Here is a 57671-nt window from a genome sequence, read left to right as displayed (position 1 = left end):
TAAGAGAATTTGTTGTAAAAGCATTCGAAATGATTGATATACATATTGAATGGATTGGTAAAAATGAAAATGAAAAAGGTATTGATGTTAATACAGGAAAAGTGTTAGTAGAAGTTGATCCACGTTATTATCGTCCAACTGAGGTTGATATACTTTTGGGTGATCCTACAAAAGCAAAACAAAAACTTGGTTGGGAGCCAAAAGTTACATTTAATGAGTTAGTGAAAATAATGGTAGAAGAGGATATAAAAGAGGTAAAAAAAGATTATTATTGTAAGAAAAATGGATTTTATGTCTATTATAATGATATATAAGAATGGAGGTAAATTAGTTTGAATAAAGATGAAAAAATTTATATTGCAGGGCATAAAGGTTTAGCTGGTTCGGCAATTTTAAGAAAACTTCAAAATCAGGGGTATAAAAATATTATTTATAAATCTCATCAGGAATTAGATTTAACTCAACAACATCTTGTAGATAAATTTTTTGAAATAGAAAGACCAAATTATGTTATTCTAGCAGCGGCAAAAGTAGGAGGGATATATGCTAATAATATTTATCCGGCGGAGTTTATTTATAATAATCTAATGATTGAATGTAATGTTATACATAGTGCTTATAGATATGGTGTAATGAAATTATTATTTTTAGCAAGTTCATGTATATATCCTAAAAATGTACCTCAACCAATAAAAGAAGAATATCTTTTGTATAATTATCTTGATTCAAACCATGAAGCTTATGCAATTGCAAAAATTGCTGGAATAAAGCTTTGTCAGTATTATAAAAAACAGTATGGAGTAAATTTTATTAGTTGTGTACCAACAAATTTATATGGCCCTAATGATAATTTTGATTTGAAAAATTCACATGTTATTCCTGCACTTATTAGAAAATTTCATGATGCTAAAATTAATAATGCCCCATATGTTGAAGTATGGGGAACTGGCAAACCTATGAGAGAAATTATTCATGTAGATGATTTAGCAGATGCATGCTTATTTTTAATGAATAATTATGATGGTGATATGTGGATAAATGTAGGTAGTGGAGAAGAGGTTTCAATTGCAGAACTTGCTAATATTATTAAAGAAGTTATAGGTTATAAAGGTGAAATTGTATTTAATACAAATTATCCTGATGGTCCATATAGAAAATTATTAGATATTAATAAATTGACAAAATTAGGTTGGCAAAAAAAAATAAATTTAGTTGATGGACTTAAATCTACATATGAATGGTATTGTAATAATATAAAAAATGTTTGAAAATGAGAGATGATTGTTGAGATGAAAAATAAATTAAATATTTTGATTGTACATAATTATTATCAAATTAAAGGTGGAGAAGATGTTGTTGTTAATAATGAAGCTCTTATGTTAAAAAAAAGAGGACATAATGTATTTTTTTATGAGCGTTTTAATAAAGAAATTGTAGAGTATGGTATGATAAAAAAAATTAAGCTTTTCTTAAATACAATATTTTCTATTAAGACTTATAAAGAAATTAAAAATATAATTAAAAAAAATAATATAGATATTGTACATGTTCATAATACATTGCCATTAATTAGTTCTTCAGTATATTGGGCATCTAAAAAAATGAACGTACCAGTAATACAAACACTTCATAATTATAGATTTGTATGTCCTAATGCTATACTGTTTAGAAATGATAATATATGCGAAGATTGTTTAAATAAAAATATTTTACAAGCATTAAAATATAAATGTTATAGAAATTCATTTATAGCAACATTATCGATAATAATTACATTATTATTAAATTCATTTATTAAATCATATGATAAAGTTAATGCTTATATTCTATTAACACCTTTTATGAAAGATAAATTACATAATTTTTTAGATAAAAAAAGAGTATTTATAAAACCCAATTTTGTTCCAGATGAATTTATAAATAAAATTAATGAACATATAGATGGAGTAAGTATTAAAAAAGATCAAAGTTATTGTGTTTACGCTGGAAGATTAGATAAATCTAAGGGAATACTTATGCTTATTGATATGTGGGAAAATATAAAAGATTTGAATCTTTATATTTTTGGAGATGGACCTGAAACTAGTACTATTAAAGAAAAAATAAAAGATAAAACAAATATAAAGTATTTTGGAGCAGTATCTCAAGAAATTTTATTTAGGTACATTCATTATTCATTAGCAGTTATTTTTCCTTCAAAATGGTATGAGTGTTTTCCTATGATAATTGTTGAGTCACTTGCGTTAAAAAAAATAGTTATTATTTATGATAATAAGAACATAAATAATATCATAAAAAATGGTTTCAATGGATTTATATTTAAAAACTCTTTAGAATTAAGAAACATTTTAAATTTTATTAAAAATAATAATGAGAAATATTTAAAAATATGTGAAAATGCTTATAATGAATATATTAATAAATATAATGAAAATAAAAATTATGATTTTCTTATAAATATTTATTATAAATTAATGGAGGAAAATAATGGAAAAATATAAGATATTGCAGACTGAAATAAATTTTTTTTCTTGGCATGAATTATTAAAAGTAATTGAAAACAATCTACAAAATCTAAAAGGTAAATATATTTGTATTTGTAGTGTTCATCCGACAGTAATAGCTTATGAAAATCAATATTATAGAAATGTTCAAAATAATGCAATTTATAGATTACCAGATGGTATGCCACTTGTATATATAGCAAAAAAAAATAAAATCAATTCAGAAAGGATTACAGGTCCTGATTTAATGAGTAAGATATTTGAGATATCTGATAAAGCAGGATATACTCATTATTTTTATGGTAGTACAAATGAAATATTGAATAGCATGAAAAACAATTTATTAAAAATATACCCAAATTTAAAAATATTAGGTATGTATTCACCTCCTTTTCGAAAATTATCATATAAAGAAGATGTCGATATAATAAAAGAAATAAATAAGTTAAATCCAGATTTTGTATGGATTGGACTCGGTGTACCTAAACAGGAAATTTGGATGTATGAGCATAAAGATAAAATAAATTCATTAATGATTGGTGTAGGGGCAGGTTTTGATTATTTTGCAGGGAGAATTAAAAGAGCTCCCAAATGGATGCAAAAAGTTTGTTTAGAATGGTTATTTAGGTTAATACAAGAACCTAGAAGATTATGGAAAAGATATGTTATTACAAATGCTAAATTTCTGTTATATTTAGCTTTAACAGATAAAAAATATTAATTAAATATTATGTAAATAATAAAAATAAATTAAATGAGAATTTTAATTTTGAAATAATGTGAGGATTGAAATGAAAAATATACTAATTAAAGAAGGTTGGTATGATAAAAAAATAATTTATTACTTGATATTATTGTATTTAATATTTTGTAGTGCAGGTTTATTTATTGTAAATGATAGTACAAAAACAAATAACTATAGCACTTATTTACAGTTATTTAATGCAATATTATATTTTATTAGTATTATAATTATATATAATAAAAGGAAATATACATATTTAATAATAAAAAATAATTTAAATTTTTATTTAATTTTTTTATTTATGTTAATTATTTTATTAAGCTTTTTATGGTCAGGAAATCCAATTTTAACATTAAGAAAAAGTATTGCAATGTTAGGTACTACATTGGTATTTATTAGTATATTTTTATTATATATGGATGATATTTTTAAATTAATTTATAAGTCGATATATATAACAATGTTATTATCTTTAGTTTATGCTATTTTTCTTCCCAATATAGCATATTTGAAAGATCCAAGAGGCATCTTTTTAAAAGGTATATTTTGGCATAAAAATCAATTTGCATATATAGCTGGTTTATTTCTAGTTATGAATTTAATTCATTTTTGTTTTAATAAAAAGAATAAAATAATTAATATTTTATTAATTATTTTATCAATTATTTTTTTGAATAATGCTGGTTGTGTAGGTGCTGTTTTAGCTACATTTATATCAATAATAATTTTCTTAATTATTTATAACTATAATAAAATTTTAAATAAAAATGTGAAATTAATTTTTATAATGTTCAGCTTTATAGTATTTTTTACTATACCTATAATTGCTTTTATATCATATTCTTTATCAAATGATAATAATATTTTTAATTTAATTGGTCGTGATGATACTTTAACGGGACGTAGTTTAATTTGGAAAGCTTTTATAATTTATTCTTTTAAAGAAAAACCAATACTTGGATATGGATTTGAATCTAATGATTTATTATCTGTAATAGGAATTAATAATTTAATAAGTTTGGCTGGTTTTATACCTTCACATTTACATAATTCTTTTTTAGATGTATTATTTAATTTAGGGTTAATAGGTTTAATTATATTTATCTTTATCTTTATTAGTAGTATATATAATCAAGTAATAAATATAAAATTTATTATTTATAATTATAAAAAAAATGTTAAGGATTATATATATTTTAAAAATTTAATATTATGTTTAATTATTTTAATATTCATATTAATAAGAAGTATATTAGAAACGCCTATAATGAAATATAATAGTTTTTGGTGGATAATTTTTGGCCTTATTAATATGTATAATATTTATTATAAAAATATTATTAAAAAACTATGATCTAAATAAAATAAAAATAGATATATTATTAATTTATATTTGAAGAATTATGAAATATTAGTTTATAGATTAATAAACCTTTATTATTGTGAGTTGTTTTTTAAAAATATTAAAAAAATTAAAGCGAATAAATCATTATTTAAGTGTGGTGCGTATTATGAAAATAGCATATTTATTTAAATATAATTTTAATCTTGGAGAATTATCTGTATTAAAAAAAATAATATCTCAAATTAATGCATTAAGAGATAATAATATAGAAATAACTTTATTTATAATTAGCGAAGAAATTGGGATTAAAGAATTTGCTTTTAATAATAAAATAATAAGAGATGAAATTTATAAATATATAAAAAATAATATAAATTTTGAACCCCAAAATATCATTATAAGAATATTTAAAATTAGATATTTAATAAAAGAAATTATTAAAAAATTAAAATTATTTAAACCTAATGTTATATATTTAAGAGACTGTGGATTCCAACTAAATTTACATAAAAAATTAAGTGAAATAGCACCGTTATTTGTAGAAATACAAACAAAATTTTTAGATGAATTATCATTACATAAAAATATAAAATATTATTGTGAAAAGATTTTAAAAAGAAAATATCTTTATTACGCAAATGGGCTTATATGTATTACGAATGAAATTGGAGAGTATGAATCAAAATTTAATAATAAACCTTTTTTTGTACTAGGTAATGGTATTGATAATGATGAAATTTATTTTATTGAAAAAAGAAACAATAATAATCTAATAAATTTGTTATTTATTGGGTCACCTAATCTGCCATGGCATGGAATTGATAGATTAATACACTCTTTTATAAATGCACCTAATAAGCATAAATTTTTTCTTCATATTATAGGATATGATAATATAGGAATTAGTGATAATAATATAAAATGCTATGGATATATTAAAGATAGAAATTATATAGATGATATTTTCAAAAAATGTGATATTGGGATTGGAACATTAGCCTTATTTAGAAATAATATGAATCAAGCAGCAACTTTAAAAGTAAGAGAATATTTAGCAAAAGGGTTACCTGTGGCAATTGGATATTATGATGTAGATTTAAATAATGAAATATTTGTATTTAATATACCAAATGATAATAGTGATATAAATTTTTTAGAGTTGGAAAATTTTTATTCTAAAATTGGAAAAAATTATAGAGAAAATTATAATGGACTTAATACAACTATTTATGCAATGGAAAATTTAAATTGGACTAAAAAAATGAAGAATGTAATTGAATTTATAAATAAAAATATAAATAATAAAGAATCTTAATATAAATATTTGAATTTTAGATTAAAAAATGCACGTCGGAGGATAATTATGAGAATTTGTACAATATTAGGTGCAAGACCGCAATTTATTAAAGCTGCTATATTATCTAGAAAAATAAGAAAATATTATAATGAAGTAATTATACATACAGGACAACATTATGATTATTATATGTCTGATATATTTTTTGAAGAACTACAAATACCACAACCTGAAATTAATTTAGGTGTACAAGCTGATTTTCAAGGCAGACAAATCGGTGAAATGATAATAAAATTAGAAGAAGCACTGATAGAACAAAAGCCAAATATGGTTTTAATTTACGGTGATACTAATTCTACTTTAGCAGCGGCAATTGCTTCATCAAAGTTAAATATTCCAATATTGCATATTGAAGCAGGATTGAGGAGTTATAACAAAAATATGACAGAAGAACAAAACAGAGTTATTACTGATCATCTTTCATCATTATTGTTTGTACCAACAGAAAATGCATTAGAAAATTTAAAAAAAGAAAATATATTTGATGGTGTTTATTGGGTTGGTGATGTAATGTATGATAATATAATTCATTTTATTAAATATGTTGCAGATAATAATATTTTATTGCAGAAATTTAATATTAATAATGAATATGTATTAGCTACAATACATAGAGCTGAAAATACTAATAACTATGAAAATTTAAAAAATATTGTAGAAGCATTTAATGAGTATGAAGGGTTAATTGTATTACCTTTGCATCCAAGAACAGCTAGATATTTAAATAAATATAATTTAAAATTTAATAATAATGTTTTAATACTTGAGCCAGTAAGTTACTTTGAAATGTTATTTTTAGAATATAATGCTAAGATTATAGCTACTGATAGCGGTGGAATACAAAAGGAAGCTTTTTTTCTAAAAAAACCTTGTATTACATTAAGAAATGAAACAGAATGGATAGAAACATTAAATGATGGATGGAACATATTGGTTGGTGCTAATAAAGAAAAAATATTAAAATTTCTTTATTGTATAAAGAAACCATTAAAGCAAAAGGATTATTTTGGTAGTGGTAATGCTACTGATAAAATAATTGAAATTATTATTAATGAAGAGCCAAAAATGTATAATAATGGATAAAGCGAATATTAATAGAGCTTATTTTAAAATATTTGAAATATTTAAGTGCAAAACATAAAAGAAGAAATTATTCAAATGTAAAATATTATAACCAATAAAATGGTTATACAACAAAAATAAGAATTCTATTTATTTATGCCATTATATAAAAAAGCAAAATTGAAGATGAAATAGTATATCTTAATGAGGCAATGATATATAGAAATTGTAAAAATATAAAATCGATTGTTTAGTAAATATATATTAACAGATTGTAAAAGTAGACTTCTACTGAATATAACAATATATTAGCCAATATAAATGATAGCATAAATGTGTAATAACATTAATAAAAGAACTGTTATTAAAAACGAATTGTAATAATAATTCATACAATATTATGTGCTTTAGTAGATCAAATGATGAATATTAATTAAATACAAAAAAGACATAGTGTTTAATAATAATAGAAGAAATGGGGAATTATAGTAGATATATAATGAAAAAAACTAAATAGAAAGATAAATATTTGATTTAAAGAATATCTTAATACTGATAATATTAGAGCAATCGGTAGAATCAAAAATGAATTTTTTATTAAGTTTAATGAAATATTAAATTTTATAAATATATTTAGTCATAATGCACATTAATAAGCATAAAAGGGAATTGTTAATTTTGTATTTTTAATATAAGAATATTTCTACAAGAGAGGATATTTTAATGTCCAAGAAAGTTGTAATATTATGTGACTTATTTCCATACACAAATAAAGAGTCTTTTTTAGAAACAGAAATTAAATTTTATAATACTGATGTATACATATTTCCATTGAATGCAAATATTCATATGCCAAAAAGAAATATACCTAATAATGTTACTGTGTTTTGCCCAACATATTTATCAAAAAATATTAAATTAATAAAAAAAACAATGGGTTATATATTAGCTGTTTTTAAAAAGGATACTATAATTGAAATGATTAATCTTATTAAAAATAATAAACTTAAAATAGTTACGATAAAGAAATTATTAAATTTTGTATATAATGGTTATAAAAATTATAAATGGATCAAAAAAGTATTGTTGGATATTGGTATAAATAAAAATGATGAAATAGTTTTTTATTCATATTGGATGTATTATCATGCCTATTCTGCTATTTTACTTAATATATATTTTCAAAATTCAAAAGTATATTCAAGAAGTCATGGATATGATTTATATGAATATAGACATAAATATAATTACATTCCTTTTAGAGATTTTATATTAAATAATATTGATGGTGTATTTACTATTTCAAATGATGGTGAAAATTATTTAAAAAAGAGATATCCAAATTTAAAAGAAAAAATTACTGTTGCTCGTTTAGGAACATTAGATTATGGCTTTAAAGAATATATAGATAAAAAAGATTTTAAAATTGTTTCATGTTCATGGGTAGTAGCAGTAAAAAGAATAAATATAATTATTGATGCTCTTTCATTAATTGATGATATTAAAATTACATGGATACATTATGGCGATGGTGAATTATTTAATGAAATTAAGCAATATGCTGAAATAAAGTTAAAAAATAAAAATAATATTACCTATATTTTCAAAGGTGCTATTCCTAATAATGAAATATTAAAAGATTATTTTAACAATGATTATAATTTATTTATAAATGTTAGTGAATCAGAAGGAATACCAGTATCAATAATGGAAGCTTTATCATTTGGTATACCTGTAATAGCAACCGATGTAGGAGGTACTAGAGAAATAATTCAAAATAATAAATGTGGATTTTTATTAAGTCCAAATATTATATTATATGACCTAATTAAATATATTAAAAAAATTTATTATATGGATGATATTGAATATAATAACATGAGAAATATATGTAGACAATTATGGAAAGAAAATTATTTTGCAGAATACAATTACAAGAAATTTATTAATATTTTACTAAGTTAATTGAGTTTTAAATTAATGATTTAAAACATTTAAATAACTAAAATCATTAATTTTTAAATTTTATTTTCATTGGTTAATGATGGGCTCAATTATATTAAGAATACTAGATTATGAATGATCTAATGATTTATAAACCAGTATTTACAAAAATACACTCATATAAATACTGGTTTATTTATTTTCCCTTGACTAATTATGTTAATTTGTATAAAATAATAAAGTAAAATATTACTAATATCAGCATTGAATAGCTAAATAATTTAACATTATGTAATAAATGATAATTAATGAAAAATATGAAATGTAATATAGAAAAATGTTGTATTTTGTCGAAATGGTTTAGGGGGGGGAGGTTTTTCTATGATTTATCGGCGTAATGCTTTATTATTAGATGTTTTTAGTGTTATGTTAGCCTATCTTTTAGGTATAACACTTAAGTTTAAATCAAGTTTTAATCTCCCATTGGAATATTGCTCGACTTTGCTAGTAATTTTATTCTTAGATATTTTCTATTTATACATAAAAGGGCTTTATCATAATGATTTTAATACAATTCTAAAAGATTTAAGATATTATATAGAAGCATTTGCATTTTCAATATCAATTTATTTATTAATATCATTCTTTTTAAAGATAAGTGGATTTTCGCGTCTGCTTATGATATACATAATATTTTTTGGATTGTTGTTCCAAATTATTGGCAAATCAATGCTTTTATTATTTCAAAAATATGAATACAAAAAGGGCAACAATTTATCAAATTTGCTTATAATAGGTGACGTAAATTTAATTTCAAATAGTTTATTACAAAAATTAAATAATTATGAATTAGGTTATAAGGTAATAGGATATGTAAGCAATGATATAGATAATAATGCTTATTTTAGCTATTTGGGTAATATAAAAAATATTAATGAAATCTTAGAGAATGAAAAAATAAAAGCTGTAATAATAACTCAGAAAAAACATATAAAGCCAATTTTAAATTACTGTATAAATAATTATATAAAGATTTTATCGTTAGAAAGTTTTGTAGGTTATGGATATCCATTTGATGTTGATATTATTGGTGATGCTGTTTTGTTTAAAATAAAAGATATATTTACAAATACACCAGGGGGACGTTTTAAACGAATTGTTGATTTTTCAATAAGCTTTATAGCTTTATTAATAACATCACCTTTATTTTTATTAATTTCTATACTTATTAAACTCGATTCAAAAGGCCCAATATTTTTTGTACAAGATAGAGTAGGCATTAATGGTGAGACTTTCAAATGCATAAAGTTTAGAACAATGGTAATAAATGCTGAAGAGATTCTTATGAAGTGGTTTGAAGAGAATCCCGAGATTAAAGAGGAATATGAAAAATCACACAAACTAAAAGATGACCCCAGAATAACAAGGATGGGAAAATTATTAAGATTAACCAGTTTAGATGAGCTACCACAATTAATTAATGTCCTCAAAGGTGAAATGAGCATAGTAGGACCAAGGCCATATATGGTTAGAGAAATACCAGATTGTGAAGGATATGAAGGTTTACTTTGGCGGGTTCATCCTGGTATAACAGGTTTGTGGCAAATTAGTGGAAGAGCTAATACAGATTTTTCTCATAGGCTAAAAATGGACATGCAGTATGTACTTAATTGGAGCTTTTGGCTTGACATTGTAATTCTCTTTAAAACAATTCCAGCAGTATTAAAACGAGATGGAGCATATTAATAGACTATAGGAGACGTGCTATAATAATGAAACAAAACAAAAGAAATTTACTTATTATTTCCTGGATTTTGGTTTTCCTCTGGATGGTACTAATATTCTACCTATCATCCCAACCCTCTGTTGAATCAAATAACCTAAGCAAAAAAACTACAAAGGCTATTATAAAGATAGTTGAAAATAAAGATGTTAAAAATAAAAATATATATATAGATAAAAAGGTTATACATCTTAATGATATTGTTCGGGATTATGCTCATTTTTTTCTGTATTTAATTTTGAGCATACTTTTATGTAATGCCTTATTTTTGAGTAATAAAAAAATTTTGTATATTAGCATATTATCAATTTTAATAAGCCTTCTTTACTCAATCACCGATGAAATTCATCAAATATTTGTCCCAGGCAGAGGAAGTCAAATACAAGATGTACTAATAGATGTATCTGGGGCCTTTTTAGGTGCAATTATATATATTTTGTTTATAAACATATTTAAAAAAGTAAAAACATTTTATATTCATAAAATATTGTAACAATTATCACTTTAAAATTGCTTTTATAATCTAATAGTAATAAAAGCTATCTCTATAAATAGGGATAGCTTTTAGCTTATAATGGGAAAAATAAGACAATTACTTATAAAATCAATTTAACAGTAATATAAACAATAATATCACTAAAACAATATAGTAATCCTAATATACCAAAATATTGACAAATATACATTTAAAATTATATAATAATGCAAAATGTATTGATAAAATATGCAATAAAGGAGTAGGGGAGGTAATATTATTGAAAAGAAAAATGCAAAAGATTTTTAGTATGTTTCTATTGTTTATTTTTTGTATTAATATTTTTATCCCAAGTGTTTTTGCAAGCTTTTCTGACACAAAAGGACATTGGGCTGAAAGTGCTATTGAGAATTTGACAAAATCTAAAATTATCAATGGATATCCAGATAATACATTTAAACCACAAAAGTCAATTACAAGGATAGAATTTGCTAGTATAATTAATTCAATATTTAAGTTTAATCAAGTATCAAACATTTCTTTCAAAGACGTTTCAAGCAATGACTGGTTCTATAATCAAGTTAAAATAGCTGCAAATTATATGAATGGCTATTCTGATAATACTTTTAGGCCAAATAAAGCTATCACAAGACAAGAGGCTGTCACAATTCTCAAAAAAGTCTTTGACCTTGAATCAACTAATAATAAAAACATTGCATTTAAAGATGAAAATCAAATTGCAAACTATGCTAAAGATGCAGTAAATACTTTAGTAACCTTTAATTACATACAAGGTTATAAAGATAACACATTTAGGCCAAATGGAATTTTAACAAGGGCAGAAGCTGTTACCCTTATAAGTAGATTGGTTTCCAAAATATATAATAATAAAGGAAGCTTTAATAAAGAAACAATTAATGGCAATGCAATTGTTAATACACCTGATGTTGAACTAAAAGATATTATTGTAAAAGGCAATTTATACATTACAGAGGGTGTAGGTGAAGGAACAGTTACATTAGATGGTGTTACTGTAGATGGTAAATTATTTGTTGCAGGTGGCGGACAAAATAGTATACATTTAAAAAATTCAAAAATAAATGAAATTAAAGTTGCTAAACAACAATCTTCAGTTAGATTAGTTGCAGAAGGAAATACAGTTATTCAAAAGGCTATTGTTGTCTCTAATGCTAAAATAGAAGATAATTCAAATTCAAATGGCTTTAAATCAATTGTTATAGAAAATACATCAAAAGAGATAAAACTTGAGCTAAAAGGATATATAGATAATGTAAGTATTAACGGGAATGCTAATGTTGTAGTATCCCAAGATAGCAAAATTACCAAATTAGAATCAAATTCTGAAAAATCAAAACTTGAGATAAATGGTCAAGTCGATGAAATAAATATTTCAAAAGCTGACAATATTGTAATCAATGAAAATGCAGAAATAAAAACATTAAACGTTAAATCAGATAATTCAAAATTAGATATTCAAGGTAAGGTTGAAAAAGCATTAATCGAAAATGCAAAAGAGGTAAATATATCAAAACAAGCAAATTTAAAAGAATTGGTGGTAAAGAATTCAGATACAGATATAAAGGCTGCTGGTACAATAGAAAAGATTGTTGCTGAAGCCCCAACAATTAAAATAAATAATCAAGTTGTAAAAAATACAGATAATATTGAGATAAAGAATGGTAGCATAGCACAAGTTAATAATTCAACAAATGACACAAGCAATACAAATACTTCAACCCAACAGAATAATACAGCCCAAAGTACTAATACAGGAACAAATACCACTACAACAACCATAAGTAATACCAATACATCAACCAGCACTAATAATACTGCAAATAATAATACAAACACAGGTAGTTCTGTAAATAACAATAATACAAATAATAGTAACACAAACACAAATACTAACACTAACAATAACAACAATACAAATAATAATTCAAATGATAACAGTAATACAGGTAGCAATAATAACAATAATACAAATAACAACAATAATTCAAATGGCAATGACAATTCCAATAACAATAGCAATGAAAATAACACTAACATAACTGATATAGTTGTAGCTAATGTTTATGTAGATAACAAAATAATATCAACAGGTAAGGATAACATAATAAAAGTACTTGTAAAAAATAGTCAAAATCAACCACTAAAAGATAAACAAGTTACAATTTTAGATAAAACTTATAAAACAGATGACCAAGGATATGCTGCATTTAACATAAATGTTAATCAATCACAAGAAATTGTTATAAAAGTTGATGGGAAAGATTATTATGGATTATTGTATTCTATTAAAGATACTGAAAGTGTATTAGATGTTTATCTAAATGATTTAAATAATAAATTGGTTGATGAATATAAATTAGAAATTGTTAATTTAGAAAATGGGAATCATCAAGTTATTGATAGCAATAAAAATAATAATGGAAAAACAACTGTTATTATACCTGTTGGTAAAAAATATAATATTTTATTGACTGCTCAAAAAGATAATTATTCTTACTACATCACAAAGGCTATTGAGGCTAATGGCGGTTATCAAGAGCTAAAAATAGATGCAAATGATTATAGTCAAGTTGTATTCAATTTAACATATAATGATAATTCATTAAATAATGCTGATGTGTATATTGAAGATAATAATTATATTAACTTATTTGAGAATTCTTATATAGGCAAAACAAATGATAGTGGAAAACTTACTGTAATTGCATCAGAAGGTATATATAATCTTTTAGCTACAATGCAAATTAACTCAAAGCCAGCATATTTTATAAAAGAAAATATTTCTTTAAAAGATAATAATTCTGTTACTCAAAATTGGCAAAATATATTAGAAACAAGCTTTAAAGTTATTGGTAAAGATATAAATTTGAATAGTGAAGACCAAGTAGATATTAATATTAATGGTAAATATACAATAAATGTTGATAATGATAAATCAATATATATTACTGATGGTTCTTACAAGATAAATGAATTTTTCATAACCAAAAAATACAATGACTCATATATAACATACAAATATACACCAATAAAAAGTCAAATTGTATTTAATGCAGGACAAAATGTTGATATACCAATAACCCTTGGAAACAAAATAAATGCCAATATATTTGATCAAAATAATACAATTGCAGTAAAGTTAAAACCAAATAATGTTTATAATTTTACAGTTGAGTTTTATACAGATAATGAATATGAGGTTCTTATATACGCAAATGATGAAGAAACAATAAAAGACTTTATTCCACAGATTTCATTAAAAGATCAAAATAAACAAGAAAAAGAATTACAGGTATTAAATTTTGAATACAATTTAGGTATGTTTAAGGGACAATTATATATTCCAGAAAATATCCAAAATGGAGACTATGATTTTACATTAGGAATATATATGGGACCTTTATATAATGATACTATGTTTTTTGCATATGCACCTGTAAACATTGATGATGGTATATCAAATACTGTAGTTGCAACAGAAGTATATAATGTTGATATGCTATATAACTTTTTAGCTCATGATATATATTATAATCTAAATGAAGAATATAACTTTATTACTCTTTATGATTCTATTAATTTTGATAATGTAAATGAAGTTATGGCAGGTATTAATGATAGATTGCTAAAAGAATATCCTGCAATATCTGATTTTGGTTATGATGGATTTGAATATAAAATATCAAGGCTCCAGAACAATAAATATCTGTTAGCTATAAAAGTTAAGTATATTTTTAACAAAGAAGAAAGGTTAGCCAGAAGACAACAATTAGAAAATGCTATAAATGAGTTTATTAATAAATACCTTAATAATCCTTCTATTACAGATGATCATGATAAGGTATTAGCAATACACGATGGATTAATTAAAGAAGTAAGTTATGATTGGGAAGGATATAATAACAATAATATTTCATATGATTCATATACAGCATATGGGGCACTTGTTAACAAAAAGGCAGTATGCGAAGGTATTGCAAAAGCAGCAAGTTTGATTTTTAACCGTTTAGGAATACAAAACATCATAATTTATGGCCAAGCAACTAATGGTAATACTACAGATACTCATGCATGGAATGCAGTGAAAATAGATGACAGTTGGTATCATGTTGATATTACATTTGATAATTTAGACCAAAACGAAGATATAGAAATACCAAGAAATTATATATTCTTAACCGATGATGAAATAAGTGTTGACCACACTTGGAACAAAGATGAATATGGTATTGTATGTAATAATGATAAATATTCTTTTGTTCCAGAAGTGATAGCAGACCCATATTTAATAAATTATTATCAAACTTCTTATAATATTAAATTTAAACTTATTAATTCCAAAACAAAAGAGCCAATTGCTAATGAACAAATAGAAATATTAGGTACAACATACACTACTAATCAAAATGGAGAAGTTGAAGTAACATTAGATAGAGGCAAGTTAGAACTTGGTGAAAATAAAATAACTATAAAAGCATGTGGAACAACAATAAATGCTACTATTTATGCATTTAGTGTATACGATGATAATAAAAAGCTATATTTAAAAGTAAAATATCAATCAAACGAAATTGATATTCCTACTGATGTGATAATAAAGGGCAGTGCAATGAATTCTACCAATTCTACTTTTCAATATTTGGATTCATTGAAGAAATATGTAGCAACCATTTATAACTTTGATTTAGGATATAAATATACTATTGATATTATTTCTGATTATGAACGAAGTTCAATTTATGGTATTCAACCACCAGTAAACTATTATATTACAAATCAAGAACTAAATGTTGATGCAAACAATATTCTAACAATAAAAGAAATAAATTTAGATAATTATCCTGTGGTAGATTTTGTTGCAAAAAAGGGTAATAATATTTTAAAGAATGCGGAGATATATTTATCGGAGATATCAAATTTTGATATGCATTTATTAGGTAAAACAGATGATGAAGGTAAAATAAGAATAATTATGTCCCCTGGTACTTACAGAGTTGCAATTAAATATACAGAAGAGAATGTAGAAAGGATTGCAATATTAGACAATATAACCATATCAAATGAGATTGTGCAACAAAAAGAATTAATTCTAAATCCATTAGTTAACATTAGTTTAAATATTTATGGTAATGAACTTGTAATAGATAAATTAAAATCCTTATGGTTTTCAAATAACGGTCAATTCTACTCATTTGATATATTAAATGGTATTGTTATCGAAAGTAATAGTACAGTAAATATAAAAGATATAACAATAAATATGCCAATATATTACAACAATAATTTTTATGAGTATTATATTTATAAAACTTACAATGGTGGCAGTAGTGAATTAGATATTGATTTATCTCAATATAATATAACTGATATAGAATTCTATATTTCTAATATAGCATCATTTTTAAGGGACAATATTCCAACTGGAAGTAAAATTGGATCAATTTCTGTTGCATTATTTAATAGCATGAATGATAAAATAACAACATCTTGCAAGTATAATTCATTAAAGATAATTGATAAAGAAACTGGGAATATTATATATGAAAATTATAACAATTATAATTGGCAGACTCAGTTAGATATTGATTTTCAAAAATTTACAATTGGTAAAACTTATATTATTGAAATTGAGGGTGATTTTGGACCATTATTTAACTTTACAAAAGTATCAAAGGAATTTACAGTAGTGCAACCAACACAATCAAATAATAATTCAAATTTTGTAATACTTAATTTACCTATAAAATATCAAGGACAATATTTAAATGAAAGTAGATTACAATTAATCAAAAATGCTGGCAATAATACGATGATACCATTTAGTAATACAAGCAGTACTTCAAATATATTTATTTCAAATAATGACTTAATCGCAGGTAATGAATTTTATATTTCACTATTAACAGCTTCAATGCCAAAAGATGAACAAATTTATGTTGAACCTGAAGTGAAATATTTTATTAAAGATGTTAAGATGAATGTTGTTAATGGCTCATTTAATCAAGAATTTAATTTGGATGAACTGCCAACAGTTAATTTTAGCATATTAAAGAATAATACCAAACTATCTAATACAAAATTTTATGTCGCTTATGATTATTTATCCAATGAATCAAATAAAAGAGTTGAATATTATTATTACGGTAAAACTGATGAAAATGGAAATATTACAATAAAAATGACACCCGGAGAATATTATGTAGGTGCCAATGTTAATGTGAATGGAGTGGAGAAGTTTGTTGTATTCAAACCTATTATAGTGTCAAATGAAATGAATCAAACTATTAACTTAGAAGTTTTAGACAATACTAAAGAATTAAATATTAATTTATATAATTTTGACAAAATTAATATTTTATCAACAGGAATTAATGTAAATCAAAATACAAAGAATAACAATTACATTTTTTATTCAAGTAATATTAAATTTAATGTTAATGATTTATCAGATAATAGAGCAATTTTCAATATTAGCGGTATGGATAATAATAATCTTTATTATTATTACTTAAGTAGCAATATAGATTTAAGCAATCAAGAAAATACAATAAATATAGACTTAAATAACTTTATAACAAGCAATCTATCTTATGTAACTTTTTATAATAATGTATTCTATTATACAAGGACTAACGAATTTTATCTTGGAAGTACAATAAGATATATTACTCCACAATTAATTGATCAAACCAACAACTTGAATACTATTAATATTTATCCGCAAAACGCAAGTATAGTAAGAGTAATTGATAAAGAAACAAATAATGTAATATATGAAGACATTTATTACAATAATCAACAGATAGATTTAGATTCAAATTATCAAGTAGGTAAAACATATATACTTGAATTGGAATTATTTGATTTATCCTTAAATAATATAAAGAAGTTTACAACTGAATTTAAGGTAATTAATTATCAGCAATAAATCTAAAATATAGTCCATATAAGCTATCCCCTTTTTAAACAACAGGGGATAGCTTTATTTATATGTAAGTTAATACATTTTTGTAATTGTAAAATCTATTAATCTGTTATATAATAAAAAGAAGTATTAACATTGATTGACAAAAATTTAATTAGCGGGGGAAGGTAATATTGGAACTAAAAGAGTATATTTTAATATTAAGAAAAAGGCTAATTTTAATTTCATCAATTACACTAATCTCAACATTAGCTGCTATAATACTTAGCTTCTATGTCATGCCTCCTGTATATAAAGCAACAACAACTCTTTTTGCAGGTCGTTCAAATAGTGATTCAAACAATGACAATATCCAAGCACTTTATAGCGATGTTCTTTTAGGACAACAACTTGTTAAGGACTATCGAGAGATTGCTGTATCAAGAAGTGTTCTTCAAAAGGTAATTTCTGACCTTAAACTTGATATGAAGCCAGAAGCATTACAGTCAATGATTTCAGTTAATCTCAAAAATGATACAAGGATACTTTCAATTGATATCGAAAGTACAGATCCTAAATTTGCTGCAGTTGTTGCCAATAAGCTTTCAGAGGTATTCATAGATGCGGTGCAGAAGATTATGAAGATTGAAAATGTTCAGATTGTTGATAAGGCAGTTATTCCGGACAAGCCCGAAAAACCAAAGAAAATGCTAAATACAGCCATTGCATTTATATTAGGTTTGATGGTAGGCGTTGGGATAGCCTTCTTCTTAGAATATCTTGATAATACCCTAAAAACACCAGAGGATGTTGAAAAATATCTTGAAGTACCAGTTTTAGCTATAATACCTGATATGGAAGAAGGAGGCAAAAGAAGATGAACCCATCAGATTCTTTAATTGCATTACATAATTCACGTTCACCAATAACCGAGACATTTAGAATGCTTAGAACTAATATCCAGTTTTCAAGTTTAGATAAACCAATAAAAACTATATTGGTTACAAGTACAATACCATCAGAAGGAAAATCAACAATAGCTGCTAATTTAGCTGTTGTAATGGCTCAAGCTGGAAGTAAAGTTATAATAGTTGATGCTGATCTAAGAAAGCCTAATGTTCATAAAATGTTTGGTGTTATCAACAAAGTTGGGCTTACTAATATTTTGGTTGAAAATAAAGAGCTTGAGCAAGTAGTAAAAAAAGATGGAGTTGAAAATTTAGATATCTTAACATCAGGCCCAATTCCACCAAATCCAGCAGAACTTTTATCATCAAATAAATTTGCGACATTTTTAGACACAATAAGACAAATGTATGATTATATAATAATAGACACACCGCCAAGCAGTTCATTAACTGATGCTGCTATAGTAAGTAGAATTGTTGATGGTGTTATTTTAGTAGCTTCAGCAGGGGAGGTTGATATTGAAGCTGTGCAAAGATCTAAAGAGAATCTCAAAAATGTAAATGCAAATATATTAGGAGTTGTATTAAATAAAGTAAAAAGAAAAACTTCAGGCTATTATTACTATTACTATAACTATTACTATTATTATAACGATGAAGGGGAAAAGGAACTTCGCAAAACAAAAAAGCGAAAGATGAGGGAGGAAAATGATAGATCTGCACTGTCATCTAATGCCTAACGTTGATGATGGAGCAAAAACATTAGATGAGGCAAGGGAAATAATAAAACTTGCTCAAAAAGAAGGCATCAAAGAGATATGTGTAACTCCTCATTTTAGCGACAGTGTAAAAGCAAATTATAATAATTTATATGAGGAGTTTTTGAGGGGATTAAATAACTTAGATGTTATACTACATAAAGGCTGTGAATATACATTAGATTCTGCACTTTATAATACTGACAATCTTATTACTTTAGCTAATTCAGATTATGTTTTGGTTGAGCTAAAAGATGGATATATATATGAATATACTATAAATCAACTATATAACCTTAGAATGAAAGGTTACCTTATTATTTTAGCTCATCCTGAAAGAACATTTATTGATGTAGACATAAGAAAGCTGAAAAAACTAAAGGATTATGAGATTTACTTTCAAATAACAGCAGGTAGTATAACAGGAAAATTTGGTGACAAAGTGAAAAAATATGCCTTTGAATTATTAGAAAGAGGCATGTGTGAGATTGTATCAAGCGATGCCCATTCTGCTGAAAAAACTACTTCAAAACATGGGCTTAATATGCAAGAGGCATATAAGGTTGTTTCCAAAAAATTTGGAGGTGATGTTGCTGATATTTTATTTATAGATAACCCCGAAAGGGTTATTACAAATAAACCCTTACTATCTATAGATAATTTACACAAAAGGGGATTTTTAAGTAAGATTTTTGGAGGGATGTAGATATGAAGACAAAAAAGAGAATAGTTAGTATTTTGGTATTAGTGGTATTTTCTTTATCAATAGTATCATTTGCTTTTGCACAAGGAGATACAGTTGCTACCCCAAATGCAAAGAGCATTATTGAAAAGATTGTTAATAGCTTAGCACAAAATAATCAAGGAACTAATGCTGCAGATGCTATAGCTCTTTATCTAAACAGTGGTAAAAGTGATATATTAACAGCTTTTAATACAGTTGCTTCAGGTGGTCGTGAGGTTAGATTAGAACAAAGCTTTGGATTAACAACAGCTTCAGTTAGTGCAATGATTGATTTTATGAAAAATACTTATGTTAAATCAGATTTAATTGATTTAATAGATGCAAAGAAGAACAATGCATCGAATTATGATTCGCTTAAAACAAATTTGGCTAATCAGCTCATTGAACAATATAAAACATATTTAAATAATGATATTAATAGAGTTAATACAATACTTGATAAAATAAATACTTATTTAGCAGTATCATCATTCAGTCCATATAAGCCAATATCATATGATAGCACAACTAAGAATTTCACATTAGATAATGCAAAAGTAGATCAAATGATTAATTTTTTGAATGATATCTTAGGTGATGATATTTCTGCTGATAGCAGCAAAACAGCAATAAAGACTGCTTTACAAGGTTTAGTATCTTCAATCAATACAAAGATGAACGATAACCAAAAACTTGGCGCAAACTTAATCCTTGATTTCTGGGGATTACTTTATACAACAACAGGTGGTAGCACAGGTGGAAATACAGGTGGTTCCACAGGTGGTACAACAACTGGCTCTACTGGAACTACAACAGGTGGAACAACAACAACAACCCCAACTACACCTACAAATATTCAGGAAGCTAAAGCACAACTTCAAGAGGCTGCTAAATCAGGAGACGTAAAGACTGCTGCAAATGCAATTACACAAACACTTAATGTTATTGAAACAAAAGTTACTGGTACAACACAACAAGAGATATTAACAAAAGTAAACGCAGCAATCGATGTTGCAAAAGAGGCATCAAAAACCCTTGCAGCTGTTATTACGAAAACAACAACACCAGAGGAGGTAAAAAGCTTAGTTACCTCAACCCTTGATGTATGGAATAAGGTATCAACTTCTATTACAAATGCTGATAATCTTTCAACTGTTCAGAAAACAGAGATAACAGAAAAATCAAAGTTTGAGCTTATGAATACAATGCTTTCTGCAATTAAAAACATAGCAGTAATTCCTGCTGTTACAGAAAGTGAAAGTGAAAATTCATATACTGTTTCTACAGATAAGTTAACTGCAGCAGATGCAAAACTTAGTGCGGTTTACCAAGCTTTTTCTAATATAAAGACAGCAGAAAACCAAAAGGTAATATCTTTAATCGGCAACGCATTGATGGTCAATGCAGTAACTGACAAAGATAAAAAACTCACTATTAACTTTGATGAAGCTGCTGTAAACAAGGTGAAATCAGAGGGCAAATACAGCTCAGTTGCTGTTGCTACAAAATATGGTTATGCTTTAGTTCCGCTTTCAAATATCAGTGGCGGTAAGCTTTCTATTGAAATTACAAAAACAACTGTCAATGCTCAAAACAATATTTCTGATGTAATAGATATAAAGGTTAATGTAAATGGAAATAATATAGATACATTTACAACAAACCCAGTTAAACTTGTATTTAACCTCAATAATAAGCCGCAAGATCCAGCGGTAGTTACAGCATTTAAGGTAAATGGTGATACAACAGAGATAGTACCTGGTATTTATGTTGAATCAACAAATTCATTTATAGCACTCAGAAAATCATTAAGTACTTACTACGTTGGAACATACACAAAGAACTTTAAAGATGTTTCAGCATCAGCGTGGTATACATCATATGTAAAAGAAGCAGTGGCAAAAGGCATTGTTAGTGGCTATCCAGATACAACATTTAGACCAGATAATTCTGTTACAAGAGCAGAATTTGCAAAAATGATTGTTCAAGCTCTTGGTATCTCAACAAAAGACCAAAGTGTAACTCAGTTTAGCGATGTAACAGAAAAAGATTGGTTCTATCCATATGTTGCAGCACTTTATAACCTTGGTGTTGTAAATGGAAGAAGTGCCAATAAGTTTGCTCCAAATGAAAAGATAACAAGAGAAGAAATGGCTAAGGTAGTTTCATTAGCATTGGTTAAAACAGGAAAGATTTCCGATGCTAATATAACAACTACTACATTTGCAGATAATTCAAACATTTCATCATGGGCAAAGAAATATGTAGCACTTGCTCAAAAGAATGGAATACTTGAGGGTATGTCAGATAACAAATTTGATCCAAAATCAAATACTACAAGAGCACAGGTAGCTGCAATAGCATTAAGAGCGTTTATAAAATAATAGCTTAAGATTATAATGCATGGGGTTTTAATAAAACCCCATGCAAATTTTAATATAAAGGATTGATTTTATGAAAAAACGTAGAAAAATCCTTCTTATTATTTCATTAACACTAATATTTCTCGCAGCCTTAATATTCTATGCTTTTGATAAAGCATTTAATGCAGTATTACCACCAAAAATTGTTAACGAAATATTAAACGATCCTGAAATTAAAAAGATTATTGAAGAAAGCTCAGATGTTATAAAAGATAAAAATATTGAAAAAGAGATAAATAAATTAGCTCAGAATAGTTTGGTTAATAATGAATCATCCAATGTTTCTAAAAATAATAACATAAATTCAAATAATAACTCACAACATAATAGTAGTGTTACAAAAAATAACAATGGCAGCACTAAAAATAATAATGCTAATCAAAACAATAGTAGCAAAACAAGCAGCACAGACAATAATAGCAGCAATAATATTAGTCAAAATAATGAGACAAACTATGTTGATATTTCTAAAACTAATTCATCTCAAGATATTAACAATAGCTCGAATAATAGCAAAAACGCAGATAGTAATTCAAAAAATACAAATTCAAATAGTACTAATAATATAGCTAATAATTCGAATAATAATAAAGATGACCAGATACAAAAGGATGTTGATAAAAACACAACAAATATATCAACTGCTGACAAGATGGAAGTGGTAAAAATAGTCCTTTCTGTTGTCACAAGGGCTGAAATTGAAGAGCTTTATAAGTTATACAAAGCTGGCAAAAAAGATGAGGCAATAGAAAGAGGTAAATCAATCCTAAAAGCAAGACTCACTCCAACACAAATAGAACAATTAAAAGCAATATATGAAAAGTACTATTAAAAATGCTACCATAAAATCTTATGGTAGCATTATTTTATATTTTATTTTTATAGACAAAAATTTAAAAATGGGTATAAATATAAATAGAATTGATAAAGGATTATGTAAAGCATGTTTAAAAGCAATAAAAATGATAAAAAAATAACAATATATAAAGATGCACTTAGAATAACACTTATATACACTATTATAGCAAGTTTATGGATATTTTTTAGTGATTCATTGCTTGGCAAAATTACAAAAGATATAAATGATATTAAATATATAAGTATGTATAAAGGCTTATTTTTTGTTTTTATTACATCAGCTCTTTTGTTTTTTTTAATAAAATCAAAACTTTTTGAAATAAACAAATCACATATAAAATTAGCTAAAAGCTATCAGAATCTTAAAAATACTCATCAAAAACTAATAATTATAAAAAAGGAACTGAATGAGCAATATAAAGCACTGAAAAGTAGCCACGAGAAATTAATAAGAAATGCATACTATGATTTTATTACAGGGCTTCCTAATAGAATTCTTTTCTATGAAATGCTTGAAGAAATGATAAATATTCATAAGAAAAATAAAAAAAGATTAGCAGTAATATATCTTGATATTGATAATTTTAAAACAATAAATGATATTGTAGGTCATATAAAAGCTGATAACCTGCTTAGAGAGTTTTCTCAAAAACTTTTGACTGTTATAAAAGATGGAGTATTTTTATCAAGAATAGGTGGAGACGAGTTTGGTTTTATTGTTCCAGAAATAAATGATAACATAGATATTGAGCACTGTTTAAAAAAGCTAAATGGGGTATTTAGAGGTGAATGGAAACTTGACAATTATGATTTTTTTATTAGCATAAGCATGGGTATATCTATATATCCTGATGATGCTTATGATGCTGCAACACTTGTTCAAAATGCAGACATAGCACTTAATAAAGCAAAAACAAGCGGGAAAAACAAATGGTGCTATTTTCAAAAGGAATTTAATGTTGAAATAATAAAGATAAACGAAATTGAAAATGGTTTAAGGCATGCACTTTCTAATAATGAGTTTTATTTGGTATATCAACCAATATATAAAATTTCAGATGAAAAAGTTAAAGGAGCAGAAGCACTTTTAAGATGGCAGCATCCACAAAAAGGCATGATTTCTCCTAATGATTTTATCCCAATAGCTGAAAACTCTGGTCTTATAATACCAATAGGAAATTGGGTTTTAAAAGACGCAAACAGGCAGATTAATGAGTGGAAAAGCTTATGTAGAGATGATTTTAGCATTTCAATAAATACATCAATTAAACAGTTTCAAGATAGTAGTTTTTTAAATATTATTAAAGAGTTTTCATCAGTTGGGCTATTAAATCCAAATAATATAAATATAGAGATCACAGAAACATCAGCAATGGAAGATGTTGAAACAACTATAAATGCTCTTTATAATCTTAAAGAATTGGGGCTTAAAGTTATTTTAGATGACTTTGGTATAGGTTATTCTTCATTAAACTATTTACAAACATTACCAATAGACATGTTAAAAATTGACAAATCATTTATTATGAGCATGATGGAAGCCTCAAAAGAAACAAAGATAATTAAAAACCTAATTGAACTTGCTCATGTTTTAAGAATTGAAGTGGTAGCAGAAGGTGTTGAAACAGAGGAGCAGTTTAAAATTCTAAAAGACCAAGGGTGTGATTATATACAAGGATATTTGATAAGTAAACCAATAAGTGCAGGGGAATTCAGAGATAAATTTTTGCCTAAAAAATCTCATTATGATGGCCAATAGTTAATAAAAGTATGATATTATTATTTTTATATTGCCATAGTAGTCTTATATCCATATTAATTCTACATTCAAAGACATTTTCGAGACCTTGAACCTTCTTTGTTCTTAAAGAAGGATGAAAAGGGTTATTAATTAATAAATTTAATTTATTATAGACTATCTTTTGTTCATTTTTGTTTAATCTTTTTAATTGTTTTTCAAAGTGAGTTGTTATTTCAATCTTATAATTCATTGAAGTTTATCCCCATATTTTTAAATGCCTCATCGACATTATTATATATTTTTGTTAAATTGCTTTTACTTTCTCTATTTGCCTTTGAAACAATTTTTGTAATCTTCCTAATCTTTCTTTTTGGATAAACAACTATTGGGACAAGAAATATACCACCGTCTTTTTCAATAATTTCAAATTTATCACCAGGTTTAAGACCCATTCTATTTATTAATCTATGAGGTAAAATTACTTGGGAATTTTTTTTAAGGACAGTAATAGACATTTTTGTTCACCACCATTGTTTTTAAATCTTTATTTTTATTATACCACAAAAATATCTATATTGACATTCCAATCTAAATTGTGGTAGAATATCAAAATGCATTAATATGGGTTTTTGTCTGCTTTTTCGATAATACAACTCTAAGTTACATTACAAAAAGAGCTTAATAGAATAAGCTATACAATTTATGTAAATAATAATAAAGATAAGGATTTTTTAAGAGGTGATTTAATTGGCCATACCAAAGCCAGTCCAGTACGGAAAAGCAAAAAGAATGAGTTATGGTAAGGTAAAAGAGGTATTGGATTTACCATATCTTTTGGAAATCCAAAAAAATTCATTTCAATGGTTTCTCGATGAAGGCTTAAGAGAGCTTTTAAAAGACATTTCCCCAATAAAAGACTATACTGAGAATTTACTTCTTGAGTTTATTGATTATTACTTTGATGGGGAACCCAAATACTCTATTCAAGAGTGCAAAGAAAGAGATGCAACATATGCAAGGCCGCTTAAAGTTAGAGTAAGGCTTATAAATAAAGAAACAGGAGAGATAAAAGAGCAGGATATATATATGGGCGAGTTCCCAATAATGACTGACAGCGGAACCTTTATTATAAATGGAGCAGAAAGGGTAATTGTTAGCCAGCTTATACGTTCTCCTGGAGCATATTTTTCATCACAGATTGATAAACAAGGAAGACGCATATTTGGTGCTACATTAATACCAAATCGTGGAGCTTGGCTTGAATATGAAACAGACACAACAGAACTTATATCAGTTAGACTTGATAGAACTCGTAAGGTTTCTTTAACAATATTACTAAAGGCTTTTGGACTTTACAATCACGACCTTATATTTAAAAAATTTGGTGAAGATGAAAGGCTTAAAGCTGCACTTGATAAAGAAGCAGCAAAGGGTGATTCAGGGAATCCAATAGACAATGCACTTTTAGAAATTTACAAAAGGCTAAGACCTGGTGAACCACCAAACGTAGAAAATGCAAAGAATCTACTATATAACCTATTCTTTGACCCAAAAAGATATGACTTAGCAAAGGTTGGAAGATATAAGTTCAACAAAAAATTAGCTATCTGGAAGAGGATATTTAATAAGAGAATTGCTCAAGATGTTGTTGATGAAAGAACAGGTGAGATTTTAGCAAAAGAAGGAGAACTTCTAAATAGAGAAACAGCACAAGCAATTCAAGATGCGGGTATTAATGAAGTTGAGATTTACATTGAAGAAGGAAGAAAGTTTAAGGTTATTGGAAACTATTTTGTTAGAATAGATAAATATGTAGACTTTGATGTTTCAGATTTAAATATACGGGAATCTGTATATCTTCCTGTTTTAAAAGAAATATTATCCGAAACAAATGACATAAATGAAAGAAAAGAACTTATTAAAAAGAGAATAAAAGAATTAGTTCCATATTGCTTAACAATTGATGATATATATGCAGCAACAAGTTATTTCTTAGGTCTTAAATATGGCATTGGGAATGTAGATGATATAGACCACCTTGGAAATAGACGTGTAAGAGCAGTAGGCGAGCTACTTCAAAACCAATTTAGAATTGGTTTTACAAGGATGGAAAGGGTTATAAGAGAAAGAATGACAACACAGGATATAGATTCTGTAACACCGCAAACCCTAATAAATATCCGTCCAGTTACAGCAACAATCAAAGAATTTTTTGGATCAAGCCAATTATCACAGTTTATGGATCAAGTTAATCCACTTGCAGCATTAACTAACAAAAGAAGACTATCTGCATTAGGTCCTGGTGGACTTTCAAGAGATAGAGCAGGGTTTGAGGTAAGAGACGTTCACCATTCACATTATGGAAGAATGTGTCCTATTGAGACACCAGAAGGTCCAAACATAGGTCTTATAACATCATTAGCAACATATGCAAGGGTAAATGAATATGGATTTTTAGAAACACCTTATAGAAAGGTTGACAAAAAAGAAGGAAAAGTTACAAATGAGGTTATTTTCCTTACTGCTGACGAAGAAGATACCTACAAAATTGCTCAAGCAACAGAGCCAGTAGATGAGGAAGGAAAGTTTATACATTCAAAAATAACTGTTAGATTTGGTGAAGACATTATAGAAGTAAACAAAAATGAGGTAGACCTTGTAGATATTTCTCCAAAGCAGATAGTATCAGTTTCAACAGCACTTATTCCGTTTTTGGAAAATGACGACGCAAACAGAGCACTTATGGGTTCAAACATGCAGCGTCAGGCAGTTCCACTTTTAATTACCGACTCACCAGTTGTTGGAACTGGTATTGAATATAGAGCAGCAGTAGACTCAGGAGTATGTATTCTTTCAAAGAAGGATGGAATTGTTGAGAAGGTTTCAGCTAACGAAGTTGTCATAAAAAATGATGATGGTACTAAGGATAGCTACCAAATACTTAAATTTAAGAGAACAAACCAAGGTACTTGCTTTAACCAAAGACCTATTGTTAAAAAAGGCGATAGAGTAAAAGCAGGTGAGGTTATAGCTGATGGTCCTTCAACTCAATTAGGAGAACTTGCACTTGGTAAAAATGTATTGGTTGCATTCATGCCATGGGAAGGCTATAACTACGAAGATGCTATATTACTATCTGAAAGACTTGTTAAAGATGATGTTTACACATCTATCCATATAGAAGAATATGAATGTGAAGCAAGAGATACAAAATTAGGGCCAGAAGAGATAACAAGAGATATCCCCAATATTGGTGAAGATCAAGTAAAAGACCTTGATGAAAGAGGTATTATACGTATTGGTGCCGAGGTAAAAAGCGGTGATATCCTTGTAGGTAAGGTTACACCAAAGGGCGAAACAGAGCTTACAGCAGAAGAAAGGCTTCTTCGTGCAATCTTTGGTGAAAAGGCACGAGAAACAAGGGATACTTCTCTTAGGGTTCCACATGGTGAAGGTGGAATAATAGTAGATGTTAGAGTATTCACAAGGGAAAATGGTGATGAACTGCCACCTGGTGTAAACCAGCTTGTTCGTGTTTATATAGCTCAAAAGAGGAAAATATCTGTTGGTGATAAGATGGCTGGTAGACACGGAAATAAGGGTGTTATCTCAAGGATACTGCCAGTTGAGGACATGCCATTCTTACCAGATGGCACACCAGTTGACATTGTTCTAAATCCTTTGGGCGTTCCTTCACGTATGAATATAGGACAGATACTTGAGGTTCACTTAGGATATGCCGCAAGGGCTCTTGGTTGGAAGGTTGCAACACCTGTTTTTGATGGTGCAAAAGAAGAGGACATAGAAGAAGCACTTTCAATGGCAGGTTTACAGCCAAATGGTAAAACAATGCTTTATGATGGAAGGACTGGAGAGCCTTTTGACAATGAGGTTACAGTTGGATACATGTATATGCTGAAACTTGCTCACCTGGTTGATGACAAGATTCATGCTCGTTCAACAGGACCATACTCACTTGTTACACAACAGCCACTTGGCGGTAAAGCACAATTTGGTGGGCAAAGATTTGGTGAGATGGAAGTTTGGGCTATTGAAGCGTATGGTGCTGCATATACATTGCAAGAGCTACTCACTGTAAAATCAGACGATGTTACAGGAAGGGTAAAGACTTATGAGGCAATTGTTAAAGGTGAAAATATACCAGAGCCAGGAATACCGGAATCATTCAAGGTTTTAGTAAAAGAACTTCAGAGTTTGTGCCTTGATGTCAAACTTCTTTCTGAAGAGAATGAAGAGGTTGAGCTTAAGGAATCAATAGATGATGATGAGCAAAGTCTTTCACCTTTTGATTTGGCAAGAGATAGAGAGGTTTCTGATGAAGAAGATATCTTAGAGGACTTTGAATCAAACGACAAGTTCTATGAAGAACTTATGAACGGAAAGGTTATTGACGTTGATTTTGGTGATGACGACCAATTTGATGAATAAAGCTTAGGAGGGTTTTAAATTGCAGGAGGTATTTAACTTCGATGCAATAAAGATTAGCCTTGCCTCCCCAGAAAAGATTAGAGAATGGTCTCGTGGTGAAGTAAAAAAACCTGAAACAATAAATTATAGGACATTAAAACCTGAAAGGGACGGCTTATTCTGTGAAAAGATTTTTGGACCAACAAAGGATTGGGAATGTCACTGCGGAAAATACAAGAAGGTAAAATACAAAGGTGTTGTATGTGACAAATGTGGTGTTGAAGTAACAAAATCAAAGGTTAGACGTGAGAGAATGGGGCATATTGAACTTGCTGCTCCAGTTTCTCACATTTGGTATTTCAAAGGTGTTCCAAGCAGAATGAGCTTGATTTTGGATATCACTCCAAGAAATCTTGAAAAGGTTTTATACTTTGCCTCCTATATTGTTACTGATCCGGGAGATGTTTCTGAGCTTCAGAAAAAGCAGATACTTACAGATAAAGAATATAGGGAATATAGGGATAAATACGGCGATAGATTTAAAGCCGGAATGGGTGCAGAGGCTATAAAAGAATTATTAAAAGAAATTGATCTTGATAAACTTTCAGAAGAATTAAAAAAAGAGCTTGATACTTCAAAGGGACAAAAACAGTTAAGAATTATAAAAAGACTTGAAGTTGTCGAGGCCTTTAGAAAATCTAATAACAGACCTGAATGGATGATACTAGAGGTTTTACCTGTTATACCACCTGAACTTAGGCCAATGGTTCAGCTTGATGGTGGAAGATTTGCAACATCTGATTTAAATGACCTTTATAGAAGGGTTATAAATAGAAATAACAGACTCAAAAGGCTTATTGATTTAGGTGCACCAGAGCTTATAATTAGAAACGAAAAAAGAATGCTTCAAGAAGCTGTTGATGCACTAATTGATAACGGAAGGCGTGGAAGACCAGTTACAGGTCCTGGGAATAGACCTCTTAAATCACTTTCTGACATGCTCAAAGGTAAGCAAGGAAGATTTAGACAAAATCTTCTTGGTAAGAGGGTTGACTACTCAGGACGTTCGGTTATAGTTGTAGGTCCACAGCTAAAGATTTACCAATGTGGTCTTCCAAAAGAAATGGCATTGGAGCTATTTAAGCCATTTGTTATGAAAAAACTTGTTGAAAGAGGAATTTGTTCAAATATCAAAAATGCAAAGAAAACAGTCGAAAAAGCAAGATCTGAGGTATGGGACATTCTTGAGGAGGTTATAAAAGACCACCCAGTTTTACTAAACCGTGCTCCTACACTTCATAGGCTTGGTATTCAAGCATTTGAACCAGTATTAATGGATGGTAGGGCAATAAGGCTTCATCCTCTTGTATGTACTGCATACAATGCTGACTTTGACGGTGACCAGATGGCTGTGCATGTTCCACTTTCATCAGAGGCACAAGCTGAAGCAAGATTTTTGATGCTTTCTGCCAACAATCTTTTAAAGCCTCAAGATGGTAAGCCTGTTGTTGTACCAACTCAGGATATGGTACTTGGGTGTTACTATCTTACAATGGAAAAGAAGAATGACAAAGGTGAAGGTATGGTATTTGCTTCACCAGAAGAAGCAATACTTGCCTATGACCATAAGGTTATAGCTCTTCATGCAAAGATAAAGGTTCGTGTGCAGAAAGAGATTAACGGCAAGTTAGTTAAAGATATAATAAATACTACTGTTGGGAAGATAATATTCAACCAGGCTATTCCGCAAGATTTAGGATTTGTTGATAGAACAAAAGAAGAAAACTTACTAAAACTTGAGATTGATACACTTGTTGATAAGAAGATGTTAGGCAAGATTATTGACAAGTGTATAAAAAAATATGGAATGACAAGAACTGCAGAGATTCTTGATAAAGTAAAAGAGCTTGGTTTTAGATTTTCAACATGTGGTGCGATGACAATTTCAGTTTCTGATATGGAAATTCCTGAGATAAAAGAAAAGATGATAGCAGAAGCTGATAGCGAAGTAGATAAAGTAGAAATGCTTTTCAAACGTGGTCTTATATCTGATGGTGAACGATATGATAAGGTTATAGCAATTTGGAATGAAACAAAAGAAAAGATTACAACAGCATTGATTGATAACCTTGATGAGTTTAATCCAATTTATATGATGGCAAACTCAGGTGCGAGAGGGTCAAAGAATCAGATAAGCCAGCTTGCAGGTATGAGAGGTCTTATGGCTAATCCATCAGGTAAGACAATTGAGATGCCAATTAAATCAAACTTCAGAGAAGGTCTTGACGTTTTGGAATTCTTCATATCAACACATGGTGCAAGAAAAGGTCTTGCTGATACTGCACTAAGAACTGCAGACTCAGGATACTTAACAAGAAGGCTTGTTGACGTTGCACAAGATATAATTGTTAGAGAAGAGGACTGCGGAACAGATAAAGGTATTTGGGTATCAGAAATAAGAGATGGGAATGAAGTTATTGAAACACTTGAGGATAGAATTACCGGAAGATATGCCATGATGGATATTACAGACCCTCAAACTGGTGAAAAGATTGTTTCTAAAAATGAACTTATTACAGATAGTCTTGCCAAAAGAATTGCTAATGCCGGAATTAAAAGTGTATATGTAAGGTCTGTTCTTGAGTGCAAGACTAAGGTTGGTATATGTGCTAAATGTTATGGCCTTGATATGGCAACAGGCCTTCATATAAACGTAGGTGAAGCTGTTGGTATAATTGCTGCACAAGCTATTGGCGAACCTGGAACACAGCTTACAATGAGAACATTCCATACAGGTGGTGTTGCAGGAGAAGATATCACTCATGGTTTGCCTCGTGTTGAGGAGCTATTTGAAGCAAGAAAGCCAAAAGGTGTTGCAATAATAAGTGATATAGATGGAAGGGTAACAGTTGTAGAGGACAAAAAGAGAAAGGTTATTGTAGAAAGCGAAAATCCAAATGGTGAACATGAGGTTTCAAGAAAAGAATTTGAGATTCCATTTGGTGCAAGACTAAAGGTTCAAACAGGTGATTATGTAAAAGCAGGTGACGAGCTTACTGAAGGTTCATTAAATCCTCATGACCTACTTAAGATTAAAGGACTCAAAGATGTTCAAGGCTACCTTATAGCTGAGGTTCAAAAGGTTTATAAGATGCAGGGTGTTGACATAAATGACAAGCATATTGAGATAATAATTAAGCAAATGATGAAGAAAGTAAAAGTAGAGGATCCAGGTGATACAGATCTACTTCCAGGTGAGATTGTTGATATTAATAGATTTATGGAAGAAAATGATAAAGCAGAGATAGAAGGAAAGAGATTTGCACTTGGAAGAAGGGTATTACTTGGAATAACAAAGGCTGCACTTTCTACCGAATCATTCTTATCTGCTGCATCATTCCAAGAAACAACAAGGGTTCTTACAGAGGCAGCTATAAAAGGTAAAGTAGACCCACTTATTGGTCTTAAGGAAAATGTTATAATAGGTAAATTGATACCTGCAGGAACCGGAATGTCAAAATACAGAAACATTTCACTTGATAGTGAAAAAATTATATGAGCCAATGGGTGAGCCAATGGGGACTGTTCTCGTTGGCACATCCATTTGCAAAGATTTTAAGTTTTTTAACCTTTCTTGACATAAAATTAAATGAATGTTATTATATTTGAGTGTAATTTTCAACCTTCCAGTATAAAAGGGGAGGAATATCTATTGACACCGGAATTAGAACAGATAAAAAATATGCCTAAGATGGTTGGAGCAAGGCAAACAGCCCAAGCTATTCATGAAGGCAAAGCAAAAATAGTTGTTGTCGCAAAAGATAGTGATGATTGGGTTGTAAGGGATATAATAAATATGTGTAACCAAAAAAACATAAAACTTATCTTTGTTGATTCTAAGAAAGAATTGGGCAGATTTTGTGGAATCAACGTTTCTGCATCTTCTGCTGCAATTTTATAAATATTTTTAAAAAGGAGGTGTAAATAAGAGAATGCCAACAATTAATCAATTAGTTAGAAAAGGTAGAGAAAAGAAATCATTTAAATCAAAGGCACCAGCACTTCAAAAGGGCTACAATACACTTAATAAAAAGTACTATGATTTAAGCAGCCCACAAAAGAGAGGTGTTTGTACTGTTGTTAAAACAGTTACACCTAAAAAGCCAAACTCAGCTCTAAGAAAGGTTGCCAGAGTAAGGCTTACAAATGGTATTGAAGTAACTGCATACATTCCAGGTATTGGCCACAATCTACAAGAACACTCAGTTGTTTTAGTAAGAGGTGGTAGGGTAAAGGACTTACCTGGTGTTAGATACCATATCGTAAGAGGTACTTTAGATACAGCTGGTGTTGCTAATAGAAAACAAGGGAGATCCAAATACGGTGCTAAAAAGCCAAAGGCTACAGCAGCAAAAAAATAAAAAAGTAGCCTAAGATAATAAAAGTGTTAAAAGGAGGGAGAAGGTTTGCCAAGAAAGGGTCAAGCTAAAAAGAGAGATGTTTTACCAGATCCATTATATAATGATAAAGTAGTTTCAAGACTTATCAACAAGATTATGTATGATGGTAAAAAAGCGGTTGCTGAAAAAATAGTTTACGGAGCTTTTGAAATAATCAGAGAAAAAACAGGTAAAGACCCACTAGAAGTTTTAGAGCAAGCTCTAAACAACGTTATGCCTATATTAGAGGTAAGACCTCGTAGAGTGGGTGGTGCAACATATCAAGTACCAATCGAAGTTGAACCAGATAGAAAATTATCACTTGGTATTAGATGGCTTGTACAATATTCAAGAGATAGAAAAGATAAAAGAACAATGAGAGAAAAATTAGCAGCAGAAATTATGGACGCTGCAAACAATACAGGTGGATCAGTTAAGAAAAGAGAAGATACACACAGGATGGCTGAAGCTAACAAGGCTTTTGCACATTACAGGTGGTAATACAAAAATAAGGAGGTAAATAATAAGTTGCCCAGACAGTTCCCACTAGAAAAAACAAGAAACATTGGTATTATGGCACACATAGATGCTGGAAAAACAACTACTACCGAAAGAATTCTGTTCTATACTGGTAGAGTTCACAAACTTGGTGAAGTTCATGAAGGAACAGCAACTATGGACTGGATGGAACAAGAGCAAGAAAGAGGTATCACAATAACCTCTGCTGCTACAACTGCTCAATGGAGAGGGCATAGAGTAAACATTATTGACACACCAGGCCATGTTGACTTCACTGTTGAAGTAGAAAGGTCTCTTCGCGTGCTTGATGGTGCAGTTGCCGTATTTTGTGCAAAAGGTGGAGTTGAGCCGCAGTCAGAGACTGTCTGGAGACAGGCAGATAAATATAAGGTTCCAAGAATAGCTTATGTTAACAAGATGGATATCATGGGTGCAAACTTCTATAATGTTATCCAAATGATGAAAGATAGGCTTTCTGCAAACCCTGTTGCACTCCAGATTCCAATTGGGAAAGAAGACACATTCCAAGGTCTTGTTGACCTTGTTACAATGAAGGCAATAATATATGTTGACGACTTAGGTAAAGTATCTCAAGCAACAGAGATACCAGAAGACCTAAAAGATTTGGCAGAAGAATATAGACTTAAGCTTGTTGAAGCTGTTGCTGAATCAGATGAAGAGCTTATGATGAAATATCTTGAAGGCGAAGAATTAACAGAAGAAGAAATCAAAAAAGGTATCAGAAAAGCTACAATCAATTTACAGATGACCCCAGTATTATGTGGTTCATCATATAAAAATAAAGGTGTTCAGCCTCTTTTAGATGCAGTTGTTGACTATTTACCATCACCACTTGACATTGAGGCTGTAAAAGGATTTTCACCTGATACAAATGACGAGATTGAAAGAAAGACAAGTGATGACGAACCATTCTGTGCATTAGCATTTAAGATTATGTCAGACCCATATGTTGGTAAACTCACATTCTTAAGGGTTTACTCAGGGGTACTAAATGCTGGTTCTTATGTTTATAACTCTACAAAGAATAAAAAAGAAAGAATCGGAAGACTTCTTCAGATGCATGCTAATCACAGAGAGGACATTGAAACAGTTTATGCTGGAGATATCTGTGCTGCAATAGGTTTACAAAACACAACAACTGGTGATACTCTTTGTGATGAAAACAACCCAATTATCTTGGAATCAATGGAATTTCCAGAGCCAGTTATCCAGGTTGCTGTTGAGCCAAAAACAAAAGCTGACCAAGAAAAGATGGGTATTGCTTTACAAAGACTTTCTGAAGAAGACCCAACATTTAAGGTTTCAACAAACCATGAAACAGGTCAAACTCTAATTGCTGGTATGGGTGAACTTCACCTTGAAATTATCGTTGACAGAATGAAGAGAGAATTCAAGGTTGAAGTAAACGTTGGTAAGCCACAAGTTGCTTATAAAGAAACAATTAGAAAGCCTGTTAAGATCGAAGGTAAATATATCAGACAGTCTGGTGGTAGAGGTCAATATGGTCATGTTTGGCTCGAAATCGAACCTATGGAAAGAGGTGCTGGTTACGAGTTTGTAAACAAGATTGTTGGTGGTGTTATTCCAAAAGAATATATTCCATCAGTTGATGCCGGTGTTCAAGATGCTATGCAGGCAGGTATTTTAGGTGGATATCAAGTTGTTGACGTAAAGGTTACTCTTTACGATGGTTCATACCACGAAGTTGACTCAAGTGATATGGCATTCAGAATTGCTGGTTCTATGGCATTCAAAGATGGTATGAAGAAGGCAGACCCAGTTCTTCTTGAACCTATAATGAAGGTTGAAGTTGTTGTTCCAGAAGAATATATGGGTGACGTAATGGGAGATATCAACTCAAGAAGAGGTAGAATTGAAGGCATGGAACCAAGAGGAAATGCTCAAGTTATAAGGGCATTTGTTCCACTTGCTGAAATGTTTGGATATGCTACTGATTTAAGATCAAGAACACAAGGTAGAGGAACTTACACAATGCAATTTGACCACTATGATGAAGTTCCAAAGAATATTGCAGATAAGGTTCTTGAAAACAAAAACAAATAAGTATAAAATATTAATAAAATTGTCTAAAAATTAAAATTTTAAATAAAATAATATTGAGTAAGGAGGATAATATAAGCATGGCAAAGGCTAAATTCGAAAGAACAAAACCACATGTTAACATTGGTACAATAGGACACGTTGACCATGGTAAAACAACATTAACAGCTGCTATTACAAAAGTATTAGCATTAAGAGGTAAAGCTGAATTCTTAGCTTATGACCAAATTGATAAGGCTCCAGAAGAAAGAGAAAGAGGTATTACAATTAACACAGCTCACGTTGAGTATGAAACAGACAATAGACACTATGCTCACGTTGACTGCCCAGGACACGCTGACTACGTTAAGAACATGATCACTGGTGCAGCTCAAATGGACGGTGCTATCCTTGTTGTTTCAGCTGCAGATGGTCCAATGCCACAAACAAGAGAACACATTCTTCTTGCAAGACAGGTTAACGTTCCATATATCGTTGTATTCTTAAACAAAACAGATATGGTTGATGACCCAGAACTTATTGAACTTGTTGAAATGGAAGTAAGAGAATTACTTTCAAAATACCAATTCCCTGGTGATGAAGTTCCAATAATCAAGGGTTCAGCATTAAAAGCATTAGAATCAGCTTCACAAGATATTAATGCACCAGAATATAAATGCATATTAGAACTTATGGACGCTGTTGACCAATATGTCCCAACACCACAAAGAGAAACAGACAAGCCATTCTTAATGCCTGTTGAAGACGTATTCTCAATCACAGGTAGAGGTACAGTTGTTACTGGTAGAGTTGAAAGAGGTGTGTTAAAGACAGGTGAAGAAGTTGAAATAGTTGGTTTCGAACCAGCTCCAAGAAAGACAGTTGTTACTGGTATAGAAATGTTCAGAAAACTTCTTGACGAGGCTGTTGCTGGTGACAACGTTGGATGTCTTTTAAGAGGTATCCAAAAGACAGATGTTGAAAGAGGACAAGTTGTTGCAAAACCAGGTTCAATTAAACCACATACAAAATTCAAAGCACAAGTTTACGTTCTAACAAAAGAAGAAGGTGGAAGACATACACCATTCTTCAATGGTTACAGACCACAGTTCTACTTCAGAACAACAGACGTAACAGGTACAATTGACCTTCCAGAAGGCGTAGAAATGGTTATGCCTGGTGATAACATAGAAATGACAGTTGAACTCATTGCACCTATCGCTATTGAAACAGGACTTAGATTTGCTATCCGTGAAGGTGGAAGAACAGTTGGTGCAGGTTCAGTTACAACAATTATTGAATAATTTCAAGCCTAACTTCCATTATGGGAGTTAGGCTTTTATTCAATTTGAGAGGATGTGTTTTATGTCCAAAGAAAGATTAAGCCACTATTACTATACCTTTTTAAAAGAATTAGAAGGGCATTATATTCAAGATGGACTATTAGACCATGAAACATATGAAAAGCTAAAGACTTTATCAAATAAGCAGAATTCTGAAATTGGGCTTATTGTTTCACTTAATAACAAAAAGGTAAAAGAGGTTTTATTAGGGCAAAAGCACAAAATTATGTTTAGTTCTAATGAAAAAAGGCTAAAAAAAGAATATCTTATTCATACACACCTTAATGGAACACCAACTCCATCAACACAGGATTTAGCAACATTAATCAATGGAAATTATATTATGGTAATAACCCTATCTATAAAGGATGATAAAGCATCCATTGCCTTTAACACGTCAAATGAACTAAATGAGATAAAGGTATTAGGGCCATTTGATATTGATGTTTTGTTTGATAACCAGTTTATAGATGAAATAAGGGAAGTTGAAACTCAAAGAATAAAAAGCGTTAAGGTTCATAAAAAGAGGGAAAAAGAAAGGGTATTATTAGTAGACAAATGGGGACTATATGACAATGAAATTGAGAGATACAATCTAAATGAGCTTGAAAACCTTTGCATAACTGCTGGTGCTGAGGTTGTAGATAAAGTCATACAAATAAAGAAGGATATAGACCCAGCATACTATATTGGTAAAGGAAAGGCAGAGGAGATAAAACATATATGTACAACAAAAGACATTGATACAGTTGTATTTAATTGCGAGCTTAGTCCAGCACAAATTAAAAACCTTGAGGAGCTAATTTTGAAAAAGGTTATTGATAGGACAGATGTTATTTTAGATATTTTTGCAAAAAGAGCAAAAACAAACGAAGGTAAACTTCAAGTTGAATTGGCACAGCTTAAAACAGTTCTTCCAAGACTAACAGGTTATGGTAAGATTCTTTCAAGGCTTGGAGGCGGTATAGGAACAAGAGGACCAGGTGAAAAGAAGCTTGAGACTGACCGAAGGCACATTTTACGAAGAATACATGAAATTGAAGAAGAGCTTAAGAAGGTTAAGAAAACAAGAGAGCTTCATAGAGAATTTCGTAAGAAAAACAATACTCCTGTTGTTGCAATCATTGGGTATACCAATGCTGGTAAATCAACCTTGATGAATAGAATTTCGAAGGCCTCTGTTTATGTTGAAGATAAGCTCTTTGCAACACTTGATACAACAGTTAGAAAGGTATATTTTAAGGGGGTTAATTTCTTACTTTCTGACACTGTTGGATTTATACGAAACCTTCCTCACCATCTTATAGAAGCTTTTTCATCAACTTTAGAAGAGGTAAAATATGCTGACCTTATATTAAATGTTGTAGATATCTCAGATCCATTCTTTTTTGAACATATTAGGGTTTCTGAAGGTATTTTAAAAGATTTGGAGGCTGGAACAATACCTATAATCAGAGTATACAACAAGATTGATAAGGTAGAAGACTTAGATGATATTCCAATTGATACAAGGGTTGAATATACTTTTGTATCAGCAACAAATGGCGATGGGATAGAGAACTTACTTGATAAGATAGTTAGCCATTTTAGTATTGTTTAGATTAATTAGACAATATACAAAATAAAATTTATACAGTATAGACAAAAAAATATATTAAAACGCTCATATTGTTTACTATATTGCTAAAAGAGGGTATTATTATTATAAGGGGAGTTTATTAAAATGAAAGGAGATGTCCGCATTGCTGATTAGAAATTGTGCTGGTGGTGTAATATTTTACCAAGGAAAAATCTTTATAATGAAGAACGAGAAGAATGAATGGGTATTTCCAAAAGGTGTAATTAAGAATGGTGATATTGCTCCAGAAGTAGCAACAAAAAGGGTAAAAGAAGAAGTAGGTATTGATGCTAAAATCCTTTCATCTGCAGGGCAAACAAGTTACGAATTCTTTTCAGTTACACGTCAAAGACCAGTATGCAATAAGATTACATGGTATATAATGGAGGCCACATCTGAAGATTTTCTCAAGGAAAATCATGAAGAGAATGTATTTGATGCAGGTTATTTTACATTAGAAGATGCACTTTCAAAAATTACTTATAGTCAGGACAGGGCTTTAGCATCTCTTGCTTTTGAACAATATAAACAGCTTGTAAATATTTAAATCAACGCATATAATAGATATTAGCCGCATTTTTATTGTGAATAAGAGTGCGGCTAATATTTTTATTTGGTGATAAGAATGTATTTAACAATAAAAGAGAATGTTCAAGTTGAATGGATTGAGAAAAAGTCAGTTTTTATTTCCTCCATTTTTCACGTTGAAAATCAAGAAGAGGTTGATTTTTATTTAAATAATATAAGATCAAAGTATTATGATGCAACACACAATGTTTATGCATATACATATGGCATTGATTATCCTATTCAAAAGTATTCAGATGACGGCGAACCTCAAGGGACAGCAGGGCTTCCTGTAATGGAGGTTATTAAGAGAAATAATCTTAAGAATGTTTTAATTGTTGTAACAAGATATTTTGGAGGAATACTTCTTGGTGCTGGTGGACTTACAAGGGCTTATAGCAAATCTGCCTCTCTTGCTATTGAAAAAGCAGGTATATTGAGGTATATTGATTGTAAGAGGTTTAAAATAATAGTTGAATATAGCTTTTTGGAGCAGACTAAAAAACTATTAGAAAGGTTTTCTTCAAAAATAATAGAAATCAATTATTCTGATGTGGTTGATTTAGATATTGTAATTTCAAAAGAAGAGTTTGATTCTTTCATAAAAGAAATCACAGAACTAACATCAGGTGGCGTATTAATTGACAATGTATGTGATACTATAGAAGCTATTTAAATAAATCTTGGGGTTGATTAAATTGAGTATTTTCAAGGAAGGTTTTATAAAAAAAGGACTTTTAAAACCAATGAAATTAATACGGGATTTAGCAATATCCAATGACTATATATCAGGTATAGAGATATTCTTTGTGTACTTTCTTCTGCTTGTTGTTTACGCTTTTGCTCAATTCAAGTTTTTCAAAGGGATATTTGTTTTACAAGATACCTATATGTTTTATTTTAGCAGTGTAAAATCTGAAACCGAGAATTTTAGACTAATAAACTTTGTTATTTCAAACTTTTCATCTCTTGCCCTAAAGCTTATTGTAGAGATAATCTTGATATACTTCTTAGTTTGGCTTTTGAATAGAAAAAAATACTCTATATCATTTGCAATAACATCTGTTACTGTTCCATTTTTGATACCCATATATATAATTCTTCTTGGGGTAATATTTAGCTTCTTACCTATACACATGTTTGTACTCAAGCTATCAGAGATAGCTTACCTTATCTCACTATACGAAACAACCCAAAAAACATATGGTATTACAAAAGAGAAATCGCTAGTTGTGACATTGGGGACGGTTTTTCTTGTCACACTCTTCTTCCACCCGTAATCGTCCCCGTTGGCTCACTGTTTTGGTTGGCTAACGTGCTATGATTATGGCACAGAAGAGGAAGTAGACTGATACTATTGTAATGATGTTTAATAGAATACTTTTTGTAGGGATTATGAAAGATATTATTACTGCAATAACACATGCTAATGTGAGGTAAATAATCTTTTTATAGATATTTTTATCAAAGTCGAATTTGACCTTTGATATCCTTCCTATCATAACAATACATGTGATTACGGCAAATACATTAGTAAGAATAATATACCACTTGATATCTCTAAATAAGCCCAAGAAGGTTATATAACTTGCAAGCCTTAGTATTGATATTACTGTATTTTGATAAAAGTTAAAGCTTGCCTCTGATAAAGCATTGAGGATGCTCGACAAGGTTATAGAAAGATAATAAAAACTAAGTGCAGGTACAATTGCTTTTAGATATATACCTGCCTCTTTGTTTTTAAAAAGAAGAAAGCATATCTCATTTGGATAAATATAGTAAATAACCATAATTGGCAGTGATATTGCAATTGTGACTAATATAAATTTATTTATCCTTCTTGACAAAGCTTTTTTATTTCCATGTAATTCAGAAACAGTTGGAACTATAACTGTTGAAAGCGAAGTAATCAATACAGCAGGTAAGAAGGCGACAGGATAACTCATACCATTTATTACACCAAAGATTGATATGGCTTTTTCAAAGTTTATATTATTATTTTGAAAAAGCTTAGGTACAACAGAGTTTTCGATGGTTTGAAAGACATTTGATAATATACCTATTATAGCAAGCGGAATAGAAATTTTAAGCACATCTACTATAATCTTTGATAAATCAGAAAAAGTAACACTTAATCTAATACTTTTATTCTTTATCAAATAACCTATTAATAAGAAAGAAAAGCTTGAAATCTCACCTATTGGAATTCCCAAAATACTAACAAAAATCTTTTTATTCCAATCTAAAGTAAAAGTCATAAATATTAATGATACTATCGAAATTCTCATGATATTTTCAAATATTTCAGCGAGTGCTGGTGTAAGAGGCTTTTGAAGTCCATAAAAGTAACCTTTATAGATTGCTGACTGGCTTACTATTATAACGCAAAAAATAAGTGGATAAAGGTTATTTTGAAGTATAGGAGTTTTGTAAATATTATTGCAGATCCACCCATTGAGTAGAAGAAATATCATAGTAACAATAAAACTTAATAAAAGAACAAAACGACCGATAATAAATTTAACCTTTTCAGGATAGCCTTTGATATTAGAGTTTTCAGCTATGTTTTTTGAAATAGAAACTGCAATGCCACCACTTGAAAAGCTATAAAAAAGAAAATAGGCTGTCATTGCAAATGTAAAAAGGCCCATTCCTTCTGAACTAATCTGACGAGAAATCAACACTCTGTAAAAGAAAAATAATGATGTTGTGACAATATTACATGCCGATAATATTAAAACTTGATTTAAAATCTTATTCTTCATTACATTATACAAAAATATTAGTCTTAATAAGTATATGCAAAAAAAACATTTGACTTTAAAACTTTTAAAATTTATAATCTGTTTGTGAAGTAAATGTTTTTATAGGGGGATTATAATGTCAGGTCATTCAAAATGGGCAAATATTAAGCATAAAAAAGAAAAAACAGATGCTCAAAAAGGTAAGTTGTTCACAAAATTAGGTAGAGAATTAATGGTTGTTGCAAAATCTAACCCAGATCCGGAGGCTAACTCAAGGCTAAGAGATGTAATCGCAAAAGCAAGAGCTGCTAATATGCCAATGGATAAGATTATGGGATTTATAAAGAAAGCTGCTGGAGATGTTGACACAAGTGGTTATGAAGACATTACATACGAAGGATACGGGCCAGAAGGTGTGGCTGTTATTGTCGAAGCAATGACAAACAACAGAAATAGAACAGCAGGCGAAATAAGGCATTTGTTTGACAAGTTTGGTGGGAATCTTGGTCAAACAGGCTGCGTTTCTTGGATGTTTAATAGAAAAGGTGTTATTATTATTGAAAAAGAAAGCTTTCCAAATGAAGATGAGCTAATGCTTAAAGCTCTTGATTTAGGTGCTGAAGATTTTAATTCTTCTGATGATGTATATGAAATTATTACATCACCAGATGATTTTACTCAAGTTCGTGAAGCACTTGAAAAAGAGGGCTACACATTTTTAGAAGCTCAAGTAGAATTAATTCCACAAACAACAGTTAAATTAGATGAAGAAAATTCTATAAAAATGAGAAAACTGATTGATTTGCTTGAAGATAATGATGATGTAAAAGAAGTATATCACAACTGGGAAGAATAAGTTTATGTATAGCGGTGAAAAATAAGGGAATAATAGTAATAAAAAAACATGGAGGCTTTCCATGAGAACTTACTTTAAATCCTTTATTTTTACCGCTTTTTTAATTGTGATTTTTATTGTGTCATTCGCAATTGGATATACATTTACTATTAATAGTAAACAAATAAAAACTCGTGATGAGCTAAAAGGCAAAAATATAACAGAAATAGCCAATATTGCAAACAAATCAACACTTCAAAAAATAAATAATGATACAGTGTTGGTTTTGCGTAAGTATTTTAAAAAGTGTGGGCATATTGTTGAGGAACAGTCATATTTTGATCCAGAATATATAGGGCTTTATAAAACAGATATACAAAAAATATATAGAGGTTGGACATTAGAGCATTATAGCCCTAACTATGTAATACTTAGCAGGGTTTTTGATGGCCTTTGTCCTAACCATTTTATTATTTCAATAAAAGATGATAGAGTAGCTATTTTTTATTCTCAACCGCGTGATGGAGAAACATTAAAACTTATTACACCAATTGACATAAAAAACCTCAGCAATAAACAAATTGAAGATTTAAAAAATGGAATAGTAGTAGACACTTATGAACAAGCAATAAAGATTATAGAGGATTTTGGTAGCTAACTTATGGTAACAAAACCTCCTATAAGACATATTATGTTAATAGGAAAACCAATATAGGAGGTTTAGTATATGTCTGAAGAATTTGAAGGCTTTGTTGGCGGCGAACATGGCGGGCATCGTGATATCTGTGAACATATGAGAAGATTTTTAGGAGAAACAGTTACAATATTTACTGAAAGTGGCGGGGAAAGCGGTAGTGGATTTACTGGAGTGTTAGCATTAGTTACACCAAAGTTTGCAAGGTTAATTGTTAGCATGGGAACACCACCAGATGATCCAATAATGTACCATACAAGAATGTGGGATGAAGATTTAGACTTTGATGATTTTGATGGAGACCGAGATAGAGACCGTCATTGCGGACACAGAAGAAGAGATAGATGTTGCCCAAGAAAGAGAAGATTTTGCGGTCTTGGCTCAGTTGTTGATATTCCTTGTAAAAAGATTGTTGCATTTGTTCACAACGCTGTATAACAAACAGAAGATGAAAAGGGATTGTGGGAGATATCTTTCACAATCCCTTTAATTTTTTCATATAATTATTATAATAATCTTATACTATTATTTTTTGGTGAATACGCATGATAGAAGAATTAATTAAAATTGTATTGGCAATTATTATAGGTGGATTGATTGGTGTTGAAAGGGAAAATGTGCATAGACCAGCAGGCTTTAGAACTCATATTTTGGTATGCGTTGGTTCTACATTAGTTATGATGACATCGTTGTATATCTTTAAAACTTATTATCCACCAAAAACACAAATTGATGTTGCAAGATTAGGTGCCCAGGTTATATCTGGTATCGGTTTTTTGGGTGCTGGCACAATCATAAAGGATGGGGTAACAGTAAAAGGACTTACAACAGCAGCAACACTTTGGGCAGTATCTTGTATAGGACTTGCAATAGGAATTGGATATTATCAAGGTGCCATAATCACATTTATTGCTGTTTATCTTACATTAATATTTTTAAAAAAGATAGAGATTAAATTTATTTCAAAAGGGGTTCTTAAAAAGCTTTCTATTGAAGGGGAAGGGATGAAAGAGAATATACAAAAAATATCCTCAATTTTTGAAATGCTGTCAATAACAATCAAAGATGTTAATGTTGAAGAATATCAAAATAATACAGAAAAAATATCATATACAATAGCAATACCAGAAAACACAAACATTAATGAGCTAATAACAGAAATTTATATAATTAAGGGTATAAAGAGGATTTTTTTTGAATAAATATCTTTTAAAAATTCTCTACTGTGATATAATAATCAATCAGTGGAAGAAATTTTTTAGGTGGAGGATTAATAAAAGGTGACTAAAGAAGATCAGAGCAAAACCCCCTTATTTGATGCTGTGAAAAGACATATTGAGAGAAAGGTTGTCCCATTCCATGTTCCAGGGCATAAACATGGTAATGGTCTTAAGGAGTTTACAGAATTTGTTGGCGAAAATGTAATGCTAATGGACTTAAATGGCATGGAAGACTTGGACAACGCAAATAATCCAATTGGTGTTATCTATGAAGCCGAAAAACTTTTTGCAAGTGCCTTTGATGCACAGTATGCTTATTTTCTTGTAAATGGGACAACATCAGGCGTCCAAGCAATGATAATGGCTGCATGTGAGCCAGGTGATGAAGTAATATTGCCTCGTAATGCTCATAAAAGTGCTTTTGGTGGTATTATTTTAAGCGGGGCCATTCCTGTTTATGTTCAGCCGGAGATAAACAATGATATTGGTGTTGCTATGGGGGTTACAATAGATAATGTAAAAAAGGCTATTGTTAAGCACCCTTATGCAAAAGCAGTATTTGTAATAAACCCTACTTATTATGGTGTAGCAAGTGACTTAAAATCAATAACAAGAACTGCTCACAAATTTGGTATGGCAGTGCTTGTTGATGAAGCACATGGAGCTCATATGGGATTTCATAACGATTTTCCGCTTACTGCTATGGAAGTTGGAGCAGACATGAGTGCTGTATCTACACATAAGACAGGTGGATCACTTACACAAAGCTCAGCACTACTTTTAAGAGGACATAAAATTCATCCAGAGGCAGTAAAACAAACATTAAATCTTACTATGACAACAAGTTCATCATATATCCTCATGTGCTCTCTTGATGTTGCAAGAAAGCAGCTTGCTATTTATGGTGAAGAGATGCTTGAAGAGACACTTAGACTTTCAAGAATGGCAAGAGATGAGATAAATAAAATTGAAGGTCTTTATGCTTTTGGTAAAGAGCTTATTGGAACACCAGGTGTTTATGACTTTGATGAAACAAAGCTTGGTATTAATGTAAGAAAACTCGGTATTACAGGTTATGAAGCTGAAAGGATATTAAGAGAGCAATATAATATTCAAGTTGAAATGTCAGACCTATATAATATCCTTGCAATAATTTCACTTGGAGACACACAAGAAAGCCTAGAAAAACTAATTGAAGCATTAAAGGATATGTCAAAAAAACTTGGTGTTAAAGAAATAAAAACATCAACAATAGTGCCACATTCTCCACAGGTTATTGTGTCTCCACGTGATGCATTTTACAGTCAGAAGAAGACAGTTCGTCTGGAAAATGCTGTTGGTGAAATTTCAGGTGAAATGGTTATGGCTTATCCTCCAGGGATACCACTTATATTACCTGGTGAAAGAATTACAAAGGATTTGGTTGATTATATAAAAATGCTAAAAGAAGAGGACTGCCAACTCCAAGGAACTGCAGACCCATACGTTGACTATATTAGAGTCCTTGGTGGAGAAGACTAAAAGATTAAACTCATCAAATTAGAAGTTTGCAAAAACTACTAAATTACTTATGGAAAAAATCATCAATAGATAAAAAATGAGAGGGTGCTCAATAATCTTTTGGGACACCCTCTCATTTTATATAACAACAAGAATAACTAAAAACTATTTTTTTTTAAACTAGTCAAGTGGCTTAAACTTGCCGACAATTAAGTTTTCGAGGTCTTGATACATTCTTACCATTTGTTCTTTTGATGAAACAAAATCAGTATGTCCATTCTTATCAACAATATAGAAATCATCATTATAAGGTATAAATTTAACTATGTCAGTATTACCATTTGAAAAATAATACTTCAAAGTATAGTCAGCCTCACCGGATGGCTTTTTATCATTTTCACCATCAACTAAGATACCAACCAAAATTTGATAAAATTTTCTAAAGAGATCTTCATCAATCTTTTTACCATCTACTTTAAAGGTTGATTGATATTCATCTTGTTCATCTGCACTCTTTGCTTTCTTCACAAGTTTTCTATCTTGTGTTATCACATGTGTTTTATTACCATGCGATATCTCAATCTTCTTAACATAATCTATATTTGCAATAAAAGCAAACTTATCAGCTACTTTAAAAGGTGTTGTGGTTCTTAAAAAGTCAATATTAGAATTGCTTATAGTATAAATAATATTTGAATTTCTTTGTTTTAAATATGTGTAATCACTATCTTTAGCATTACCTATCATAATATCAAGGGTTTTCTCTTTGTCTTTTACAATAAGTTCTGCAACAGGATTGTCAAGGCCATATTTTTTAAAATCATATGTTGCTTCAACAACTTCCTCAGGAGTAATATTTGCAATACTCTCAATTACACTCGATAAATCTTGGGAGGAAGCTGCTCTTTTCTCACTATAAGGTTGAGCTAAAAACCATATACTACCAATATCATAAGGCTTATCTTTTGCCTTTGTGTCATCCTCTCTTACTAATTCGAGAGTTTTTTCACCTTTTTTTACAATTTTGATATATTGAATTTCATCTGATGTAAGCTCAGGTAAACTTACAGTAAACAAGCTGTTTAGTTTTGTCATAAGATTATCACCAATATTTTGCCAAACAGTAAATACTCTTTTATCCCCATCCTTCATTAGATAAAAGGTATTACCAACAGCTGTTTTGTCTCCTAATAATAATGTCACTTTTGAACCATCTTTATATGTTGCTTGTCCAATAACAAAAGGTGTTTGCAAACCATACTTTGATAAATCTTTTGGATTACTTTCAACTACATTTTCAGCAAAAAGGCTTGAAAATGTGAAAACAATATCATCAATCTTATCTTGGTTTAAAAAGTCAGGGTTTTTAATATTATTTGCTAACCATTTGCCGTTTTGCTTATAAAGTGTCAAAACTGTTCCATCAGCATCTAAAGTAACCTTTACAATGTCATCTTTATTTTTCTTAAGTATTTGAACAGAATTTGAAGGTTGTGTTTTATTTGTAGCTTCTTTCTTAGGATGCTTTAAAACATAAATGTATGCACCAACTAAAACAAGTAATACAGCAAATGCAGCAATAAGCCTGTAAGTTTTCTTCATAGATGTCTCCTCCTCAGCCATACACTAAGACCAGCTAAGAATATAATTACTGGTATTACAATAACAGCAATCCCAGATACTATTAAAGACTGTGTTGTGCTAATGTTTAATCTTTCAATTGTTAAATCCTTTGAAGCAATTTGAATATCGGTTTTCTTTTCTTGTAACCAATTTAGACTGTTGACAACAAGGTTTAAGTTGCCAGGAACCTGTTTTGAGTATTGTTCATTCAAAAATACTGCACTTGCCATAACAACAATCTTTGCATCCTTTGGCTTTAACATATTATTTAATCCTTGAGCTTTGTCAGTAACAGCAACTGCTAATGCAAATGGACCTGATTTGTCATCTTTACCTTTTGTTAATGAATTATCTTTAAGGTTAGTTCTCAACCAAGAATTATTAGTTGTAGTTAATAGATTTTCTATTGTAAGAGTTCTTTTCTTTAACTTTGCTTCTGTAATTGCTTGTGAACCAGGGAATAAAACATACATATTGCTTGAACTTATTGGGTCTACAATTTCATGCGATTCAAGCTTTGGAAGTATCCATATTGGATTTCCGGCATTGTTATTATTATCCCCTTCCATCACAACGCCTTGAGCAAGGTTAATGCCAAAACTTTCAAATATTTTATTGAAATTATTGAGCTTATTGCTAACAACATCCATTAAGAATAGTGCTCTTCCACCTTTAGAGAAGTAGTTTTTTAGTATTGTTGTTTCTTTATCAGTAAGGTCGTTTTTTGGGGAAATAACAACTACTGCAGTAGCATCATCTGGAACCTTACCAGATGTAAGTAAATTAAGGTCCTTAATCTCAAAATTAGCTGATTCAAAATCACTTGATACACCAAGCTTAATTATTGTATCTTCACCATGTCCCTGAAGTTCATATAAAACAGGGTTTGTATCTGAAGTTACATATAATATAGCAGGTGTTAAAAGCTGTTCAAGTTTAAGGCCTGTGACGTTAGTTTGACCTGTTGTATTATCAACATTGTATTCAATCATATCGTATTTACCAATAACTCTGAACTTGCTACCGCTTACAACAATAAGTGAACCTTCATCAATTCCAGCACCAGACTTATCATATTGTTTTACAAGTCCTGGATTTTTATATGGATCAATATATTTTATTGAAATCCTTTTTGATGAATCCTCATACTTTTTCAAAAATTGATTAACTATCTCATTTTCGTTGCCAGTTGCATATAAAGCATAAATTGTAATATCTTTCTTAAGATCTTTTAAAGCTTTAATTGTTTGGTCAGATAGTGAGTAAAGCTTGTTTTGTGTCATATCAAGCTTTAGGGGTATCTGACTTACAAGAAGGTTTGCAACAATTAAAATAACCAAAACAAAAGCTGTAATCAAAGCAGCATATCCGCCATATTTAAACTTTCTATTTCTAAATGAAGCCTTAAAATTTAAATCTACTTTCACTCTTTTTTCCCCCTTTAGCTCCATCTTCTTTTCTCTAACACTCTAATTGTTAAGAATATAAATGCAAAGCAGAATGTTAGATAATAAACAACTGAAGATAAATTAAATATACCAATAGAAAATTCTTGATACCTCTTTATTAATGAAAACCAATCTATAAAACGAACAATTATTCTTTCATAAAAGCTACTGTATTTAAAATAAGCAAATACAGAAACCGCAATACCAATTAGTCCAAGCCCAACACTTACAAATATATTTCTAATTGTGAAGAATAGCCAAACAGCAATACCAACAACAATTGCTAATACAAATATAAAACCAGCAAGTTTATCAGTAGGTAAAACTGATTTCACCCAATCCATAACCCAAACCAAAAGTAAAGCACTAAATGTTGAAACAGCTGCAACAAATTGATTTTCTGTAAGTGATGAAATAAATAAACCAACAGCAATAAATGAACAACCTAAAAAGAAGAATCCAACATAAGCACCAACAGTTTCCCATAATGCTATAGTTCCATAAAAGCTAAGTAAAATAGGGAACAAGCATGTAATAAGTAATGTTATAAAAAAGACAATCACAGCTGCTAAAAACTTACCTACAACAATACCACTAAGTGTAAGCGGTGATGTAAGTAATAATTGGTCTGTTTTTTGTTTTGCTTCTTCTGTTATTAACCTCATTGTTAATATAGGAACAGCAATTAAGAAAATAAATGTAATACTTCCTAAAGTGCTGCTATATTGCGGACTAGCAGATAAAACATTGCTTACAGCAAAGAAAAATCCAGATAACAGCAAAAAGAAACCCATAAAAATATAACCAGTTGTTGTTGAAAAGTATAGTTTAAGTTCTTTTTTAAGTACAGCTAACATGATATTACGAGACCTCCTTTTCTTCGGTTGTAAGTTGAAGGAATATCTCCTCTAAGCTAAGGTCAACCGATCTCATCATTAAAATTGGAAGATTAGCATCACTCATAGCATAGAATATTGAAGCTCTAATATCTGTATCATTTTCAGCCTCTATTAAGAAATCAAGTGTATTTTCCTCTTTAATACCTGCAAATTCAACAAATTTTACGCCTGGTATCTTTTCTAAAAGGCTTGTTACCTTTTGCCTCTGTCCTAAAATCCTTACTTGTAGCTTGCTACCATGAATAAGTCTTTTAGCAAGATTGTCTGGAGTGTCACTTGCTACAATCTTACCTTTGTTGATAATTAAAACCCTTTCACATACAGCACTAACCTCTGGCAGTATGTGAGAGCTTAAGATTATTGTATGTTCTTTTCCAAGAGATTTAATAACAGATCTTATTTCAATAATCTGTTTTGGGTCTAAGCCAACAGTAGGTTCGTCAAGTATTAAAACTGGAGGATTACCTATTAATGCTTGAGCAAGACCTACTCTTTGCTTATAACCTTTTGAAAGGTTCTTTATAAGTCTTCCTCTCACATCTCCAATTTTAACAATGTCCATAATTTTTTCCATGCTCATTTTCTTTTCTTTAGGACTTACTTTTTTAATATCACTAACAAAATCCAAATATTCTTGTACTGTCATATCCATATATAGAGGTGGCAGCTCTGGTAAAAAGCCGATTCTTTTTTTAACCTCTTCTGGATTTTCTAAGATATCAAATCCATCAACAGTAACAGAACCGTCAGTTGGTGATATGTAACCAGTAATAATATTCATGGTGGTAGATTTACCAGCACCATTAGGGCCTAAAAAACCTAAAATTTCTCCTTCCTTTACTTCAAAAGAAACATTATTAATAGCATATCTTTGACCGTATTTTTTAGTCAGGTTTTCAACCTTTATCAACAAATATCCCTCCTTAAAGGTAAATGCAATAAAAATTATACATAATCTCATTACTATTATAAAGGATTTTTTAATTAAATGTATGAATAATTTGTGAACTAATTTGTTGAAAAAAAAGCCAATTTATTATTGCAAAATATATCTTAAGAATGTATATTAGAGTTTGTATAAAAAACTAAAAGAGGAAGAATTAAATGGTTAAATATAATCCATTATCATATGCTTATATTGGAGATGCAGTTTATGAGCTTTTTATTAGGGATATGCTAATTGAAAAATATCCCAATTTTAATCCACATAAATATCACATTATGTCAATAAAATATGTTAAAGCTTCCAATCAAGCTTATGCTATAAGAGCTCTATGGGATGAACTGGATGATGAAGAAAAGCTGATTGCTAAAAAAGGAAGAAATGCAAAACCTCATACAATCCCAAAAAATGCTGATATTGTTGATTATAAATTTGCTACTGCCTTTGAGTGTCTTATAGGTTACCTTTATCTTGAAAAAAGAGAGGAAAGACTACAAATTATTCTTCAAAAAACTTTTAATATTTTGACAAAAGGGAGGTGTGATTAGATATGGTATTTGCCATTACAGTGTTTGTTTTAGCGTATGCACTAATTGTTTCTGAAAAGATCCATAGAACAATTGTAGCTATGGTTGGCGCATCCATATTATTAATTTTTAAGATAGTAGAACAGGAATATGCATTTACAAAGGCTATAGATTTTAACACAATTGGTCTTTTGGTTGGTATGATGATTATTGTATTTATTACCAAAAGAACAGGTGTTTTTGAGTTTATTGCAATAAAATCAGTTAAACTCTCAAAAGGAAATCCTGTTACAATGCTTATCTTTCTTTCAATTATTACAGCAGTAGCATCAGCATTTTTGGACAACGTAACAACAGTTTTATTAATAATCCCAATTGTTCTTAGCATTACAGCTGATATGAATATCTCACCAATACCATTCGCAATATCTATTATTTTTGCATCAAATGTAGGTGGGACAGCTACCCTTATTGGTGATCCGCCAAATATTATGATTGGTAGTAAAGCAAATTTATCTTTTATGGATTTTGTAAATAATCTTTCTTTAATAAATTTTGCTATATTACTTGTAACAGTATTTCTTTTCTCACTAATATTCAAAAAGAAACTTGTGGTAGATGAAAAATTAAAGACAAAGATTTTAAAGATTGATGAAAATCAGTTTATAAAAGATAAAAAGCTTTTAACAAAAAGCCTTTTTGTTTTGGGCCTTGTAATTGTTGGTTTTATTCTTCATTCAAAGTTAGGACTCGAATCATCAATTATTGCATTGACTGGGGCAAGCATTCTTTTATTAATTGGTGGTGTAGAGGTAAAAGAGATACTTGAAGAGGTTGAATGGACAACAATATTCTTCTTTATTGGGCTATTTATTTTGGTTGCAGGGCTTGAGGTTACAGGTGTTATTGAAAAGTTGGCCAAAGGTATGCTAAATATTACTCATGGTAATGCAATGTTAACAAGCTTAGTGATTTTATGGGGGTCTGCTATCTTTTCAGCATTTGTTGATAATATACCATTTACAGCAACAATGATACCTTTGATATTAGATATGGGCAAATTATCACATATGGATATAATGCCTTTATGGTGGGCATTATCTTTAGGAGCATGCCTTGGAGGAAATGGAACAATAATTGGTGCATCAGCAAATGTTGTTACATCGGGTTTACTTGAAGAAAAAGGGCAGAGACTATCATTTGCAGAATATTTCAAATATGGCTTTCCAATGATGCTAATTACAATTGTGATTTCAACAGTTTATTTGGTGTTGAGGTATTATATGTAAGGTTGAAAATTTTTTAGATATCTCGAAAAATATATTTTTTTGTGGTATACTATATTGTAGATTATTTTATCTACAAAGGGTGTTAAGAATGAATAAAACGACAACTGTAAGAATTGATAATATTACTTATGAGAACTTGAAAAAATTATCTATTCAACTAAATGAACCAATGCATAAAATAATTAATGAAGCTCTAAAAAATTACCAGAAGAAATTAATTATAGAAAATACTGCTAAGGCCTATCAAGAACTAAAGAATAATAATAAACTTTGGCAAGATGAACTAGAAGAACGTAAGCTTTGGGACAATACTTTATATGATTTGGAGAATGAATAATGGCCCCTAATAGGGGAGAGATATGGCTTGTTGATTTAAACCCTACAAGAGGACATGAACAAAGTGGTATTAGGCCAGCAGTAGTTATTTCTATAGATGAATTTAATTCATGCCCAGCTGAGCTTGTTGTAGTAGTACCTATAACTAGTAAAAACAAAAATATACCATTACACGTTGAATTAGAACCAAATGAAACAGGTCTTACTGTTAAGTCTTATGCCAAAACTGAGGATATAAGGTCTATATCTAAAGAAAGGCTAATTAAAAAAGTAGGTAAGTTAAATATAGAAAAAATAGAGGAATTAAGTGAAAAAATTAGAATATTATTAGGATTATAAAAAATGAGGCTGTCCTACAAGATTAATTCTTATAATTTTACAACAATATTTTGTAGTTGTATTATTCAAGGTATTATATATCTTGAATTAATAACAGTCAAATTATAAGTTTTAGGATAGCCTCGTTTAACTATACTCTTTCTTTGTCTTTAACACCCTTATATCATTTCCAAAAATATAAAGAAATAAAAAATACTCTTGAAGCCTACCTACATTTTTATCTTGGTAATATTCATTCAATGAAGTAATGTTTAGATTTGTTGTTATTACCATCTTTTTATTATTTATATACCTATTATCAAGCAACGACTGAAAAACACCATGTAAAAATCTCATATTCTTACCTTCAGTTCCAAGATCATCTATAATTAAAAGATCAATGTCATCTAATATCCTAAAACTATCTTCTTTATTTTCATTATAAAAACTTGTTATACTATCATATCGAGCTTTTAGTATTTCAAATAATGTAAGACTATCCAAAAATAATACAGTTTTTCTTCTATCAAGCATTTCCTTTGCAATAGAATGTGCCAAAAAGGTTTTTCCAAGCCCTGTATTTCCATAAATTAATAGATTTCTTTGTTCACGTTTATCAAAGTTATCAATAAACTGTTTTATATTTTTTAAAATATGTCTAACATTCTCATACGGTGATATATCTTCATCTTCATTTATCTCTTTACTATAATACGAAAGTTTAAACTTTTGGAAATTATGTTCCTTTATTATTTCTTTTATATTACTTTGTTCATACAAAAACTCAATAAACAACTGATTTCTGCATTGACACATCTTTAATTGGTTCTCAATTTGAATATAACCAGTATCTCTGCATTCATAACAATCATATATATCATTTAAGTAATTTTTATTATTAGTCAAACTTTCTACTATTTGGTCTCTTTTTAATATTAAGTTATCTAAAATATTTGTATACTTCTTTATATCCTCTTTATTATCGAAAAGTGAAGCTTTTGATAATAAAAGACCAGCTTTTATAATTTTCTGATGCAAATCTGAAAACTCAGGCGATTTTGAAGATAATTCTTCAATTCTTTGCTTTTTTCTATCTTCAGCTCTCAAAGACTTTTCAAAGTATATTTTATCAATTTTATTGTTAATTTCTTTTAGATTCATTTACCATTCCCTCTAACTACCTTTTTGAAAAGGTCTTCAAGTTCAGCGTATTCACTCGGATCTCTTTGCTGAGAAGACTTAGAATTATTTGATTTTACATTTTTGCTTTTTTCTTTTTTTGTTTCCTTTTCATAGTTTTGTATTGTATCAATATCCTTAAGCCCTTCTTCATACCATTTTTTAAGAATACCATTTATGTAATTAACTGTCGGATTATTTATATTTTTTGTGTAATTACATGCATATAGTATAACCTCAGGTGAAAATTTCCATTCATTTATCCATTTATCCATCATTTCATTTTCAACCTTTGTTGGCATTCTATTATAAATACCGAGATTTTGAAGAACTAATTTCTTGACTTTTGATTTATCTTCTTGTGATTTGATGTATTCTTCAGCTTTTTCAGCAGTATTTATATTCATTTCTTTCCATGATATAGCAACTTGTTCAAGATATTTTAAGCTTTTATTATTTCTATTTATTGTCAAATAATTAATTAAAACAACAATAACTGGGATAGGTAGCTTTAACCAATCATATATTTCTAACAAAATGTCGATATCGTTTTTATTAAATCTTTTACAGTATTGATTTTCGGCATAGCTTACAAGAAATTTAAAGTTATTATCAGTTTCATAAAATCTTTCAATATCCTCTGTTGAATATACTGGAGGAGTAACTTCTTGTTTTTCAGTTATGTTTTCTTTTACTGATTCAGAAAATAAAACTGATATATTTCCATCTTGATCCTTTTCAATAGAAATTTGATTTTTTTCTGCCCAAAAATCTATTGCCTTAAGTATGTCACTTTCAAGAAGGTTTAAATCCTTAGCTATCTTACTTATATCTATATCATTTGCAGAAGTACTAAGTAAGTATTTCAAATAAATAAATACTTTGACAAACTCACCATTAGCAAAAGGCATTTGGTTTGCTATAAAGTTGTGAGAAATAACCACATAATCAACATGTTCTTTAGATAAAAATATTTTTGCCATTATTTTTATTTAAACCTCCTTTTATGATAAAATTATTTTAACACATTTTTTGATAGTAATCATGAACAATTAAAATGCAATAGAAGAAAATGGAGGATAACATGGAAAGTAAAGTATATATTTTATCACATACACCTGAACCAGAGAAGCTTGTTGCAGCTGCTGCAAGATTATGTTACTCAAAATCTGATATAGAAAATTTATTTGAAAATATGGATTATGAAAAGGCTAACAAGCTTTTAAATTTTCTTGTTGAAGTTGGTCATCAGTCACCACTGGAACATATATCATTTTCTATAGGTATTGAAGGAGTTAGCAGAAGTTTCACACACCAACTTGTAAGGCATAGAATTGCATCATATTCGCAACAATCACAAAGATATGTAAACTTGCAGGAGTTTCAATACATTACTCCTCCAAGTATAAATGAAGATGAGGAGTTAAATGATATATATATTAATACAATGAATAAGATAGCAGAGGTTTATCAAGATTTATCAACTAAGCTACAAGAAAAGATTACTAAAAAGTTAATAAATGAAGGACTTACTGAGAAAGAAGCAAAACAAAAAGCTGAGAAAATGGCAA

General features: G+C 29.4%; 47 protein-coding genes (2 of these 47 running past the window's edge). 38 read left to right on the top strand and 9 right to left on the bottom strand.

Features of this window, described 5'->3' with window-relative positions; genetic code table 11:
- From gmd to ACAG39_07185, 17 genes are all read left to right on the top strand, one after another.
- Nucleotides 1–314 carry the end of a GDP-mannose 4,6-dehydratase gene (gene gmd / locus ACAG39_07265; GenBank protein ID MEZ0537040.1) on the top strand. It extends 772 nt beyond the left edge of the window, so 314 of the gene's 1086 nt are visible here — the last part of the coding sequence; its start codon lies beyond the left edge, outside the window; the stop codon is at nt 312–314.
- 18 nt (nt 315–332) lie between these two features.
- Nucleotides 333–1268 (top strand): GDP-L-fucose synthase family protein, encoded by a 936-nt coding sequence (locus tag ACAG39_07260; GenBank protein MEZ0537039.1) that lies wholly within the window; start codon nt 333–335, stop codon nt 1266–1268.
- Between the two features lie 21 nt (nt 1269–1289).
- On the top strand, nt 1290–2501 hold the full coding sequence (locus ACAG39_07255; GenBank protein MEZ0537038.1) for a glycosyltransferase family 4 protein: 1212 nt from the start codon (nt 1290–1292) through the stop codon (nt 2499–2501).
- The gene (locus ACAG39_07250) at nt 2488–3225 is read left to right on the top strand and encodes a WecB/TagA/CpsF family glycosyltransferase (GenBank protein MEZ0537037.1); all 738 of its coding nucleotides are present in this window, start codon (nt 2488–2490) and stop codon (nt 3223–3225) included. Before ACAG39_07255 ends, ACAG39_07250 begins: the two co-directional genes overlap by 14 nt.
- A 70-nt stretch (nt 3226–3295) precedes the next feature.
- Nucleotides 3296–4603: an O-antigen ligase family protein gene (locus ACAG39_07245; protein ID MEZ0537036.1), complete on the top strand. Its 1308-nt coding sequence runs from the start codon at nt 3296–3298 to the stop codon at nt 4601–4603.
- A 157-nt stretch (nt 4604–4760) separates the two neighbouring features.
- Complete coding sequence (locus ACAG39_07240; GenBank protein MEZ0537035.1) at nt 4761–5909, top strand: hypothetical protein; 1149 nt, start codon at nt 4761–4763, stop codon at nt 5907–5909.
- A 48-nt stretch (nt 5910–5957) separates the two neighbouring features.
- On the top strand, nt 5958–7034 hold the full coding sequence (wecB, locus tag ACAG39_07235; GenBank protein MEZ0537034.1) for a non-hydrolyzing UDP-N-acetylglucosamine 2-epimerase: 1077 nt from the start codon (nt 5958–5960) through the stop codon (nt 7032–7034).
- Nucleotides 7035–7736: 702 nt separating this feature from the next.
- Nucleotides 7737–8978, top strand: coding sequence for a glycosyltransferase (locus ACAG39_07230; protein ID MEZ0537033.1), 1242 nt, complete (start codon nt 7737–7739; stop codon nt 8976–8978).
- Between the two features lie 360 nt (nt 8979–9338).
- The gene (locus ACAG39_07225) at nt 9339–10703 is read left to right on the top strand and encodes a sugar transferase (GenBank protein ID MEZ0537032.1); all 1365 of its coding nucleotides are present in this window, start codon (nt 9339–9341) and stop codon (nt 10701–10703) included.
- A gap of 26 nt (nt 10704–10729) precedes the next feature.
- Nucleotides 10730–11233, top strand: a complete 504-nt coding sequence (locus ACAG39_07220; protein MEZ0537031.1) for a VanZ family protein — start codon at nt 10730–10732, stop codon at nt 11231–11233.
- A 262-nt stretch (nt 11234–11495) separates the two neighbouring features.
- Nucleotides 11496–18182, top strand: coding sequence for an S-layer homology domain-containing protein (locus ACAG39_07215; protein ID MEZ0537030.1), 6687 nt, complete (start codon nt 11496–11498; stop codon nt 18180–18182).
- 170 nt (nt 18183–18352) lie between these two features.
- Nucleotides 18353–19039 carry a YveK family protein gene (locus ACAG39_07210; protein ID MEZ0537029.1) on the top strand — a complete coding sequence of 229 codons (687 nt, stop codon included), beginning with the start codon at nt 18353–18355 and terminating at the stop codon, nt 19037–19039.
- Nucleotides 19036–19806 carry a CpsD/CapB family tyrosine-protein kinase gene (locus ACAG39_07205; GenBank protein MEZ0537028.1) on the top strand — a complete coding sequence of 257 codons (771 nt, stop codon included), beginning with the start codon at nt 19036–19038 and terminating at the stop codon, nt 19804–19806. The genes ACAG39_07210 and ACAG39_07205 overlap by 4 nt, the downstream gene beginning before the upstream one ends.
- Nucleotides 19775–20530: a tyrosine-protein phosphatase gene (locus ACAG39_07200; GenBank protein MEZ0537027.1), complete on the top strand. Its 756-nt coding sequence runs from the start codon at nt 19775–19777 to the stop codon at nt 20528–20530. The genes ACAG39_07205 and ACAG39_07200 overlap by 32 nt, the downstream gene beginning before the upstream one ends.
- Before the next feature lie 2 nt (nt 20531–20532).
- Nucleotides 20533–22932 (top strand): S-layer homology domain-containing protein, encoded by a 2400-nt coding sequence (locus tag ACAG39_07195; GenBank protein ID MEZ0537026.1) that lies wholly within the window; start codon nt 20533–20535, stop codon nt 22930–22932.
- Between the two features lie 70 nt (nt 22933–23002).
- Complete coding sequence (locus tag ACAG39_07190) at nt 23003–23803, top strand: hypothetical protein (GenBank protein MEZ0537025.1); 801 nt, start codon at nt 23003–23005, stop codon at nt 23801–23803.
- Between the two features lie 111 nt (nt 23804–23914).
- Nucleotides 23915–25588, top strand: coding sequence for a putative bifunctional diguanylate cyclase/phosphodiesterase (locus ACAG39_07185; protein ID MEZ0537024.1), 1674 nt, complete (start codon nt 23915–23917; stop codon nt 25586–25588).
- Here ACAG39_07185 and ACAG39_07180 read toward each other — a convergent pair.
- Nucleotides 25560–25820: a type II toxin-antitoxin system YafQ family toxin gene (locus ACAG39_07180; GenBank protein MEZ0537023.1), complete on the bottom strand. Its 261-nt coding sequence runs from the start codon at nt 25818–25820 to the stop codon at nt 25560–25562. The genes ACAG39_07185 and ACAG39_07180 overlap by 29 nt on opposite strands.
- Nucleotides 25810–26085: an AbrB/MazE/SpoVT family DNA-binding domain-containing protein gene (locus ACAG39_07175; GenBank protein ID MEZ0537022.1), complete on the bottom strand. Its 276-nt coding sequence runs from the start codon at nt 26083–26085 to the stop codon at nt 25810–25812. The genes ACAG39_07180 and ACAG39_07175 overlap by 11 nt, the downstream gene beginning before the upstream one ends.
- Before the next feature lie 232 nt (nt 26086–26317).
- Between ACAG39_07175 and rpoB the strand changes: the two genes are divergently transcribed.
- From rpoB to ACAG39_07120, 11 genes are all read left to right on the top strand, one after another.
- Nucleotides 26318–30019: a DNA-directed RNA polymerase subunit beta gene (gene rpoB, locus ACAG39_07170; GenBank protein ID MEZ0537021.1), complete on the top strand. Its 3702-nt coding sequence runs from the start codon at nt 26318–26320 to the stop codon at nt 30017–30019.
- A 19-nt stretch (nt 30020–30038) separates the two neighbouring features.
- Entirely contained in the window at nt 30039–33557 is a 3519-nt protein-coding gene (gene rpoC, locus ACAG39_07165; GenBank protein MEZ0537020.1) for a DNA-directed RNA polymerase subunit beta', read from the top strand.
- Between the two features lie 153 nt (nt 33558–33710).
- Entirely contained in the window at nt 33711–33959 is a 249-nt protein-coding gene (locus ACAG39_07160) for a L7Ae/L30e/S12e/Gadd45 family ribosomal protein (protein ID MEZ0537019.1), read from the top strand.
- 31 nt (nt 33960–33990) lie between these two features.
- Nucleotides 33991–34419, top strand: coding sequence for a 30S ribosomal protein S12 (gene rpsL, locus ACAG39_07155; protein ID MEZ0537018.1), 429 nt, complete (start codon nt 33991–33993; stop codon nt 34417–34419).
- 45 nt (nt 34420–34464) lie between these two features.
- Complete coding sequence (gene rpsG / locus ACAG39_07150) at nt 34465–34938, top strand: 30S ribosomal protein S7 (protein MEZ0537017.1); 474 nt, start codon at nt 34465–34467, stop codon at nt 34936–34938.
- A gap of 27 nt (nt 34939–34965) precedes the next feature.
- Complete coding sequence (gene fusA / locus ACAG39_07145) at nt 34966–37041, top strand: elongation factor G (protein MEZ0537016.1); 2076 nt, start codon at nt 34966–34968, stop codon at nt 37039–37041.
- A gap of 77 nt (nt 37042–37118) precedes the next feature.
- A complete protein-coding gene (gene tuf / locus ACAG39_07140) occupies nt 37119–38321 on the top strand; it encodes an elongation factor Tu (GenBank protein ID MEZ0537015.1) in 1203 nt (400 codons plus the stop codon).
- Nucleotides 38322–38382: 61 nt separating this feature from the next.
- Nucleotides 38383–39960 carry a GTPase HflX gene (hflX, locus tag ACAG39_07135; GenBank protein ID MEZ0537014.1) on the top strand — a complete coding sequence of 526 codons (1578 nt, stop codon included), beginning with the start codon at nt 38383–38385 and terminating at the stop codon, nt 39958–39960.
- 142 nt (nt 39961–40102) lie between these two features.
- Entirely contained in the window at nt 40103–40525 is a 423-nt protein-coding gene (locus tag ACAG39_07130; protein ID MEZ0537013.1) for an NUDIX hydrolase, read from the top strand.
- 78 nt (nt 40526–40603) lie between these two features.
- Nucleotides 40604–41221: a YigZ family protein gene (locus ACAG39_07125; GenBank protein ID MEZ0537012.1), complete on the top strand. Its 618-nt coding sequence runs from the start codon at nt 40604–40606 to the stop codon at nt 41219–41221.
- A gap of 22 nt (nt 41222–41243) precedes the next feature.
- Entirely contained in the window at nt 41244–41825 is a 582-nt protein-coding gene (locus tag ACAG39_07120; GenBank protein ID MEZ0537011.1) for a hypothetical protein, read from the top strand.
- 30 nt (nt 41826–41855) lie between these two features.
- On the opposite strand, the gene ACAG39_07115 is transcribed toward ACAG39_07120, so the two are convergent.
- Nucleotides 41856–43310 (bottom strand): oligosaccharide flippase family protein, encoded by a 1455-nt coding sequence (locus ACAG39_07115; protein ID MEZ0537010.1) that lies wholly within the window; start codon nt 43308–43310, stop codon nt 41856–41858.
- Between the two features lie 115 nt (nt 43311–43425).
- On the opposite strand from ACAG39_07115, the gene ACAG39_07110 reads away from it, so the two are divergent.
- From ACAG39_07110 to ACAG39_07090, 5 genes are all read left to right on the top strand, one after another.
- On the top strand, nt 43426–44145 hold the full coding sequence (locus tag ACAG39_07110; GenBank protein ID MEZ0537009.1) for a YebC/PmpR family DNA-binding transcriptional regulator: 720 nt from the start codon (nt 43426–43428) through the stop codon (nt 44143–44145).
- 61 nt (nt 44146–44206) lie between these two features.
- The gene (locus ACAG39_07105; GenBank protein MEZ0537008.1) at nt 44207–44782 is read left to right on the top strand and encodes a BofC C-terminal domain-containing protein; all 576 of its coding nucleotides are present in this window, start codon (nt 44207–44209) and stop codon (nt 44780–44782) included.
- Between the two features lie 135 nt (nt 44783–44917).
- Entirely contained in the window at nt 44918–45256 is a 339-nt protein-coding gene (locus ACAG39_07100; GenBank protein ID MEZ0537007.1) for a hypothetical protein, read from the top strand.
- A 107-nt stretch (nt 45257–45363) separates the two neighbouring features.
- Nucleotides 45364–46020 carry an MgtC/SapB family protein gene (locus ACAG39_07095; protein MEZ0537006.1) on the top strand — a complete coding sequence of 219 codons (657 nt, stop codon included), beginning with the start codon at nt 45364–45366 and terminating at the stop codon, nt 46018–46020.
- A 78-nt stretch (nt 46021–46098) separates the two neighbouring features.
- On the top strand, nt 46099–47559 hold the full coding sequence (locus ACAG39_07090) for an aminotransferase class I/II-fold pyridoxal phosphate-dependent enzyme (protein MEZ0537005.1): 1461 nt from the start codon (nt 46099–46101) through the stop codon (nt 47557–47559).
- Between the two features lie 159 nt (nt 47560–47718).
- On the opposite strand, the gene ACAG39_07085 is transcribed toward ACAG39_07090, so the two are convergent.
- From ACAG39_07085 to ACAG39_07070, 4 genes are read right to left on the bottom strand one after another with little or no spacing between them, the layout of a single operon-like run.
- Complete coding sequence (locus tag ACAG39_07085) at nt 47719–49140, bottom strand: DUF4340 domain-containing protein (protein ID MEZ0537004.1); 1422 nt, start codon at nt 49138–49140, stop codon at nt 47719–47721.
- Nucleotides 49137–50588: a GldG family protein gene (locus tag ACAG39_07080; GenBank protein MEZ0537003.1), complete on the bottom strand. Its 1452-nt coding sequence runs from the start codon at nt 50586–50588 to the stop codon at nt 49137–49139. Before ACAG39_07080 ends, ACAG39_07085 begins: the two co-directional genes overlap by 4 nt.
- A gap of 14 nt (nt 50589–50602) precedes the next feature.
- The gene (locus ACAG39_07075) at nt 50603–51466 is read right to left on the bottom strand and encodes an ABC transporter permease (GenBank protein ID MEZ0537002.1); all 864 of its coding nucleotides are present in this window, start codon (nt 51464–51466) and stop codon (nt 50603–50605) included.
- A gap of 4 nt (nt 51467–51470) precedes the next feature.
- Nucleotides 51471–52418, bottom strand: a complete 948-nt coding sequence (locus tag ACAG39_07070) for an ABC transporter ATP-binding protein (GenBank protein MEZ0537001.1) — start codon at nt 52416–52418, stop codon at nt 51471–51473.
- A 194-nt stretch (nt 52419–52612) separates the two neighbouring features.
- Between ACAG39_07070 and ACAG39_07065 the strand changes: the two genes are divergently transcribed.
- The 4 genes from ACAG39_07065 (at nt 52613) to ACAG39_07050 (ending at nt 54942) form a co-directional block, all read left to right on the top strand.
- Nucleotides 52613–52999 (top strand): Mini-ribonuclease 3, encoded by a 387-nt coding sequence (locus ACAG39_07065; GenBank protein ID MEZ0537000.1) that lies wholly within the window; start codon nt 52613–52615, stop codon nt 52997–52999.
- A gap of 2 nt (nt 53000–53001) precedes the next feature.
- Complete coding sequence (locus tag ACAG39_07060; protein ID MEZ0536999.1) at nt 53002–54267, top strand: SLC13 family permease; 1266 nt, start codon at nt 53002–53004, stop codon at nt 54265–54267.
- Nucleotides 54268–54355: 88 nt separating this feature from the next.
- Nucleotides 54356–54604, top strand: coding sequence for a CopG family transcriptional regulator (locus ACAG39_07055; GenBank protein ID MEZ0536998.1), 249 nt, complete (start codon nt 54356–54358; stop codon nt 54602–54604).
- Nucleotides 54604–54942, top strand: coding sequence for a type II toxin-antitoxin system PemK/MazF family toxin (locus ACAG39_07050; GenBank protein ID MEZ0536997.1), 339 nt, complete (start codon nt 54604–54606; stop codon nt 54940–54942). Before ACAG39_07055 ends, ACAG39_07050 begins: the two co-directional genes overlap by 1 nt.
- A 126-nt stretch (nt 54943–55068) precedes the next feature.
- Here the strand turns inward: ACAG39_07050 and ACAG39_07045 are convergent, their stop codons facing one another.
- Both ACAG39_07045 and ACAG39_07040 read right to left on the bottom strand, forming a co-directional pair.
- Nucleotides 55069–56082, bottom strand: coding sequence for an ATP-binding protein (locus ACAG39_07045; GenBank protein ID MEZ0536996.1), 1014 nt, complete (start codon nt 56080–56082; stop codon nt 55069–55071).
- A complete protein-coding gene (locus ACAG39_07040) occupies nt 56079–57083 on the bottom strand; it encodes a DnaD domain protein (GenBank protein ID MEZ0536995.1) in 1005 nt (334 codons plus the stop codon). The genes ACAG39_07045 and ACAG39_07040 overlap by 4 nt, the downstream gene beginning before the upstream one ends.
- A gap of 101 nt (nt 57084–57184) precedes the next feature.
- Between ACAG39_07040 and thyX the strand changes: the two genes are divergently transcribed.
- Nucleotides 57185–57671, top strand: the 5' portion of a protein-coding gene (thyX, locus tag ACAG39_07035) for an FAD-dependent thymidylate synthase (protein ID MEZ0536994.1). 275 nt of this gene lie beyond the right edge of the window; 487 of the gene's 762 nt are visible here — the first part of the coding sequence; its start codon is at nt 57185–57187; its stop codon lies off the right edge, out of view.

This window comes from Caldicellulosiruptoraceae bacterium PP1, assembly GCA_041320695.1.
In the GTDB taxonomy this organism is placed as follows: Bacteria; Bacillota; Thermoanaerobacteria; order Caldicellulosiruptorales; family Caldicellulosiruptoraceae; genus JBGGOQ01.
This window is presented reverse-complemented; position numbering and strand designations above follow the sequence as displayed.

Coding starts and splice junctions, on each gene's coding strand:
- ACAG39_07175 (MEZ0537022.1), bottom strand. CDS start 26,085: ATGTCTATTACTGTCCTTAAAAAAAATTCCCAAGTAATTTTACCTCAT.
- ACAG39_07240 (MEZ0537035.1), top strand. CDS start 4,761: ATGAAAATAGCATATTTATTTAAATATAATTTTAATCTTGGAGAATTA.
- rpsL (MEZ0537018.1), top strand. CDS start 33,991: ATGCCAACAATTAATCAATTAGTTAGAAAAGGTAGAGAAAAGAAATCA.
- ACAG39_07115 (MEZ0537010.1), bottom strand. CDS start 43,310: ATGAAGAATAAGATTTTAAATCAAGTTTTAATATTATCGGCATGTAAT.
- ACAG39_07255 (MEZ0537038.1), top strand. CDS start 1,290: ATGAAAAATAAATTAAATATTTTGATTGTACATAATTATTATCAAATT.
- ACAG39_07200 (MEZ0537027.1), top strand. CDS start 19,775: ATGATAGATCTGCACTGTCATCTAATGCCTAACGTTGATGATGGAGCA.
- hflX (MEZ0537014.1), top strand. CDS start 38,383: ATGTCCAAAGAAAGATTAAGCCACTATTACTATACCTTTTTAAAAGAA.
- ACAG39_07055 (MEZ0536998.1), top strand. CDS start 54,356: ATGAATAAAACGACAACTGTAAGAATTGATAATATTACTTATGAGAAC.
- ACAG39_07205 (MEZ0537028.1), top strand. CDS start 19,036: ATGAACCCATCAGATTCTTTAATTGCATTACATAATTCACGTTCACCA.
- ACAG39_07075 (MEZ0537002.1), bottom strand. CDS start 51,466: ATGTTAGCTGTACTTAAAAAAGAACTTAAACTATACTTTTCAACAACA.
- ACAG39_07045 (MEZ0536996.1), bottom strand. CDS start 56,082: ATGAATCTAAAAGAAATTAACAATAAAATTGATAAAATATACTTTGAA.
- ACAG39_07220 (MEZ0537031.1), top strand. CDS start 10,730: ATGAAACAAAACAAAAGAAATTTACTTATTATTTCCTGGATTTTGGTT.
- ACAG39_07250 (MEZ0537037.1), top strand. CDS start 2,488: ATGGAAAAATATAAGATATTGCAGACTGAAATAAATTTTTTTTCTTGG.
- ACAG39_07100 (MEZ0537007.1), top strand. CDS start 44,918: ATGAGAAGATTTTTAGGAGAAACAGTTACAATATTTACTGAAAGTGGC.
- ACAG39_07195 (MEZ0537026.1), top strand. CDS start 20,533: ATGAAGACAAAAAAGAGAATAGTTAGTATTTTGGTATTAGTGGTATTT.
- ACAG39_07095 (MEZ0537006.1), top strand. CDS start 45,364: ATGATAGAAGAATTAATTAAAATTGTATTGGCAATTATTATAGGTGGA.
- tuf (MEZ0537015.1), top strand. CDS start 37,119: ATGGCAAAGGCTAAATTCGAAAGAACAAAACCACATGTTAACATTGGT.
- ACAG39_07125 (MEZ0537012.1), top strand. CDS start 40,604: ATGTATTTAACAATAAAAGAGAATGTTCAAGTTGAATGGATTGAGAAA.
- ACAG39_07180 (MEZ0537023.1), bottom strand. CDS start 25,820: ATGAATTATAAGATTGAAATAACAACTCACTTTGAAAAACAATTAAAA.
- ACAG39_07085 (MEZ0537004.1), bottom strand. CDS start 49,140: ATGAAGAAAACTTACAGGCTTATTGCTGCATTTGCTGTATTACTTGTT.
- ACAG39_07230 (MEZ0537033.1), top strand. CDS start 7,737: ATGTCCAAGAAAGTTGTAATATTATGTGACTTATTTCCATACACAAAT.
- ACAG39_07060 (MEZ0536999.1), top strand. CDS start 53,002: ATGGTATTTGCCATTACAGTGTTTGTTTTAGCGTATGCACTAATTGTT.
- ACAG39_07245 (MEZ0537036.1), top strand. CDS start 3,296: ATGAAAAATATACTAATTAAAGAAGGTTGGTATGATAAAAAAATAATT.
- ACAG39_07040 (MEZ0536995.1), bottom strand. CDS start 57,083: ATGGCAAAAATATTTTTATCTAAAGAACATGTTGATTATGTGGTTATT.
- wecB (MEZ0537034.1), top strand. CDS start 5,958: ATGAGAATTTGTACAATATTAGGTGCAAGACCGCAATTTATTAAAGCT.
- ACAG39_07110 (MEZ0537009.1), top strand. CDS start 43,426: ATGTCAGGTCATTCAAAATGGGCAAATATTAAGCATAAAAAAGAAAAA.
- ACAG39_07185 (MEZ0537024.1), top strand. CDS start 23,915: ATGTTTAAAAGCAATAAAAATGATAAAAAAATAACAATATATAAAGAT.
- ACAG39_07225 (MEZ0537032.1), top strand. CDS start 9,339: ATGATTTATCGGCGTAATGCTTTATTATTAGATGTTTTTAGTGTTATG.
- ACAG39_07105 (MEZ0537008.1), top strand. CDS start 44,207: ATGAGAACTTACTTTAAATCCTTTATTTTTACCGCTTTTTTAATTGTG.
- ACAG39_07050 (MEZ0536997.1), top strand. CDS start 54,604: ATGGCCCCTAATAGGGGAGAGATATGGCTTGTTGATTTAAACCCTACA.
- ACAG39_07190 (MEZ0537025.1), top strand. CDS start 23,003: ATGAAAAAACGTAGAAAAATCCTTCTTATTATTTCATTAACACTAATA.
- ACAG39_07065 (MEZ0537000.1), top strand. CDS start 52,613: ATGGTTAAATATAATCCATTATCATATGCTTATATTGGAGATGCAGTT.